The sequence below is a fragment of the Pantoea sp. EKM101V genome, from assembly GCF_011800325.1.
Lineage (GTDB): Bacteria > Pseudomonadota > Gammaproteobacteria > Enterobacterales > Enterobacteriaceae > Pantoea > Pantoea anthophila.
Map to the genome: position 1 here is coordinate 56,542 of NZ_JAALFP010000013.1, position 55,894 is coordinate 112,435.

59 protein-coding genes, 1 other RNA gene and 1 pseudogene (2 of these 61 running past the window's edge) are annotated in these 55,894 nt (G+C 55.0%); 25 read left to right on the top strand and 36 right to left on the bottom strand.

Features of this window, described 5'->3' with window-relative positions:
* The 4 genes in view from dolP to HFD92_RS18145 are tightly spaced (at most 14 nt apart) and all read right to left on the bottom strand, a layout consistent with a single transcriptional unit that may run on beyond the window.
* A protein-coding gene (dolP, locus tag HFD92_RS18130; RefSeq protein WP_009087383.1) for a division/outer membrane stress-associated lipid-binding lipoprotein crosses the window boundary here: on the bottom strand, positions 1-568 show its 5' portion. It extends 5 nt beyond the left edge of the window; 568 of the gene's 573 nt are visible here — the first part of the coding sequence; the start codon lies at positions 566-568; its stop codon lies beyond the left edge, outside the window.
* Positions 569-582: 14 nt separating this feature from the next.
* Positions 583-1,170 carry a DnaA initiator-associating protein DiaA gene (gene diaA / locus HFD92_RS18135; protein WP_003855538.1) on the bottom strand — a complete coding sequence of 196 codons (588 nt, stop codon included), beginning with the start codon at positions 1,168-1,170 and terminating at the stop codon, positions 583-585.
* Positions 1,171-1,184: 14 nt separating this feature from the next.
* Positions 1,185-1,580 (bottom strand): YraN family protein, encoded by a 396-nt coding sequence (locus HFD92_RS18140; protein WP_009087381.1) that lies wholly within the window; start codon positions 1,578-1,580, stop codon positions 1,185-1,187.
* Complete coding sequence (locus HFD92_RS18145; protein WP_009087379.1) at positions 1,538-3,571, bottom strand: penicillin-binding protein activator; 2,034 nt, start codon at positions 3,569-3,571, stop codon at positions 1,538-1,540. The genes HFD92_RS18140 and HFD92_RS18145 overlap by 43 nt, the downstream gene beginning before the upstream one ends.
* A gap of 62 nt (positions 3,572-3,633) precedes the next feature.
* Between HFD92_RS18145 and rsmI the strand changes: the two genes are divergently transcribed.
* Both rsmI and rnpB read left to right on the top strand, forming a co-directional pair.
* Complete coding sequence (rsmI, locus tag HFD92_RS18150) at positions 3,634-4,500, top strand: 16S rRNA (cytidine(1402)-2'-O)-methyltransferase (protein WP_009087377.1); 867 nt, start codon at positions 3,634-3,636, stop codon at positions 4,498-4,500.
* A gap of 33 nt (positions 4,501-4,533) precedes the next feature.
* Positions 4,534-4,912, top strand: an RNA gene (rnpB, locus tag HFD92_RS18155) — RNase P RNA component class A.
* Between the two features lie 102 nt (positions 4,913-5,014).
* On the opposite strand, the gene HFD92_RS18160 is transcribed toward rnpB, so the two are convergent.
* Positions 5,015-5,503, bottom strand: a complete 489-nt coding sequence (locus tag HFD92_RS18160; RefSeq protein ID WP_167429411.1) for a hypothetical protein — start codon at positions 5,501-5,503, stop codon at positions 5,015-5,017.
* On the opposite strand from HFD92_RS18160, the gene HFD92_RS18165 reads away from it, so the two are divergent.
* The gene (locus HFD92_RS18165; RefSeq protein WP_255461730.1) at positions 5,415-5,630 is read left to right on the top strand and encodes a flagellar biosynthetic protein FliQ; all 216 of its coding nucleotides are present in this window, start codon (positions 5,415-5,417) and stop codon (positions 5,628-5,630) included. The two genes, HFD92_RS18160 and HFD92_RS18165, sit on opposite strands and share 89 nt — an antisense overlap.
* Positions 5,631-5,660: 30 nt before the next feature.
* Positions 5,661-6,410 (top strand): flagellar biosynthetic protein FliR, encoded by a 750-nt coding sequence (fliR, locus tag HFD92_RS18170; RefSeq protein WP_255461731.1) that lies wholly within the window; start codon positions 5,661-5,663, stop codon positions 6,408-6,410.
* Between the two features lie 61 nt (positions 6,411-6,471).
* On the opposite strand, the gene HFD92_RS18175 is transcribed toward fliR, so the two are convergent.
* The 10 genes from HFD92_RS18175 to HFD92_RS18220 all read right to left on the bottom strand — a co-directional run bounded on the left by HFD92_RS18175 (position 6,472) and on the right by HFD92_RS18220 (position 13,236).
* Positions 6,472-7,446: a glutathione S-transferase family protein gene (locus HFD92_RS18175; RefSeq protein WP_140029554.1), complete on the bottom strand. Its 975-nt coding sequence runs from the start codon at positions 7,444-7,446 to the stop codon at positions 6,472-6,474.
* Positions 7,447-7,522: 76 nt separating this feature from the next.
* Positions 7,523-7,933, bottom strand: coding sequence for a DoxX family protein (locus HFD92_RS18180; protein ID WP_009087370.1), 411 nt, complete (start codon positions 7,931-7,933; stop codon positions 7,523-7,525).
* Between the two features lie 202 nt (positions 7,934-8,135).
* Positions 8,136-8,420, bottom strand: a complete 285-nt coding sequence (locus HFD92_RS18185; protein ID WP_009087368.1) for a YqjK-like family protein — start codon at positions 8,418-8,420, stop codon at positions 8,136-8,138.
* The gene (locus HFD92_RS18190; protein WP_009087366.1) at positions 8,420-8,815 is read right to left on the bottom strand and encodes a phage holin family protein; all 396 of its coding nucleotides are present in this window, start codon (positions 8,813-8,815) and stop codon (positions 8,420-8,422) included. The genes HFD92_RS18185 and HFD92_RS18190 overlap by 1 nt, the downstream gene beginning before the upstream one ends.
* A 2-nt stretch (positions 8,816-8,817) precedes the next feature.
* Positions 8,818-9,123: a YqjD family protein gene (locus tag HFD92_RS18195; protein ID WP_009087364.1), complete on the bottom strand. Its 306-nt coding sequence runs from the start codon at positions 9,121-9,123 to the stop codon at positions 8,818-8,820.
* Positions 9,124-9,158: 35 nt separating this feature from the next.
* Positions 9,159-9,533: a DUF1090 domain-containing protein gene (locus tag HFD92_RS18200; RefSeq protein WP_009087362.1), complete on the bottom strand. Its 375-nt coding sequence runs from the start codon at positions 9,531-9,533 to the stop codon at positions 9,159-9,161.
* Between the two features lie 191 nt (positions 9,534-9,724).
* Positions 9,725-10,072 carry an EnvZ/OmpR regulon moderator MzrA gene (gene mzrA, locus HFD92_RS18205; RefSeq protein ID WP_009087359.1) on the bottom strand — a complete coding sequence of 116 codons (348 nt, stop codon included), beginning with the start codon at positions 10,070-10,072 and terminating at the stop codon, positions 9,725-9,727.
* Positions 10,072-10,746: a DedA family protein gene (locus HFD92_RS18210; RefSeq protein ID WP_009087358.1), complete on the bottom strand. Its 675-nt coding sequence runs from the start codon at positions 10,744-10,746 to the stop codon at positions 10,072-10,074. Before HFD92_RS18210 ends, mzrA begins: the two co-directional genes overlap by 1 nt.
* A gap of 321 nt (positions 10,747-11,067) precedes the next feature.
* Positions 11,068-11,844: a transcriptional regulator ExuR gene (gene exuR, locus HFD92_RS18215; protein WP_009087356.1), complete on the bottom strand. Its 777-nt coding sequence runs from the start codon at positions 11,842-11,844 to the stop codon at positions 11,068-11,070.
* Between the two features lie 87 nt (positions 11,845-11,931).
* Positions 11,932-13,236 (bottom strand): MFS transporter, encoded by a 1,305-nt coding sequence (locus tag HFD92_RS18220; protein ID WP_111208115.1) that lies wholly within the window; start codon positions 13,234-13,236, stop codon positions 11,932-11,934.
* A 399-nt stretch (positions 13,237-13,635) separates the two neighbouring features.
* Between HFD92_RS18220 and uxaC the strand changes: the two genes are divergently transcribed.
* Genes uxaC through HFD92_RS18235 form a run of 3 tightly spaced genes read left to right on the top strand, consistent with a single transcriptional unit; the run spans position 13,636 to position 17,997 of the window.
* Positions 13,636-15,051 carry a glucuronate isomerase gene (gene uxaC / locus HFD92_RS18225; RefSeq protein WP_167429425.1) on the top strand — a complete coding sequence of 472 codons (1,416 nt, stop codon included), beginning with the start codon at positions 13,636-13,638 and terminating at the stop codon, positions 15,049-15,051.
* A gap of 2 nt (positions 15,052-15,053) precedes the next feature.
* On the top strand, positions 15,054-16,523 hold the full coding sequence (locus tag HFD92_RS18230) for a tagaturonate reductase (RefSeq protein WP_167429465.1): 1,470 nt from the start codon (positions 15,054-15,056) through the stop codon (positions 16,521-16,523).
* A complete protein-coding gene (locus HFD92_RS18235; protein ID WP_167429426.1) occupies positions 16,507-17,997 on the top strand; it encodes a UxaA family hydrolase in 1,491 nt (496 codons plus the stop codon). Before HFD92_RS18230 ends, HFD92_RS18235 begins: the two co-directional genes overlap by 17 nt.
* Positions 17,998-18,184: 187 nt before the next feature.
* Here the strand turns inward: HFD92_RS18235 and sstT are convergent, their stop codons facing one another.
* The 3 genes from sstT to HFD92_RS18250 all read right to left on the bottom strand — a co-directional run bounded on the left by sstT (position 18,185) and on the right by HFD92_RS18250 (position 21,863).
* On the bottom strand, positions 18,185-19,417 hold the full coding sequence (gene sstT, locus HFD92_RS18240; protein WP_111208118.1) for a serine/threonine transporter SstT: 1,233 nt from the start codon (positions 19,415-19,417) through the stop codon (positions 18,185-18,187).
* Positions 19,418-19,652: 235 nt separating this feature from the next.
* The gene (locus tag HFD92_RS18245; RefSeq protein ID WP_009087344.1) at positions 19,653-20,621 is read right to left on the bottom strand and encodes a TerC family protein; all 969 of its coding nucleotides are present in this window, start codon (positions 20,619-20,621) and stop codon (positions 19,653-19,655) included.
* A 255-nt stretch (positions 20,622-20,876) separates the two neighbouring features.
* On the bottom strand, positions 20,877-21,863 hold the full coding sequence (locus tag HFD92_RS18250) for a Gfo/Idh/MocA family protein (protein WP_167429427.1): 987 nt from the start codon (positions 21,861-21,863) through the stop codon (positions 20,877-20,879).
* Between the two features lie 146 nt (positions 21,864-22,009).
* Between HFD92_RS18250 and HFD92_RS18255 the strand changes: the two genes are divergently transcribed.
* On the top strand, positions 22,010-23,698 hold the full coding sequence (locus HFD92_RS18255; RefSeq protein ID WP_167429466.1) for a chloride channel protein: 1,689 nt from the start codon (positions 22,010-22,012) through the stop codon (positions 23,696-23,698).
* Here HFD92_RS18255 and HFD92_RS18260 read toward each other — a convergent pair.
* Positions 23,695-24,198, bottom strand: coding sequence for a M48 family metallopeptidase (locus HFD92_RS18260; protein ID WP_009087337.1), 504 nt, complete (start codon positions 24,196-24,198; stop codon positions 23,695-23,697). The genes HFD92_RS18255 and HFD92_RS18260 overlap by 4 nt on opposite strands.
* Positions 24,199-24,283: 85 nt before the next feature.
* On the opposite strand from HFD92_RS18260, the gene rlmG reads away from it, so the two are divergent.
* Positions 24,284-25,402: a 23S rRNA (guanine(1835)-N(2))-methyltransferase RlmG gene (rlmG, locus tag HFD92_RS18265; RefSeq protein ID WP_058956445.1), complete on the top strand. Its 1,119-nt coding sequence runs from the start codon at positions 24,284-24,286 to the stop codon at positions 25,400-25,402.
* On the opposite strand, the gene HFD92_RS18270 is transcribed toward rlmG, so the two are convergent.
* Positions 25,403-27,421 (bottom strand): NADPH-dependent 2,4-dienoyl-CoA reductase, encoded by a 2,019-nt coding sequence (locus HFD92_RS18270; RefSeq protein WP_167429428.1) that lies wholly within the window; start codon positions 27,419-27,421, stop codon positions 25,403-25,405.
* A 150-nt stretch (positions 27,422-27,571) separates the two neighbouring features.
* Positions 27,572-28,279, bottom strand: a complete 708-nt coding sequence (locus HFD92_RS18275) for a polyphenol oxidase family protein (RefSeq protein WP_167429429.1) — start codon at positions 28,277-28,279, stop codon at positions 27,572-27,574.
* Between the two features lie 106 nt (positions 28,280-28,385).
* Between HFD92_RS18275 and HFD92_RS18280 the strand changes: the two genes are divergently transcribed.
* From HFD92_RS18280 to HFD92_RS18295, 4 genes are all read left to right on the top strand, one after another.
* The gene (locus tag HFD92_RS18280; protein WP_150030263.1) at positions 28,386-29,195 is read left to right on the top strand and encodes a 5'-nucleotidase, lipoprotein e(P4) family; all 810 of its coding nucleotides are present in this window, start codon (positions 28,386-28,388) and stop codon (positions 29,193-29,195) included.
* Between the two features lie 580 nt (positions 29,196-29,775).
* Positions 29,776-30,408, top strand: coding sequence for a carbonic anhydrase (locus tag HFD92_RS18285; protein WP_033736060.1), 633 nt, complete (start codon positions 29,776-29,778; stop codon positions 30,406-30,408).
* Positions 30,408-31,883, top strand: a complete 1,476-nt coding sequence (locus HFD92_RS18290; protein ID WP_009087324.1) for a SulP family inorganic anion transporter — start codon at positions 30,408-30,410, stop codon at positions 31,881-31,883. The genes HFD92_RS18285 and HFD92_RS18290 overlap by 1 nt, the downstream gene beginning before the upstream one ends.
* 269 nt (positions 31,884-32,152) lie before the next feature.
* Entirely contained in the window at positions 32,153-33,574 is a 1,422-nt protein-coding gene (locus tag HFD92_RS18295) for a GGDEF domain-containing protein (protein WP_167429430.1), read from the top strand.
* 19 nt (positions 33,575-33,593) lie between these two features.
* On the opposite strand, the gene ddlA is transcribed toward HFD92_RS18295, so the two are convergent.
* The 7 genes and pseudogenes from ddlA to HFD92_RS21885 all read right to left on the bottom strand — a co-directional run.
* Positions 33,594-34,691 carry a D-alanine--D-alanine ligase gene (gene ddlA, locus HFD92_RS18300; protein ID WP_167429431.1) on the bottom strand — a complete coding sequence of 366 codons (1,098 nt, stop codon included), beginning with the start codon at positions 34,689-34,691 and terminating at the stop codon, positions 33,594-33,596.
* 92 nt (positions 34,692-34,783) lie between these two features.
* A complete protein-coding gene (locus HFD92_RS18305) occupies positions 34,784-35,335 on the bottom strand; it encodes a hypothetical protein (protein ID WP_167429432.1) in 552 nt (183 codons plus the stop codon).
* Positions 35,332-37,695 (bottom strand): fimbria/pilus outer membrane usher protein, encoded by a 2,364-nt coding sequence (locus HFD92_RS18310; RefSeq protein WP_167429433.1) that lies wholly within the window; start codon positions 37,693-37,695, stop codon positions 35,332-35,334. Before HFD92_RS18310 ends, HFD92_RS18305 begins: the two co-directional genes overlap by 4 nt.
* A gap of 18 nt (positions 37,696-37,713) precedes the next feature.
* Positions 37,714-38,394: a fimbria/pilus chaperone family protein gene (locus HFD92_RS18315; protein ID WP_167429434.1), complete on the bottom strand. Its 681-nt coding sequence runs from the start codon at positions 38,392-38,394 to the stop codon at positions 37,714-37,716.
* A 63-nt stretch (positions 38,395-38,457) separates the two neighbouring features.
* Entirely contained in the window at positions 38,458-39,147 is a 690-nt protein-coding gene (locus HFD92_RS18320; RefSeq protein WP_167429435.1) for a DUF1120 domain-containing protein, read from the bottom strand.
* A gap of 745 nt (positions 39,148-39,892) precedes the next feature.
* A complete protein-coding gene (locus HFD92_RS18325) occupies positions 39,893-40,207 on the bottom strand; it encodes a hypothetical protein (protein ID WP_111208129.1) in 315 nt (104 codons plus the stop codon).
* An 858-nt stretch (positions 40,208-41,065) separates the two neighbouring features.
* A pseudogene (locus tag HFD92_RS21885) lies at positions 41,066-41,625 on the bottom strand (sigma 54-interacting transcriptional regulator); the annotation flags it as partial.
* A gap of 102 nt (positions 41,626-41,727) precedes the next feature.
* On the opposite strand from HFD92_RS21885, the gene HFD92_RS18340 reads away from it, so the two are divergent.
* Positions 41,728-42,147, top strand: coding sequence for a hypothetical protein (locus tag HFD92_RS18340; protein WP_167429437.1), 420 nt, complete (start codon positions 41,728-41,730; stop codon positions 42,145-42,147).
* Positions 42,148-42,599: 452 nt separating this feature from the next.
* Here HFD92_RS18340 and HFD92_RS18345 read toward each other — a convergent pair whose 3' ends face one another.
* From HFD92_RS18345 to HFD92_RS18365, 5 genes are all read right to left on the bottom strand, one after another.
* On the bottom strand, positions 42,600-43,613 hold the full coding sequence (locus HFD92_RS18345; protein ID WP_167429438.1) for a hypothetical protein: 1,014 nt from the start codon (positions 43,611-43,613) through the stop codon (positions 42,600-42,602).
* Positions 43,610-43,840: a hypothetical protein gene (locus HFD92_RS18350; RefSeq protein ID WP_167429439.1), complete on the bottom strand. Its 231-nt coding sequence runs from the start codon at positions 43,838-43,840 to the stop codon at positions 43,610-43,612. The genes HFD92_RS18345 and HFD92_RS18350 overlap by 4 nt, the downstream gene beginning before the upstream one ends.
* A 135-nt stretch (positions 43,841-43,975) precedes the next feature.
* Positions 43,976-44,992 carry a tyrosine-type recombinase/integrase gene (locus tag HFD92_RS18355; protein ID WP_167429440.1) on the bottom strand — a complete coding sequence of 339 codons (1,017 nt, stop codon included), beginning with the start codon at positions 44,990-44,992 and terminating at the stop codon, positions 43,976-43,978.
* A gap of 8 nt (positions 44,993-45,000) precedes the next feature.
* Positions 45,001-45,903, bottom strand: a complete 903-nt coding sequence (locus HFD92_RS18360; protein WP_167429441.1) for a hypothetical protein — start codon at positions 45,901-45,903, stop codon at positions 45,001-45,003.
* Between the two features lie 11 nt (positions 45,904-45,914).
* Positions 45,915-46,520: a phage repressor protein CI gene (locus tag HFD92_RS18365; RefSeq protein ID WP_167429442.1), complete on the bottom strand. Its 606-nt coding sequence runs from the start codon at positions 46,518-46,520 to the stop codon at positions 45,915-45,917.
* Positions 46,521-46,609: 89 nt separating this feature from the next.
* On the opposite strand from HFD92_RS18365, the gene HFD92_RS18370 reads away from it, so the two are divergent.
* Together HFD92_RS18370 and HFD92_RS18375 are read left to right on the top strand one after the other, a co-directional pair.
* Positions 46,610-46,846, top strand: coding sequence for a hypothetical protein (locus HFD92_RS18370; RefSeq protein WP_034911927.1), 237 nt, complete (start codon positions 46,610-46,612; stop codon positions 46,844-46,846).
* Between the two features lie 34 nt (positions 46,847-46,880).
* Positions 46,881-47,390: a phage regulatory CII family protein gene (locus HFD92_RS18375; protein WP_167429443.1), complete on the top strand. Its 510-nt coding sequence runs from the start codon at positions 46,881-46,883 to the stop codon at positions 47,388-47,390.
* 201 nt (positions 47,391-47,591) lie between these two features.
* Here the strand turns inward: HFD92_RS18375 and HFD92_RS18380 are convergent, their stop codons facing one another.
* Positions 47,592-47,843 (bottom strand): hypothetical protein, encoded by a 252-nt coding sequence (locus HFD92_RS18380; RefSeq protein ID WP_167429444.1) that lies wholly within the window; start codon positions 47,841-47,843, stop codon positions 47,592-47,594.
* Positions 47,844-47,881: 38 nt separating this feature from the next.
* On the opposite strand from HFD92_RS18380, the gene HFD92_RS18385 reads away from it, so the two are divergent.
* The 8 genes from HFD92_RS18385 to HFD92_RS18420 all read left to right on the top strand — a co-directional run bounded on the left by HFD92_RS18385 (position 47,882) and on the right by HFD92_RS18420 (position 52,898).
* The gene (locus HFD92_RS18385; protein WP_167429445.1) at positions 47,882-48,076 is read left to right on the top strand and encodes a phage filamentation protein Fil family protein; all 195 of its coding nucleotides are present in this window, start codon (positions 47,882-47,884) and stop codon (positions 48,074-48,076) included.
* Positions 48,040-48,378 carry a DUF5347 family protein gene (locus tag HFD92_RS18390; protein ID WP_167429446.1) on the top strand — a complete coding sequence of 113 codons (339 nt, stop codon included), beginning with the start codon at positions 48,040-48,042 and terminating at the stop codon, positions 48,376-48,378. The genes HFD92_RS18385 and HFD92_RS18390 overlap by 37 nt, the downstream gene beginning before the upstream one ends.
* A gap of 68 nt (positions 48,379-48,446) precedes the next feature.
* A complete protein-coding gene (locus tag HFD92_RS18395; protein WP_167429447.1) occupies positions 48,447-48,674 on the top strand; it encodes a DUF2732 family protein in 228 nt (75 codons plus the stop codon).
* Positions 48,674-48,901, top strand: coding sequence for a TraR/DksA family transcriptional regulator (locus tag HFD92_RS18400; RefSeq protein ID WP_167429448.1), 228 nt, complete (start codon positions 48,674-48,676; stop codon positions 48,899-48,901). The genes HFD92_RS18395 and HFD92_RS18400 overlap by 1 nt, the downstream gene beginning before the upstream one ends.
* Positions 48,902-49,067: 166 nt before the next feature.
* On the top strand, positions 49,068-51,014 hold the full coding sequence (locus HFD92_RS18405) for a replication endonuclease (protein WP_167429468.1): 1,947 nt from the start codon (positions 49,068-49,070) through the stop codon (positions 51,012-51,014).
* Positions 51,015-51,121: 107 nt separating this feature from the next.
* Entirely contained in the window at positions 51,122-51,310 is a 189-nt protein-coding gene (locus HFD92_RS18410) for a hypothetical protein (RefSeq protein ID WP_167429449.1), read from the top strand.
* Between the two features lie 242 nt (positions 51,311-51,552).
* A complete protein-coding gene (locus HFD92_RS18415; protein ID WP_255461732.1) occupies positions 51,553-52,557 on the top strand; it encodes a hypothetical protein in 1,005 nt (334 codons plus the stop codon).
* Entirely contained in the window at positions 52,557-52,898 is a 342-nt protein-coding gene (locus tag HFD92_RS18420; RefSeq protein ID WP_167429450.1) for an STAS-like domain-containing protein, read from the top strand. The genes HFD92_RS18415 and HFD92_RS18420 overlap by 1 nt, the downstream gene beginning before the upstream one ends.
* A gap of 24 nt (positions 52,899-52,922) precedes the next feature.
* Here HFD92_RS18420 and HFD92_RS18425 read toward each other — a convergent pair whose 3' ends face one another.
* Positions 52,923-53,957, bottom strand: coding sequence for a phage portal protein (locus HFD92_RS18425; protein ID WP_167429451.1), 1,035 nt, complete (start codon positions 53,955-53,957; stop codon positions 52,923-52,925).
* Complete coding sequence (locus tag HFD92_RS18430) at positions 53,957-55,723, bottom strand: terminase ATPase subunit family protein (protein ID WP_167429470.1); 1,767 nt, start codon at positions 55,721-55,723, stop codon at positions 53,957-53,959. Before HFD92_RS18430 ends, HFD92_RS18425 begins: the two co-directional genes overlap by 1 nt.
* 142 nt (positions 55,724-55,865) lie before the next feature.
* On the opposite strand from HFD92_RS18430, the gene HFD92_RS18435 reads away from it, so the two are divergent.
* Positions 55,866-55,894, top strand: partial view of a GPO family capsid scaffolding protein gene (locus tag HFD92_RS18435; protein ID WP_167429452.1) — the beginning only. 829 nt of this gene lie beyond the right edge of the window; 29 of the gene's 858 nt are visible here — the first part of the coding sequence; it begins with the start codon at positions 55,866-55,868; its stop codon lies beyond the right edge, outside the window.

Consider the following 55,894-nt stretch of genomic DNA (forward strand, 5'->3'; position numbering starts at 1 on the left):
TCAGCAGGGTAAAGGCGGTGGTGACGTGCTTCACGCCACTGACGCGGCTGGCGATATCGGCCGCCGCCTGCCCTTCCTGTTGCGTCACCAGACCCAGCAGGAACACTTCGCCATTCTCGGTGGTCACCTTCACGTTGGAGGATTTCACCTGATCGCTGCCCAGCAGCTGCGAGCGGATCTTGGTGGTGATCCAGGTGTCTGACGAGGTGGTGCCGAGCGTCACTTTCTGACCAATGCGGATCTCGTTATAGACCTCGGTGGCGCCATCCACGCCCATGGTGATCTGTTTGGCACGATTGGCGATCTCCTGCGACGGCGCCTGACCGGTCAGCAGCACTTTGCCCTGATAGGCGGTGGCGATGACGCGGGCATCGGTTTTGATCTGCTGATCTTTCGCCAGCGCATTGGTGACGCGCAGCTCCAGCGTGCCGTCATCCACCTGCGTGCCGACCGTACGCGGGTCGGTGGCGGTTTTGGTGGCAACCGCTGCGCCACCGGCAACCACGGCGACACAGCCCTGCAGCAGCATGGCGGTTAACAGAATAGCGATAGCGTTCAATGCTTTCATTCGTGCTCCTTCGGTCATTCCTGATGGGGAAAGAGGGTGTTATCGATCAGATCGCATAAGCAGTTAACGGTGAGCATATGCATCTCCTGAATCCGGGCACTGCGGTGTGAGGGAATGCGGATTTCCACATCCTGCGGGCCCAGCAGTCCGGCAAGCTCACCGCCATCATACCCGGTAAGCGCAACGATCGTCATATCGCGTGTTACCGCGGCTTCAACGGCCTTCACAATGTCGCGGGTGTTGCCACGGGTTGAGATGGCCAGCAGCACATCGCCTGCGTGGCCCAGCGCGCGCACCTGCTTGGCATAAATTTCATCGTGCAGGCGATCGTTACCAATCGCGGTCAGCATCACGTTGTCTGCACTTAACGCCAGCGCCGGCAGGCTGGGGCGCTCGGTTTCGAAACGGTTGATCATGCTGGCGGCGAAGTGCTGAGCATTGGCGGATGAGGCGCCGTTGCCGCAGCTCAGGATTTTATTGCCGTTCAGCAGAGATTGCACCAGCGTCATGGCCGCACGGGAGATGGCATCGGGCAGCGCCTCAGCGGCAGCAATCTGGGTCTGAATACTTTCAGTAAAACACGCTTTAATTCTTTCCTGCACACAACCACCTGGTTCTAAACGTCTGCATTAAAGGCATCCGGCAGCCACTCGAGCGCCGTGCCGGTAATGGCGATGATGTCGAAACGGCAATTCACCGTTGCAAAACTGCCGCCGCGTTGCGCCAGCCAGAGAGCGGCAGCGCGCAGCAGCTTCTGCTGTTTGCTGCGGGTGATGCTGGCGAGTGCGCCACCGTAGCGCGCATCGCGGCGGTAGCGAACTTCGACAAACACCCAACAGTGCCCGTCACGCATTATCAGGTCAAGTTCACCCCCGCGAAAGTGAACATTGCTGGCGACCCATTTCAGGCCCGCCTGCTCCAGATAGCGCCGGGCATCTTCTTCATACCGGGCGCCAGTCTGACGGCGGGTCAGTTGGCCGGTGCGATTTCGCCCCGACGATACTGGTTCCATGTCAACTTCCTGTTGATCACACAATCCGTGTTGGCGCTGAGCTTACCGGTGTTGCCATCCAGCGTATAACCCGGTGACTGACGCATCTGGTTAAAGTGATTGGCCAGCGTCCAGGCATCCATCCCCATGGCATAGAGGCGCACCAGCGAGTAGTCATTGTTGAATGACTTCGAGGTCTGCTGCATCAGGCCCGGGTTGCTGCCGGAGAGCAGAGGAATATCGCTGAACTGCAGGCCATCCATCTCCAGACGGAAATCGGGACCGGCACCCGCCTGCGCGCTGCGCGAGCTGGCATAGAGCGAAATGTTGCTGCGGCTGCCGGTGCGCATGGCGATCATCGGCTTAATCAGCTGCAGCTCATCCTGGGTGGAAACGATATAGACCGCATCGACGCCTCCGCCGCTGCTGGTGCTGACGGCCTCTGGCGTGCTCTGCTGCGGCGCCGGAATGGTCAGACCGGCAATGGACACACCCTGCTGCTGCTGGGCAGGGGCCGCATTCACCGGCGTGCCTGACAGGCTGATGCCCGCGCCACTGTTGATGCCCTGCTTCAGCTCAGCGGTCGAGCCAAAGCGCTGCTGCATCACGGTACCGCCACCCAGCGTCTGCCACTCCTGCGCGAAAGCATTGGTGACGCGATCGCCCAGACCGCTGCGCGGAACCAGCAACAGCGGCTCGCGTTTGCCCTGATCCCAGATATGGTGCGCGGCATCGCGCGCTTCGTCTTCAGGAGAAAGCGCAAAGTAGCAAATATTCGGATGGTTCTGGATCGTTTCCGGCTCGTTAAGCGCCAGAACATTGAGTGGCGTCTGACTGTTAGCCACTTTCTCCACGTTGCTCTTCAGCAGTGGCCCCACCACGAGGGTGGCACCATCCTGCTGGGCCTGCTGCATCACCTGCTCAATCGGCTGGCTGCTGGTGTCATAGACCTTAATCTGAGCGCTGCTGGCCGGTTCGGCGGTGGCGGCAGGCTGAGACTGAGGCTGCGCCTGCGGGGTCGCCTCTGCCGCCTGCTGTTGCGGTGCGCTGATCGGGTCGGAAGCCGAGCCGGCGACGGCTGCCGGTTGCGTGCTGGCCGTGCCATCCGTCGCGGCGGGCTGTGCGGCGGCCGGTTGGGCGGCAGGGGCGGAGACGCCATTCTTCGCGTCAGTAAAGCCTTTCTGAATCGCATTCGCGAAGACCTGCGCCTGACCATTCATGGGCAGCAGCAGCGCGATAATGCTGGTTGAGGCTTTGGTGTAGTTCTGCATCTGGCTCAGCTGCGTCGGCAGCGTTTTGGCCGCCGGATTCTGCGGATAGCGGGTCTGCCAGTCTTTGATGCCCGACTTGAGCATCCCGGCATCCTGGGTGTTAGCCCGCCAGACGGCAAGCAGGTCGAGCCAGCCCTGCAGCACGTTTTCATCGGCGTTAATGACCAGGTTGCTGGCCTCCTGCGGCGACATCTGCGTCAGCGCCTGCCAGGTAGCATCGATGTTGGCCTGATGGTCGCTGCCGGTCAGCAGCGGCTCCTGCGCAATGTAGGTGCGCAACAGGGAGAGAGAAGGGCGACCCTGTGCACTGGCGATCTGCAGGCTATAAAAACGCGCCAGCTGATCCTTCGATAATGCACCGGTTTTCACGTCAGCCAGCAGGGGCTCAGCCTCTTTGATCTTCTGCTGGGCAATCAGCAGCTGCGCTTTCAGCAGCAGCGATTCCTGCTGCTGCGTCTCAGAGAGCTGCTGCGGCAGCTGACTCAGTTGCTGGGTCGCTTCAGGATACTTTCCTTCCTTCAACAGGGCGCGGATTGCGAGTAATTGCCAGTCGGTCTTGCTATCATCGCTGCTTTGCTGCGCCTGCTGCAGATAGTAAGCGGAGCTGGCTGTGGCAGGCCCCTGAATATTGACGGTTGAGGTTTGCGGCCCCTGACCGCTACACGCGGCTAAAATCAGCCCAGCAAGAATGACAGGCAGAAAGCGTCCTGCTTTATGACGAACGACTTTTGAAGGAAGCATACTGTATCCAGTGATGTTTTTTTCAAGATGCTCAATATTAAATCGGCAATTCGGATGAAACAATGAAACAACTCGATCGGGCAGAGATTTCTGCCAGCACGCTCTACATCGTTCCAACCCCGATTGGTAATTTGGGTGATATCACCCAGCGGGCGCTGACGGTGCTTTCGAGCGTCGATCTGGTCGCTGCGGAAGATACACGTCATACCGGGCTGTTGCTACAACATTTCGCCATCAATGCGCGACTCTTCGCACTTCACGATCACAACGAACAGCACAAGGCTGAACTGCTGATTGCGAAGCTGGAGGAGGGTCAAAGCATAGCCTTAGTTTCGGATGCTGGCACGCCGCTGATCAACGATCCGGGCTACCATCTGGTGCGCCGCTGCCGCGAAGCGGGCATCCGGGTGGTGCCGCTGCCAGGCGCCTGTGCCGCCATTGCGGCGTTGAGTGCCGCCGGGCTGCCGTCCGATCGTTTCTGTTACGAAGGGTTTCTGCCGGCCAAAACCAAGGGGCGTTGTGACGCTCTGCGCGCGCTGGTGCAGGAGCCGCGCACGCTGATTTTCTATGAGTCCACCCACCGCCTGATCGACAGCCTGCAGGATATGGTGAGTGAGCTGGGCGGGGATCGCTATGTGGTGCTGGCGCGTGAGCTGACCAAAACCTGGGAGTCGATCCACGGCGCGCCGGTGGCCGACCTGCTGGCGTGGGTAAAAGAAGATGAGAATCGCCGCAAAGGCGAGATGGTGCTGATCGTTGAAGGCCACAAGGCCGATGACGAAGACGCGCTTCCGGCGGATGCCCTGCGAACGCTGGCGCTGCTGCAGAAAGAGCTGCCGTTAAAGCGGGCGGCTGCGCTGGCGGCTGAGATCCACGGCGTAAAGAAAAATGCGCTTTATAAGTATGCGCTGGAGCAGCAAGAGGCGTGACAAACGCGGGCGAATGCCCTATTATCCCGCGCCGAAGCTGACCAGACAGTCGCCGCTTTGTCGTCGTCCTCACTTGTGGGGAGACGGGCAGAGGGGAGGAAAGTCCGGGCTCCATAGGGCAGGGTGCCAGGTAACGCCTGGGAGGCGCAAGCCTACGACCAGTGCAACAGAGAGCAAACCGCCGATGGCCCAGAAACGGGATCAGGTAAGGGTGAAAGGGTGCGGTAAGAGCGCACCGCGCGACTGGCAACAGTTCGTGGCACGGTAAACTCCACCCGGAGCAAGGCCAAATAGGGGTTCACAAGGTACGGCCCGTACTGAACCCGGGTAGGCTGCTTGAGCCAGTGAGCGATTGCTGGCCTAGATGAATGACTGTCCACGACAGAACCCGGCTTAACGGTCAGCTTCGACTTCTTACTAAAAACCCCGCTCCGGCGGGGTTTTTGCTTTCTGGCGACGAATGACTGTCCACGACGCTTTTCATGAAAGGAACGCGGCTTAACGGCCAGCGCAGCTAGCGCTCGCCCTCCGTACCCGCTTCACCGGACTGACTGAGCGGGACCTGTTCATTCAGCGGGCGATAGACCAGCGCGATCATCATCCTGCGCTTCGGCTCGGGCAGCCTGAAATAGATAAAGCCCTCCTCCGGCATATTCACGACAAGGTTGTTCAGCTGCACGCCGCCGTCGATAAAGTACGCCTTCTCTTTTTCCAGCGGCTGAAAAGCGTGATGTTCGTGACTCTGATGCAGAGCCTGCTGAGGGATCAGGCCAGTACTGTGCAGCTCAAAGTCGCGTAACGTTTTGCCGATAGCAATGACCACTTCAGCCGTGACGACAGGAATGTAGAGCGAATAAAACCCGTCGAAGGTGCTGGTCGCGAAGAGCGCTTCACTCTGGACGGCGTGATCCGGGTTGATCGCCGCGCCGCTGCTGCTGGGTGCGATGTTTACCGGGCTGATTATCAGTATCCTGCAGGCGTCGACGCAGATTAACGAATCCACCCTCTCTTTTATTCCCAAGGTGCTGACCGTGGTTGTGGTGAGTATCCTCGCTGGCCCCTGGATGCTGGAGACGCTGATGAATTATATGCAGTCGGTCTTCACCCATGTCGCTTTCGTCATCCGCTAGACGATGCGGAATCTGCTGCCAGACCTGAACATGCTGATCAGCCATGCCTTCTGGCCGCTGATCCGTACCCTGGCCCTGTTCAGCACGGCACCGGTTTTCAGCGAAAAAGCGGCGCCGAAAAAAGTCAGGGTAGGGCTGGCGGTGCTGATCGCCTTTCTGCTGGCACCGACTCTGCCCGAAAACCGCGTGGTGCTGATGTCCGTGACCGGATTGTGGGTAACGATCAGAGAGCTGCTGATTGGTTCGGCAATCGGCCTGACGGTACAGTTTATTTTTGCTGCGCTGCGGTTTGCCGGTGAGGTGGTGGGTATGCAGATGGGGCTGTCGTTTGCGGCTTTTTTTGATCCCTCCGGCAATCAGAGTATGCCGGTGCTGGCACGCATTCTGAACGTTCTGGCGGTGCTGCTGTTCCTCGCCGGTAACGGTCACCTCTATCTGATTAAGATGCTGGCCGACAGCTATACGCTGCTGCCGATCAGCGGGGCGACGCTGACCCGCAGCAGTTTTTATCGGTTACCCGAGGCTGCGGGCCTGATCTTCAGCAGTGGATTGCAGATTGGGATGCCGGTGGTGACGTTGCTGCTGGCGCTGAACCTGACGCTGGGCTTACTTAACCGCCTGACACCGCAACTCTCTATCTTTGTTATTGGCTTCCCCATCTCCATCACCCTGGGATTGGGGGCGCTGCTGCTGATGATGTATAACCTGCCGACCCTGTTTCAGGAGCAGATGAATGAGATCTTCAGCGCGGTGAACAACATTCTGGTGGGGTTTCGCTGAGGGCGCGGGACGTCGCCGGGGTGAGACTCAGCCCCGCGCCACGGCGTGGGGCTGATGCCGCTTAATCGCGACCGTGCGGCTCATCCCAGTCAAACGCCGGGCCGAGAGAGATAACGCCGTGCGGGTTGATGGTTTTATGGCTGCAGTAGTAGTGATGACGAATATGCGGCAGACTGACCGTCTCCGCGATGCCCGGCATCTGATAGATGTCGCGCAGGAAACCGCTGAGATTCCGGAAATCACCAATCCGGTGACGATCGCATTTGAAATGCGTGACATAAACCGGATCAAAACGCACCAGCGTGGTCCACAACCGCAGATCCGCTTCGGTCAGCTGATCGCCGGTCAGATAGCGGTGCTGGCCCAGAATCTGCTCCAGGCGCGACAGCGAGTGGAACAGGGCGGTGACGGCCTCGTCATAGGCGCTCTGTGAGGTCGCAAACCCCGCTTTGTAGACGCCGTTGTTCACCGTGTCGTAGATCCAGCCGTTCAGCTCATCAATCTTCTCACGCAGGGCAACCGGGTAGTAATCCCCGGCGCGCGCACCCACCGCATCAAACGCACTGTTGAACATGCGAATGATATCGGCAGACTCGTTGCTGACGATGGTGTTCTGCTGCTTGTCCCACAGCACCGGCACCGTGACGCGACCGCTGTAGTGCGGATCGGCGTGCAGATAGAGCTGATAGAGGAAGTCATTCTGATAGAGTTTGTCGCCGGTTGCCTCCGGAAACGTATCGTCAAACGTCCAGCCATTCTCCAGCATCAGTGGATGCACCACCGAGACGTCGATCAGGTTATCCAGCCCCTTCAGCTGACGCATCAGCAGCGTGCGGTGCGCCCAGGGGCAGGCCAGCGAGACATAGAGATGATAGCGGTCGCGTTCGGCGGTAAACCCCGCTTTGCCTGTCGGGCCTGCGCTGCCATCGGCGGTCACCCAGTTGCGGAAGGCGGACTCTGAGCGCTTAAAGCGTCCGCCGGTCGATTTGGTGTCGTACCAGGTGTCATGCCAGACACCATCAATTAACTGTCCCATAATGGCTCCAAAGCAAACAGGGCGGGGAAATGTCCCCGCCCTGCTAAGTATATGTGGCATTACACGTTATGTGAGACTAGTGCGCAATCGCCTGCGGTTTTCTTTTGCTGATCAGGCGATCAATGCTGTATGCGCCCGGACCCACCAGACCCAGCACCAGGAAACCCCCGGCGATAGAGAGGTTCTTCATGAACATCAGCTGGTTCACGCCTTCGGCAAAGTTACTGTGAAACAGGAACGCGGTCAGGATGGTGAAGCCGGCAGTGAACAGCGCGGTGAAACGGGTCAGGAAACCAAACAGGATAGCCAGACCGCCGCCAAACTCCAGCAGGATAACCAGCGGCAGCATAAAGCCGGGCACGCCCATCGCTTCCATATATTGCTGGGTGCCTGCATAACCGGTGATTTTGCCCCAGCCCGCGGTAATGAACAGGATTGGCATCAGGATGCGAGCCAGTAACAGACCAGTATCTTCGAATTTTTTCATCATTTACTCCAGCGTTATCAGTAGTGCAGGGCAGGCTGCCCGCAGGGTTTGTGCCCGCTGAAAGCAGTGATGCTTTTCATTGGGTTGATAGCTGGAGATGATAATCGCGGCGTGAAAAGGTTGTAAGCAGGAAAAACTGTCAGTGTTTTTCAGAAAAACTGATGAAGAAAGCCGGTCTTTTCAGGACCGGCTTTTCAGAGAGTTAACGCGGGGGCAGGGCGGACTTAATCATGCGCCAGGTACTCCAGGCACCAAATCCTCGCTTGGCCCAGCGCAGCAGCCGGTTGGGACTGCGAATCGAGTAGACGGCCAGCGCGCTGCTGCCAATCGCCAGATAGCGACGTAAGCTCAGGAACGTGAACCAGCCACGATCGTACTGGGCGGTACTTTCCAGCCAGTCGCGCCGCGCCGCGCTTAAATCCAGCCGCTGCTGCTGCACGTGCTTAAGCAGTTCATGGATGCGTTCTTCACGCTCGCGGCGGCTCATCAGCGCTGCTCCTCAAGCAAATTACGGTCAGTCTCCAGCTCTTTACGCGTGTGGCGTAACAGCGTGGACTGACGGGATTTGTGAAGGGTCCAGAGTCCGAAGATAACCGCCAGCAGGAACAGGGTCCCGGTGGTGATCCCGATGGCCATCAGGCGATACTGCGCATCCACTGCCCAGATAATCAGCACCATCAGGCTCATCAGACCAAACGCCGTGAACAGCATAGTCAGGCCCACCATCAACAGCAGCTGTATCAGGTTGGCTTTCTCATGCTCCAGTTCCACCACTGCCAGACGAACGCGCGTCTCGACCATGCCAACCAGCGTGGTAACAATACGCTGGCCGATGTTAATGACCCCTTTAGCCGGGCCGTGGTTCTGCTGTGAATCAGCCATAATCAGCGACGCGAAATGAGCATGCCCAGTGCGACGCCAATCGCTGCACCGATACCCACACCATGCCAGGGATTTTCACGCACGTAGCCTTCCGCCTTCTGCGCCGCTTCACGGGTTGTCGCCGCGAGGCGTTCGCCTGATTCACCCAGGCGCTCACGTGAGCTGTCCAGCGCCACACGCGCTTTATTACGAAGCTTATCAAGCTCCCCTTTCGATTTTTCAGTGCTGCTGCTCAGCACCTCTTCCAGGGTATCAGCCAGATTTTTCAGTTCAGCACGCAGATGTTCCGATGATGTGTCTTTAGACATAAAATACTCCTTTAACATCAGTAGATTAATTCCGATTAATAGGGCTCCGCCTGTAACTTTTTCAGCTCCCGGCGCGCTTCATCCAGTTTTTGTTGTCGCTTCGCAATCTTCTCCCTGTCGTGGCCCTCATCACGCTCTTCCCTGAGTTCGTGCTCGCGCTCAGCCACTTTCTGCTTCTGCGCGTTAATTCTTTCCAGATGGGCGGCTTCCAGCTTTTTGTCGCTGCAGTCCGCCTGGACTTCGGTCAGCGCCCGCTCAAGGCCGTTGACCCGGCGCAGATTGTTATGCTTCTGCGCCATCTCAATTTCGTGCTTAATGTCCTGCTCTTTCTGCTCGCACAGCGATTCGGCGGCCAGCAGTGAGCCAGACAGCGAAAAGAGGGCGACGCCCAGTAATAGGTGATATTTCATCCGTTTGGGTACCTTCCTTTGCGACCTGATTGTTCAGCAGCGGGATCATAGGCAAATCGCGGATGCTGAGAACCGACTCTCCGTTAAGCATAGACACGCAACGTAAAAAGTTCAAAGAAGACCGGGAGATAGAGAGGCTGTCAGGCCGCCACGCGATGCCGCGACGGCCTGAAAAGCAGGGACGGGGCGTATCAGGCCAGGGAAAGGTGCTGAGCGTGATCGTGCTGCGCCACGATAAAGCCCTGTGGCAGCAGGCGGCGTAACACCTTTTGTGCCGCCAGACTCTGTTCTTCGCTGTCAAAGTGAATAATCAGTGCATCGCCCGCCGGGGTAATGCTTTTAATACGGATACCCTGCGCGCTGAGCTGCTGATAGAGATAAAAGCCATCGGGCAGAGTCGCACCCGCATGGGAAACCCGGATCTGCACCACCGTCTCGTGCTGCATCAGGGCGGGAACCACGCAAAGCGCGATCAGCGCCAGCGCGCCCGCCATCAACCACGGCATCCACCGTTTTGGAATCGCCTGCAACGCTTTCATTACTCGGCTTTCCCGTTCTGATTCGCCTGACGTTTACGCCACAACACCACCAGCGAGCCCACCAGCCCGAAGACCAGCAGCGCCAGTGGCAGCATCATCAGGAAGAACATCATCTCATCTTCATAGCGCCGGAAAATCGGTGTTTTACCCAGTGCAAAGCCGATAACGGTCAGAATCACCACCCAGAGCAGCGCGCTGACCCAGTTGAAAAACTGAAAGCGGGCGTTGCTCAGACCGGACAGGCCGGCGATGGTAGGCAGCAGGGTGCGCACAAAGGCAATAAAGCGGCCAATCAGCAGGGCAGAGAGGCCGTGGCGGTGAAACAGGCTGTGCGCGCGCAGGTGGTACTGGGCGGGCAGATGGGAGAGCCATTTCTGTACCGTGGGGGTATTGCCGAGCCAGCGACCCTGGATATAGCTCACCCAGCAGCCCAGACTGGCCCCGGTGGTTAAAACCAGAATCGTTAAGGGGAAACTCATGGTGCCTTTGGCAATCAGAACGCCGACCAGAATCAGCAGACTGTCACCCGGCAGAAACGCGGCAGGAAGCAGGCCATTTTCCAGAAACAGAATCATGAACAGCACGCCGTAAATGGCCCATACCAGCGTGGGGTCGGAAAGGGTCTCGTAATCCTGTTGCCACAGGGCATGCAGCAACGCTTGCAGAATATCCATCAATCATTCCTGAACATCATTGTTAAACATGTCCCACAGGGACTTAAACGCAGACCGACATGTCGTTATAAATTTTAGGAGCGCAGCCTGGGCGGGATTTTCCGGATCCTTCCAGAATTGATTGTTAAATCAGCGATTTTATAACCCCCTGTCTCAAAGGGTAATAAAAGGGCGATAACTGTAACAAAAATCACCTGTCTGAGACAGGAAAACTCGCTGACGAACAGGAGTTTTACCTTGTGAAACGGCGTGTAAAAAGGAGCTTTACATGACCTGACACTATTGCAGATTAACTGACCCTCACCGGCGCGTTCAGGCTGTTTAGCGGGCGTGGCTGGAGCCGTCAGGAAGGATGACCGGATTCTCACCGAACATGTATCGGTCGACATTAAATTCAAAATCATCCGCCGTCGCGTTAAACAGCATCTGTTTAGTATTTTCCAGATGTTGCCACATCGCCAGTTTGCTGGCGGCGGGATCTTTACGCATCAGGGCCTTGAGGATCTGATCGTGGTCGTCGCACCAGCTGAGAATGCTGCGCTGGTCGATGTGTTCGTGAAGTTTCAGCCAGTAGGGATTGTGCTGACGATGCAGCCACATTTTTTCAACGATGGCGGCTAACGCGCTGTTCTGCGTGGACTGGGCGATGCGGACATGAAACTGCATATCCCACTCTGAATCGCGGAAGTGATCTTCCTTACGGGCATTCTCCTGAATCGCCATCAGGTCGATGATGTCCTGTCGCGTCACCTGCGTGGCGGCAAACTCCGCCACGTTACTCTCAATCAGCTGACGTGCCTGCAGCAGTTCAAACGGACCGAACGTCGCGAACTCCAGCTGGCTGCTGGTCGGCGCGATGCGATTCTGCTGCTGGCTGGCAATGACGTGGATGCCCGACCCTTTACGGACCTCCACATAGCCTTCCACTTCCAGCATGATGATCGCTTCGCGCACTACGGTGCGGCTCACTTCCATCTCTTCGGCAATCAGACGTTCAGCGGGCAGCTTGTCACCGACCGGGTAGATCCCGGTTTCAATACGGCTTTTCAGCTCGCTGGCCAGCTTCTGGTAGAGTCGACGGGATTCAGTGAGGTCCATGGCACAGTCCTGATAGCAAAACAGATAAGTTGTTATACCACTTCAGGCGGCGGGAGGAAATGGGCTGGCGTATGCCAGCCCGGTGGGTTAGCTGCGAACGGCATTCGCAGGCGGCAGGGCGGCCTCAGCGCTCAGTTCGGCAACCGGTTTGTTTTTCAGGACGGTCCAGATCACCACCGCACCCAGCAGGTCGAACACCGCCAGCGCGGCAAACAGCGGGCTGAAGCCCAGCGTATCAGCCAGTGCGCCGACCACCAGCGCAAACATCGTACTGGCGGTCCAGGCTGCCATGCCGGTCAGGCCATTGGCCGTGGCAACCTCATTGCGGCCAAAAACGTCAGAGGAGAGGGTAATCAGCGCACCGGAAAGCGCCTGATGAGCAAACCCGCCCACACAGAGCAGCGCGATGGCGACATAGGGGCTGGTGAACAGGCCGATGGTGCCAGGCGCAATCATCAGGACCGCGCCCATCGTCACCACCAGCTTGCGGGAGACGATCAGGTTGACGCCAAACCAGCGCTGGAACAGCGGCGGCAGGTAGCCACCCAGAATGCAGCCGAAGTCCGCAAACAGCATCGGCATCCAGGCGAACATCGCAATCTCTTTGAGGTTAAAACCGTAAACCTTGAACATAAACAGCGGGATCCAGGCGTTAAAGGTGCCCCACGCCGGTTCGGCCAGAAAACGTGGCAGGGCAATCCCCCAGAACTGGCGGTTGCGGATAATCTCCAGCGCCGACATTTTGCGGGTGTTGCCGGTCTGATGCTGCGCCTCCTGACCGGAGATAATGTAATGGCGCTCCTCCTCACTCAGTTTCTTCTGCTGTTTCGGGTGTTTATAAAACAGCAGCCAGCACAGCGCCCAGACCATGCTCAGCACGCCGGTGATGATAAAGGCCATCTGCCAGCTGTGCGCCATGATGGCCCAGACCACCAGCGGCGGGGCCAGCATCGCGCCGATGGAGGAGCCGACGTTGAAGTAGCCGACCGCCACCGAACGCTCTTTGGCCGGAAACCATTCGCTGCTCGCCTTCAGGCCCGCCGGGATCATCGCGGCCTCAGCCGCCCCGACGGCGCCGCGCGCCAGAGCAAAGCCGCCCCAGCTGCCCGCCATCGCCGTGGCCGCGCAGAAGATCGCCCACAGCACGGCAAACACCGCATAGCCAATTTTGGTGCCGAGCAGATCGAGCACATAGCCTGCCACCGGCTGCATCAGTGTGTAGCAGGCCGAGTAGGCCGCCACGATATAGGAGTACTGTTGCGTGGTGATATGCAGCTCGGTCTGTAGTGTCGGTGCCGCCACCGCAATCGTGTTGCGGGTCAGATAGCCCAGTACCGTGCCGAGCGTCACCAGCCCAATCATGTACCAGCGTAACCCTTTGATCTTACGCATCCTCTACCTCTTCCAGTTCTGTATGCGGTCATGCCGCTGTTGTTATCTGGAGCGGGACAGCACGTGATACTGCTCGGCTCACGCCCGCAGGTTCTGTGTCAGCAACCCCGTTTTTACCCTGCCATGTGTGGGTCGCCTGCGACCTCACGATGGGGCCAGAGCCTAACTTGTTATACAACTTTAAAAGTTGAGAGCCATCACAAAAACCCTTTCTGCGCTGTGGGATACTGGAAACCTGACAGATGACAGCCATTTAGCGCGCTGTGGGCGACAGAAATGTCCATGACGGCGGTGAGTGGCCGCGGTTTATGTGAGCAGGATCGCAAATAATTCCGTCACGGACCAGAATTGGTATGATAACTTTGAGCCATACGTGGTTCAGCTGATGAGGATGTCTCTATGTCGCGTTTTATGACCGAGGATTTTTTACTGGATAGTGAATTCGCCCGTCGTCTCTACGACGACTATGCGAAGGATCAGCCGATTTTCGACTATCACTGCCACTTACCGCCGCAGCAGATTGCCGAAAATTATCGCTTCGCCAACCTTTATGACATCTGGCTGAAGGGCGATCACTACAAGTGGCGGGCGATGCGCGCCAACGGTGTGGCTGAGGCGTTCTGTACCGGTAACGCCAGCGACCGCGAGAAGTTTGATGCGTGGGCACGAACCGTACCGCACACCATCGGCAATCCGCTCTATCACTGGACGCATCTGGAGCTACGTCGTCCTTTCGGCATCACCGATACTCTGCTGTCTGAAAAAACCGCTGACAGCATCTGGCATCGCTGCAACGAGCTGCTGGCGCAGGACGCCTTTACCGCGCGTGGCATCATGCAGCAGATGAAGGTAAAAATGGTCGGCACCACGGACGATCCGCTGGATGACCTGCGCCATCATCGCGCCCTGGCAGAAGATGCCAGCTTCAGCGTGAAGGTGCTGCCGAGCTGGCGGCCGGATAAAGCCTTTAACATTGAAGCCGAAACCTTCCTGCCGTGGATCGGTGCGCTGGAGCAGCTGACCGACATCAGCGTGCAGCGTTTTGATGACCTGCGCCGGGCGCTGCATCAGCGGCTGGATCACTTTGCGGCGCACGGCTGTAAGGTGTCCGATCACGCGCTGGACGTGGTCTGTTATGCCGACGCCGATGACGTCACGCTGGATAACATTCTGGCGCGCCGCCGCAGCGGCACCACGCCTACGCCACACGAGACGGCACAGTTCAAAACCGCAGTGCTGGTCTGGCTGGGTAGCGAATATGCCCGTCGCGGCTGGGTGCAGCAGTATCACATTGGCGCGCTGCGCAACACGAACCCGCGTCAGTATCAGCTGCTGGGGCCGGACGTCGGCTTTGACTCGATCAACGATCAGCCGCTGGCCGAACCGCTGGCACGCCTGCTGGGCGCACAGAACCTCAATAACGCGCTGCCGAAAACCATTCTTTACTGCCTGAACCCGCGCGACAACGAAGTGCTGGCTACGATGGCGGGCAACTTCCAGGGTGAAGGAGAGGCGGGCAAAATGCAGTTCGGCTCCGCCTGGTGGTTCAACGACCAGCTGGATGGCATGCAGCGCCAGCTGACCCAGCTGTCGCAGATCGGACTGCTGAGTCGCTTTGTCGGGATGCTGACCGACAGCCGCAGCTTCCTCTCCTACACCCGCCACGAATATTTCCGCCGCCTGCTGTGTCAGATGATCGGTCGCTGGGTAGAGCAGGGTGAGGCGCCGGGCGATGAAGCCCTGTTAGGGCAGATGGTGCAGAACATCTGTTTTAACAACGCCCGCGATTACTTCGGCATTGAGCTGGGAGCCTGATGATGCAGAGGCTGAACCGCCGCGACTTTCCGGGCGCGCGCTATCGCGACCGGGTAATCCAGTTTGGCGAAGGCAATTTCCTGCGCGCCTTTATCGACTGGCAGATCGACTGGCTGAACGAGCATCAGGGCACCGATGCCGGGATCGTGGTGGTGCGGCCTCGCAACCGGGACGTCAGCGATACGCTGAATCAGCAGGAGGGACTCTACACCACGCTGATTCGCGGGCTGAACGCGCAGGGTGAGCCGGTCAGTGAAACCCGCCTCATCCGCAGTCTGAACCGTGAGATCCACCCTTATCAGCAGTTCGGCGACTTTATGGCGCTGGCGCAAAATCCTGACCTGCGCATGGTTTTCTCAAACACCACCGAGGCGGGTATCGCCTTTGCGGAGGCGGACCAGCTCACCGACCAGCCCGCCAGCAGCTTCCCGGGTAAACTGACGCAGCTGCTGTGGGCGCGCTACTCCCACTTCAGTGGGGCCAGCGACCGCGGCTGGCTGGTGGTGCCGTGCGAGCTGATTGACCACAACGGCGACACGCTGCGTGAGCAGGTGCTGCGCTACGCCGATCACTGGCATCTGCCGACCGAATTTAAAAGCTGGGTGCATCAGCACTGCGCTTTCTATAACACCCTTGTCGATCGCATCGTCACCGGGTTCCCGGCGGAGAGTGAGCAGATGCAAAGCGATCTGGGCTATGAAGATCGCTATCTGGTGGCGGGCGAAGTCTACTACCAGTTTGTGATTCAGGGGCCGTCGGCGCTGTTCAGTGAACTGAAGCTGGAGGCGCTGTCGCCGCAGGTGCGGCATGTGGACAACATCGCGCCCTATAAAGCGCAGAAGGTGGCGATCCTGAATGGTGCCCATACCGCGATGGTGCCGGTGGCGTTTCTGGCCGGTCTGGAGAGCGTGGGCGAGGCGATGGCCGATCCGGCTATTGCCGGGTTTGTGGCGTCGTTACTGCGCGAGGATGTCATCCCAACGCTGGATCTGCCTGCTGCGGAGCTTCATGCCTTTGCCGATGCGGTTCTGCGCCGTTTCCGTAATCCCTTTATTCGCCATGCGCTGCTGTCGATTGCCCTGAACAGCATGACCAAATTCCGCACCCGCCTGCTGACGCCACTGCTTACCGCACATCAGCAAACCGGGCAGTGGCCGGTGCACATTACCTTTGCGCTGGCGGCGCTGATCGCCTTTTATCGCGGCAGGCTGGCCGGAAAAGCGTGGCCGCTGCAGGATGATCCTAACTGGTTACAGCGCTATGCCGATGCCTGGCAGGGGCAGGAGCGCGGGGCGATGTCGCTGCAGCAGCTGGTGGAGAACGTGCTCAGCGATGCGCAGCACTGGGGCGAAGATTTAACCCGTCAGCCCGGGCTGGCTGAGACGGTTACCCGGCACCTGCAAAACATTACCGTCCACGGCGTTCGTGAGGCGCTGAGTCAACTGAGGTCACGCGATGCAAGACGCAATTAAAATCGATCCCCGCGACAATGTCGCCGTGGCGTTACGGGACTTGGCCGCGGGCGCGACGGTTGAGCTGCCACCACAGCGTGTGGTGCTGCAACAGGCCGTCGGGCGCGGGCATAAATTTGCCCTGCAGCCTGTCGGGCAGAATGAGCCAGTGATCAAATATGGCCTGCCGATTGGCCATGCCACGCAGCCGGTGGCGGCCGGAGAGCTGATCCACTCGCAGAATGCCCGCACCAATCTCAGCGATCTGGACCACTATGCATATCAGCCCGACGTCGTGACGCTGCCGCCGCAGCGTGGCGATCGGGAGGTGCAGATCTACCGGCGCGCCAGTGGCGAGGTCGGCATCCGCAACGAACTGTGGATCCTGCCCACCGTCGGCTGCGTCAACGGCATTGCGCGTCAGATCCTGCAGCGTTTCCTGCAGGAGACGCAGCAGGCGGAAGATATCGATGGCGCGTTCCTGTTCAGCCACACCTTTGGCTGCTCGCAGCTGGGGCAGGATCACGACAACACCCGCACTATGCTGCAAAACATGGTGCGGCATCCCAACGCGGGCGCTGTGCTGGTGATTGGTCTGGGGTGTGAGAACAATCAGGTCGATGTCTTCCGTGACACCCTCGGTGCTTTTGAAAGTGACCGGGTGGAATTTATGGTGTGTCAGCAGCATGACGATGAGGTGGAAGCCGGACTGGAACGTCTGCATTCGCTCTATCAGAAGATGCGTCATGACCGGCGTGAACCGGGCAGGCTCAGCGAGCTGAAGTTCGGGCTGGAGTGTGGCGGCTCGGACGGCTTCTCCGGCATCACGGCCAACCCGCTGCTGGGACGTTTCTCCGACCAGATGATCGCCAACGGCGGCACCACCGTGCTGACCGAGGTGCCGGAGATGTTTGGCGCGGAGCGGATTCTGATGAGCCGCTGTCGCGACGAGGAGACCTTCCATAAAACGGTCGCGATGATCAACGACTTCAAGCAGTACTTTATCGATCACCAGCAGCCGATCTATGAGAATCCCTCGCCGGGCAACAAGGCGGGTGGCATTACTACGCTGGAGGAGAAGTCGCTGGGGTGCACCCAGAAAGCGGGGCAGAGCCAGGTGGTCGATGTCCTGAAATATGGCGAGCGGTTAACCACGCCGGGACTGAATCTGCTGAGTGCACCGGGCAACGATGCGGTCGCCACCAGCGCCCTGGCGGGTGCCGGATGCCACATGGTGCTGTTCAGTACCGGACGCGGCACGCCCTATGGGGGGTTTGTGCCTACGGTGAAGCTGGCGACGAATACGCCGCTGGCGGAGAAAAAACCGCACTGGATCGACTTTAATGCCGGACGGCTGATTGAGGGGATGAGCATGGAGGCGATGCTGGAAGATTTTGTCGATACCATCGTGGCGATTGCCAGCGGTCAGCCCACCAACAACGAAAAGAACGACTTCCGCGAGCTGGCGATTTTCAAAAGCGGGGTGACGCTCTGAAATCAACAAGCGATCCTGATCGTTCAGAACGCTCAAAAGCTCAGAGAGCGGATGGCTGAGTCCGAAGAGCAAAGCGTCCCGCGCCAGGGAAGGCGCGGGCCGAGCGAGCAGGGATGCGTAAAGCGACTTTGCGATCGGACTCTGCCATTCGCGAAGGGCAGAGGATTAACCGACGGTGATAACGATCTCAAGCCCGGCTGGTTTCGCGCTCCGCTTCTGCCTGACAGACAGCGGCGGTAAACAGAATATCCGTTGACGAGTTCAGCGCGGTTTCTGCCGAATCCTGCAGGACGCCGATAATAAAGCCGACAGCCACCACCTGCATCGCCAGGTCATTCGGAATACCAAACATGTTGCAGGCCACCGGGATCAGCAGCAGTGAACCGCCCGCCACACCCGATGCGCCACAGGCACAGAGGGAGGCCACCAGACTCAGCAGAATGGCAGTCGGCACATCAATGCTGATCCCCAGCGTATGCACCGCCGCCAGCGTCAGCACGGTAATGGTGATTGACGCGCCCGCCATACTGATGGTCGCGCCCAGCGGAATCGACACCGAATAGGTATCCTCATCCAGCTTTAGACGTTTCGCCAGCGCCATATTCACCGGAATGTTGGCGGCAGAACTGCGGGTAAAGAAGGCGGTGACGCCACTTTCGCGCAGGCAGGTGAAGACCAGCGGATAAGGGTTACGGCGGATCTTCCAGAACACCAGCAGCGGGTTAACCACCAGCGCCATCAGCACCATACAGCCCAGCAGCAGCGCCAGCAGATGCGCATACTGCCACAGCGCACCAAAGCCGGTGGAGGCCAGTATTGACGCCACCAGACCGAAAATACCGACAGGCGCACAGCGGATGACGCAGCGCACTAGCCAGGTCACGGCTTCGGACGCGTCATTAAGAAAGGCGCGGGTGGTGTCACTGCTGTGACGGAACGCCAGACCCAGACCAATCGCCCACACCAGAATACCGATGTAGTTCGCCTGCATCAGCGCGGTGATCGGATTCGATACCATGCTCATCAGTAGCCCGTGCAGGACTTCCGTGATGCCGGAAGGGGGAACGATTTCGGTACTCCCGACCGCCAGCGTCAGCGTCTGCGGGATCAGATGGCTGAACAGCACCGCGACCACTGCCGCGAAAAAGGTGCTCAGCAGATAGAGCATGATAATCGGCCGGATGTTGGTTTTCTGGCCCTGCTGGTGGTTCGCAATCGAGGCGATGACCAGCACCAGAACCAGTAAGGGAGCAACCGCTTTCAGCGCACTGACAAACAGTTCGCCCAGCAGGCCGACCGCTAACGCGGCATCGTGTGAGATCCAGGCGAGCGCGACACCGGCGACCAGCCCAATCATGATTTGCTTCACCAGGCTACCGGCGAGTAGCGTACCCAGACGTGCGGAGAGAGTTTTCTGCATAATAGTTTCTATATTTTGTCGCGAATGTAGTTTCAGGCGCGATGTTTTGCATCGGCTAAAACGGTTTGCCCGGCGGAGTATAAGGAAAAGATCGGACGAGAAAAGAGAAAGTTCTGCCGCTGTGGAGCGCGTCAGATTTTTATTATGCTGAATAGTGGAAGTGTGACAGAGGGATGAAATGGCGCGGCAGGCTGCCACAAAATAAAACAGGGGCATCCGCTGCCCCCGCAGGTAATTATGGTGCGAGCTTTTTCTGGTCTCTTTTGCGGTTAACCCAGGCATTAATCAGCAGGGTTGATGCCAGAATGAGACCGACCACACTCAGCGAGATGCCGACCGGGATGTGGTAGAGGTCGACAATCAGCATCTTAAAGCCGATGAACACCAGCACAATCGCCAGGCCATACTTCAGCATCGAGAAGCGCTCTGCCACGTTCGCCAGCAGGAAGTACATGGCACGCAGACCCAGAATGGCAAACAGGTTTGAGGTCAGGACGATGAACGGGTCCGTGGTGACGGCGAAGATCGCCGGAATACTGTCGACCGCAAAGATCACGTCGCTCAGCTCCACCATGATCAGCACCAGCAGCAGCGGTGTCGCAAACAGCACGCCGTTTTTGCGGGTAAAGAACTTCTCACCGTCGAGATCGTCCGTCATGCGCAGATGCTTACGCAGCCAGCGCACCACCGGCTTGTCGCCTACTGCGCCATCATCCTCTTTCGCCAGCGCCATTTTCACCCCGGTAAACAGCAGGAAGGCACCGAACACATAGAGGATCCAGCTGAACTGGGTCACCAGCCAGCTACCGGCGAAGATCATGATGGTACGCAGCACGATAGCGCCTAATACCCCGTAGATCAGCACGCGACGCTGCAGGTTGGCCGGAATAGAGAAGTAGCTGAAGAGCATCAGCCAGACAAAGACGTTATCCACCGCCAGTGCTTTTTCCAGCACGTAACCGGTCAGGAAGGCGAGTGTCTGGGTGTTTGCCACTTCGCGTCCTGCGCTGCCTTCCAGATACCACCAGAAAGCGGCGCTGAACAGCAGTGAGACGGAAACCCAGATCAGCGACCAGATTGCCGCCTGTTTGAAAGACATGGTCTGCGCGCCGCGGCGTCCCTGCAACAGCAGGTCGATAGCCAGCATGATAAGCACCACAACCGCAAAGCTGCCCCAGAGTAAAGGTGTCCCCACAGTTTGCATATTCGTATCCTGTCTGAAAAATAAAAAAACGGCTGAAGTCAGAAGACATCAGCCGCTTATTTTTGTGTAAGCAAACCTCGCCTTCCGGCAAGGTCTCACTTACAACACAGAAATCGATTCCGGGTTGCCTGACGACCGGATGCTTGCGCAACGTAGTGACGATCAATCAGATTACAAGTTACTCCCCTTTGCAGAAAGCTACGTTACGGTTTCACCGCCCAGGAAGCAACAGCTCGCAGACATATTTAGAAATATTTACACAACCGCCCGATCGGCCGGGAAGATAACACCGGTCTGTCGACGGATTTCAGTCAGCAGTGCCGCCGTGGTGCGTGAGATCGCAAGCCCGGGATGCGCCACCTGACGCTGCGCCACCAGCCGGGCAAATTCGGCCGCCTCATAACGCATCGTGTTGCTATGCTGCGGCTGACTTAACACCTGCTTTTCTCCGCCGCGGGGCATAAAGGTCAGCTGCTGACACTCCGATAACTTCTCAATAAGCAGCGATCCGGCTTCTCCCTGAATCTCGCTGGGCAGGCTGGAGTCACTGACTTTCGAGTGCAGAATCGTCACGTCAAAATCGCCGTAGTCGAGCACCACCACCCCATGTCCGTCCACACCACTCTCAAGCAGCGTGGCGCTGGCCTGCACCCGCTGCGGCGCGCCCCACAGTGCCACCGCCGAGGCCAGGCAGTAATAACCGATATCCATGATTGAGCCGTTCGACCAGCGCGGATCAAAGGTGTTGGGGTTTTCACCATTGAGATAGCGCGGGTAGCGCGATGAATACTGACAGTAACTCAGCAGGGCTTTCCGCATCCGCCCCACGGCGGGCAGTGCTGCTTTTAAATGCAGGAAATTGGGCAGGCTGGCCGTTTTGAACGCCTCAAACAGCACCACCTGATGTTCCCGGGCGCAGGCGATCATCTGCTCCGCCTCGGCCAGATTGGAAGCCAGCGGCTTTTCACAGATGACATGCTTGCCGTGCGACATAAACAGCAGTGCCTGCTGGCAGTGCAGAGCGTTAGGGCTGGCAAGATAGAGCGCATCGATCGCCGGGCTGGCGGCCAGGGCCTCCAGCGAGGTAAAGGTTGCCTGGCAGGGATAGTCGGCAATAAAGGCGTCCGCCTGCTGCTGACTGCGCGAATAGACCGCACAGAGTTGCATCCCGCCGGTTTCATGCGCGGCATCAATAAACTGGCGTGTTATCCAGTTTGTTCCCACAATGGCAAAACGAATCACGTTTTCTCTCCGGCAGCGGTAAAGCGGCAGAGTAACATCTCTCCGGCGCGGTGCAATGGGGAGGGGCGGGCAGGGATTGATCCTGCGATCCCGATTCCAATACTATGCGGGAGCGATGAATGTCAGGCACCAACCAGGGAGCGCAGGTGAAAGCAAGTAAGCACGCATTAAACTGGACCACACTGCTGATCGCCATTCCGGTCGGGTGTGCCGCATCGCTGGTGACGCTGGCTTTTCGCGGCGTGATTGAACTGATCAACCATCTGCTGTTTGCCCGCAGCGGGGAGATTAGCGGGTTACTGCCGCTCTGGCCGTGGATTTTCTGGCCGCTGCTGGTGGGGGCTGGCGGTGTGCTGGCGGGCTTTTTTCTGCGTTATGCGGTCGCCATTGAGCAGCAGCAGACGGTGAAAACCGACTACCTTGAGGTGATCAACGCCCGGCTTGATGCGGTGCCGACCCGAACCTCACTGTTCCGCGCCTTGTCCTCCATTGCCAGTATCGGCAGCGGCGCGTCGATAGGGAAAGAGGGGCCGATGGTGCAGCTTTCGGCGCTGTGCGGCAGCGCGATTGGTCGCCTGCTGCCCGCCTCGCTTAACCTGAAAAACAGTGACGTGGTGGCGATGGCGGCGGCGGCGGGGCTCTCATCGGTCTACCATGCGCCGCTGGCTTCGGCGATCTTCGTCGCCGAAATCGCCTTCGGCATCTCCGCCCTGCAGCGGCTGATCCCGCTGATTATCGCCTCCGCCACGGCGGTGATGACCATGTGGACGCTGGGCTTTCGCAGCGCGCTCTACCCGCTGGCGGAGGCGAACTTTGCCATGGATCTCAGCAGCCTGCTGATGACGGTGCTGATTGGTTTGTGCGCCGGTCTGGCGGGCTGGCTGCTGATTAAATGCATTGCCCGCAGTAAAGCGCTGTTCAGCCGGGTCGCCTCCCTGCCGCTGCGCCTCGGTGCAGGCGGACTGGCCGTGGGCTTACTGGCACTGCTCTCAACCGATATTCTCGGCAACGGCTACGAAGTGATTGTGAAGGTAATGGCGGGCCACTATCTGCTGCCGGGCCTGCTGCTGCTGCTGCTGCTGAAAACCGTTGCCACCAGCCTCTCGGTGGGCTCGAATGCGGTCGGCGGGCTGTTTACGCCGTCACTGCTGATTGGCGCGCTGCTCGGCGTGATCCTGGCAACGCTGGGGGCGATGCTGCATCTGCCGCTCGGCAATGTGCTGCTCTATGCCGCTATTGGCATGGCGGCGGTGCTGGCGGCGGTCAGCCAGGCCCCGCTGATGGCGATGCTGATGGTGCTGGAGATGACCCTCAACAGCAGCCTGCTGTTTCCGCTGATGATTGCCACGGTGCTGGCCTCCATGGTGGTCTATCGGCTGCAATCGGCCAGCACCTACCCGGTAGTAAGCCATCACTTCACCCGTTCGGAAGCGAAATATGATTTCGATAACATGCGCATTGCCGAGCTGATTATTCCCGGCGCGGCGTTGCAGCCGGAAGCGTCGGTGGGGCAGGCGCTGGCGGTCAGTTCACTGAAGCGCGAACGCTACGTCTATGTGATCAACGCCGGGGGGGCTTTCCTCGGCGTGGTCTCGATTCATGAGATTTCACGCCGGGTGCTGGCACAGGAGATCACCCTCGACTCGCCGGTGCAGTGCGTGATGGATCAGGATTTCCCGGTGATCTATCAGAACCAGAGCATGCGTGAAGGGTGGGAAGCCTTTGCCGCCGTCACGCTGGAGCGGTTGCCGGTGCTGAACAACCCCGCTGAGCGCCATTTTGAGGGCGCGCTGACCAAAACCAGTCTGATCCAGAAAGCGCAGGAGTTTCTTTAAGCCGCGTTGCCGCGCATCGCCTGGTCGGTCATCCATAGCCGCGCATCAAATTCGAGCTGGTGGTAATCCGGCTCCATATGGCAGCAGAGCTGGTAAAACGCCTTATCGTGATCTTTCTCTTTCAGGTGAGCCAGCTCATGCACCACGATCATACGCAGAAAAGGCTCCGGCGCGAGGCGGAAAAAGGTGGAGATACGGATTTCCGCTTTTGCCCGCAGTTTGCCGCCCTGCACGCGCGAGATGGCGGTGTGCAGCCCCAGCGCATGCTTCATCACTTTAATTTTGTTGTCCCACACCACCTTACTGATCGGCGGCGCGTTGCGCATAAAGCGGTTTTTCAGCGCCTGGGTGTAGTCATACAGCGCCTTATCGCTCACGACATCGTGGGTATCGGGATAGCGCTCCTGCAGAAACGCACCTAAGCGCTGATGGGTAATCAGGGTCTGCACCTGCTCAAGGAGGGGAGCAGGATAACCCTGAAGGTAGATGAGTGAGGACATTAGGGATTCCAGGCGAAAAAGAGTATACTGCGCGCCCTTTTTATCGGGGCGAAAATTAATCAAAGTGTACCACGCCGGAGAATTCATGAGCCAACTTGAACTGAACGATCGCACACTGATCCTGCATCGCTTCCCGCAGATGCGTGACGAAAGTCCATTACAAGCCTGGGATGCGGCTGATGAGTATCTGTTGCAGCAGGCGCTGCCAGAGGGGCCGGTGCTGGTATTCAACGACAGTTTTGGAGCCTTAACCTGTGGTCTCAATCCGCGTCCCGTCTGGCACGTCAGCGACTCCTGGCTGAGCCAGCAGGCCGCCCGGCAGAACCTCTCTTTCAACGGGATGGATGACAGCGACGTCCACTTTATTGACAGCCTGGCGGCGCTGCCTGCTTCCCCGGCGGCGGTGCTGATTAAAGTGCCGAAGACGCTGGCGCTGCTGGAGCATCAGCTGCGCGCGATTCGTGAAGTGGTGACCCCGGAGACGGTGATTCTGGCGGCGGCCCGCGCCAAAGAGATCCATAACTCCACCCTGCAGCTGTTTGAACAGATCATCGGCGAGACGAAAACCTCGCTGGCGTGGAAAAAAGCGCGGCTGATCTTCAGTCAGTTCAGCCAGCCTGCGCTGCGCGAAGCCCGTCCCACGCAGGTCTGGCCGCTGGATGGCACTCCTTATCAGATCCACAACTACGCCAACGTTTTCTCACGCAGCTCGCTGGATATCGGCGCACGCCTGTTTGTGCAGCATCTGCCGGAAAATATCGAAGGCGAGATTGTCGATCTGGGCTGCGGCAACGGCGTGGTGGGGCTGATGGCGCTGGCACAGAACCCGCAGGCTGAGGTGCATTTTCTGGATGAGTCCTACATGGCGGTCGCCTCCAGCCAGCTTAACGTGGAAGTAAACCGTCCGGAAGATCTGTCGCGCTGTCAGTTCCTGGTCAACAACGTGCTGAGCGGCTATCCCTCGGACCGGCTGCACGCGGTGCTGTGCAACCCGCCGTTTCACCAGCAGCACGCCGTCACCGATCACCTGGCGTGGCAGATGTTCCGTGATGCCAAACGCTGTCTGCAATATGGCGGCGAATTGCGCATCGTCGGCAACCGCCACCTCGACTATCACCAGAAGCTGAAAAAGCTGTTCGGCAACTGCACGCTGGTCGCCTCTAACCAGAAGTTTGTAGTGCTGCGCGCGGTAAAAATGCGCTAGTCAGACACGCAGCGCCAGCGCGGTCGCCTGTGCGATGGCGCGGCGCGCATCCAGTTCCTGCGCCACATCGGCACCGCCGATCACCGTCACCTTCTGTCCCCGAGCACGCAGCGCCGCTTCCAGTTCGCGCTGCGGCTCCTGTCCGGCGCAGATAATCACATTATCGACCGCCAGCAGCAGGGTTTCACCGTTGCGCCGCAGGTGCAGCCCGCGATCGTCAATCGCCAGATACTCTACGCCGCCCCACATCTCCACGCCGCGCGCCTGCAGACTGGCCCGGTGGATCCAGCCGGTGGTTTTTGCCAGCCCGGCGCCGGGTTTGCCTGTGCGGCGCTGCAGCAGCCAGATCTGCCGCAATGCGGCGGGCGTCTCGGGGGCCACCACACCGCCGCGCTGCGTCAGGCTCTGATCGATACCCCACTCAGCGTAAAAGGCCGCGCGATCCGCGTCATGCGAAGGCTGCGAGAGAAACTCCGCCACATCAAAACCGATGCCACCGGCTCCGATAATCGCCACCCGTTTCCCCACCGGACGCCCATCGCGCAGCACCTCAAGGTAGCTCAGGACGCTGGGGTGCTCGATGCCCGGAATATCCGGCGTGCGTGGCTGAATGCCGGTGGCCAGCACCACCTCATCGGCATCACCCAGCCCCTCGGCCGTGACCCGGCAGCCGGTCCTGACCGTCACCCCGGCGGCCGCCAGCTGGTGGCGGAAATAGCGCAGGGTTTCACTGAACTCCGCTTTGCCGGGGATCAGCCGGGCAATATTGAACTGGCCGCCGATATCGGCGGCGGCTTCATACAGCGTCACCTGATGTCCGCGCCCGGCCGCCTGCAGGGCAAAGGCCATTCCGGCCGGGCCACCCCCGACCACCGCCAGCCTGCGCGGAGCGCGACTGGGGATCACCGGCATCAGCGACTCGTGGCAGGCGCGCGGATTGACCAGGCAGGAGGTGATCTTTCCGGCGAACACCTGGTCAAGGCAGGCCTGATTACAGGCGATGCAGGTGTTAATGCTGTCCGGTTCGCCGCGCTGCGCTTTGCTGACAAAGGCGGCATCGGCGAGAAAAGGGCGCGCCATCGACACCATATCGGCGCAGCCTGACTGCAGCAGCTCTTCGGCGACGGCGGGGTGGTTGATGCGGTTAGTGGCGATGACCGGCACCGACACGTGAGCACGCAGGCGCTGCGTGACCCAGGCAAAGGCCGCGCGCGGCACGCAGGTGGCGATGGTCGGGATGCGCGCTTCATGCCAGCCGATACCGGTATTGAACAGCGTGACCCCACACTGCTCCAGCTCGCCCGCCAGCAGCAGCGTCTCCTCCAGCGTACTGCCCTCTTTGATCAGATCGAGCATCGACAGCCGGAAGATAATGATAAAACGGTCGCCGGTGGCGGCGCGCACCGCGCGGGTGACCGCCAGGGCAAACTGCATTCGCTGGCGGAAGTCGCCGCCCCAGCGGTCGCTGCGCTGATTGGTGTGCTTCACCAGGAACTGATTAATCAGGTAGCCTTCAGAGCCCATGATCTCGACGCCGTCGTAGCCGGCCTCTCGGGCCAGGCGGGCGCAGCGCGCAAAGTCATCAATAGTCTGTTCAATCGCCGCCTCGCTCATCGCCTGGGGCGTAAACGGATTGATCGGCGCCTGAAGGGCAGAGGGCGCGACCAGATCGGGCTGATAGCTGTAACGGCCAGTGTGCAGGATCTGCAGGGCGATTTTGCCCTGATGCTGATGAACGGCATCGGTAATCTGCCGGTGCCAGTGACACTGCGCCTCCTCTGTCAGCATCGCGCCGTGGGCGGTGGTAACACCCTGCGCATTGGGGGCAATGCCACCGGTGACAATCAGCGCGACGCCTTCGCGCGCGCGCTCGCCATAGAAAGCCGCCAGCCGGGCTGCGCCATCCGGGTGCTCTTCCAGGCCGGTGTGCATGGAGCCCATCAGGAAACGGTTTTTCAGTCGGGTAAAACCCAGGTCCAGCGGCCTGAACAGCGCGGGATAGTCGGAATGAACGGCCATGATCATCACTCACGATAAAGTGGTCGGATGAGTTAACTCTAGCCATTTCTGTGTTAAAAAAAAGTGAAAGAGTGTCAGGGTGTGAGTGAAATCAACATCAGCCGCGACAGGCCGTGCGTCCGCCGTGGCCGATTTTCAGGGCGGGCGCGATTATCGCCGCCGGATCCAGGAGTAGCGGGAGTGATAGCCGCTGCCCGTATGGGTGTTGAAGCGGTAGCTTGAACCGCTCTCGGCCATGCAGTAGGTGCAGACGCCGACATTATCGATCTGCGCAGCCGGAACGCCCGCATCGACCAGCATCTGCGTCGCCAGCGCCGGCAGATCGAACCAGACACCCTGCTGACGCGCCGTCGCCTGCGGGCGCTGAGCCTCACCATTGACCGGCTGCTGCCTGTGCCAGCGCAGCCCGCGGGCCAGCGCCGGATTCCGGGCGATCTCCGCCAGCTGAGGTTCGGCCAGCTCATAACAGCAGGGGCCGAGTGCCGGGCCGATCGCCACCAGCAGATTCTCTGGCTCGCTGCCCTGTTCGCACAGTTTTTCCACGGCGCGGATCAGCACGCCCGCCAGCGTGCCTTTCAGTCCGGCATGCACCGCCGCCACGATGCGCTGCTGAGGATCGGCGATCAGCACCGGCAGGCAGTCAGCGGTATACACCGCCACCGGGCGCGTCCCGCTGCTGATAATGCCATCCGACTCGCAGCTTTTGGATGGCGTGTTTTCGACGTCGAAGACGACCGTGGCACTGTGGCGCTGATGCCCCCAGGCGCCGTCGGCGGGCGGTGGCTCACCGGCGGGCTGAAAGGCATAATCCACCCAGTCCAGCGAGTCGAGCAACGGCGAGCGCGGGATAACGGCCATAGGAATCTCCTGTGATAACAGCGTGCATTGGGCTGCCAACAGCTTACGTTAACTGCTACATTTTTGAAGCGTCTCCTCAGCCCTTTCTCACCTTAAGGATGAAATGATGAAAACCTCCGCAAAACTTGCCGCCTCCGGACTGGTTGCCCTGCTGCTGACCGGCTGCGCCTCCTCGTCACATCAGACCGCTCAGCAGCAGCTCGGGCAGCAGTCGGTGCTGGCGGTCAACTGGTTCCAGCAGTCCGGCGAATATCAGGCGCTGACCTGGCAGGCGTTTAACACCGCACGCATGGCGTTCGATCAGGCGCCGTCGCTGACCGGCAAACCGAAAGCCGTGATTGTCGATCTGGACGAAACCATGCTGGATAACAGCGCCTACAGCGCCTGGCAGGCGAAAAACGGTCAGCCGTTCAGCAGCAAGAGCTGGTCAGCCTGGACCCAGGCGCGACAGGCGAAAGCGGTGCCCGGCGCGGTCGAGTTTGCACGCCACGTCACCCAGAACGGCGGCACGCTGTTCTATGTGTCGAACCGCGATCAGAAAGATTACGCCGCCACGGTGGCGAATATGCAGCAGCTCGGTTTTCCTGACGTCAGTGAAAAAACGGTGCGTCTGAATACCGACAGCTCCAACAAGCAGGCGCGTTTCGATGCCATCAAAAATGCGGGCTACAACGTGGTGCTCTACGTGGGCGATAACCTCAACGATTTCGGTGGGGCGACCTGGCATCAGGGCAATCAGCAGCGTCGCGACTTTGTGAATCTCAATCATCAGCAGTTTGGCACGCAGTTCATCGTGCTGCCGAACCCGCTTTACGGCGACTGGGAGAGCGGTATGGCGGAGAATTACAATAAGCTGACGCCGGAACAGCAGCTCTCCGTGCGGGAATCGCGCCTGCAAAGCTGGAACGGTAAATAATTCGTCAAGAAAAAGAGCCTGACCCGTTCAGGCTCTGTTAAATTCTGGTCCTGATTTACTTTCCGCTGTCACTATTTTGCTGCGAATTAAATTAATCATCTCTTGCTTTATTCTTATCTCAAAGCAGGCGTATTTAACTGGCTCTCTGCTATTAAGATGGTCGATTGTGCTAATGGTTAATTTTTTAATTAAGAGTAATCCTGGTAAAAGTGGAGCGAACGGGCAGGGCAAGAAAAAGCCATGCGGTTAGTGTTTGTATTTATTTGTCAGCAATAAATTAATCCTTTTATTTTAAAGTTTTTAACCGCCTGATATATCTTGTCTTAATCTGCGCTGCTTATGTTTCCTCATTTTTCTTCTGCTGAATTAAATTTACTTTCCTCTGACTTTTGCTGACGTTTAATTGACAAATCACGCCATGTTAAAGCGTTGTGAAATATTGCTCGTGCATTGGCAATGGTTAACGTCTATAACCTTTTTCTGTGACCTTGTTCTTATTTACCTGGCGGCTCTCACGCTATTTGTGAGCCGATACACTTTGTGATCAGCCAGGATGCGACATCCCGGTAGTAGAGAGAAGATGAATGTGACGACACTTAAACCCTTATTAGCGAAAAATCGCAGTTGGGCATTACAGCGCCGCCAGCGTAATCCAGACTATTTCAAAAAATCCCTTCATCAGCAAAAACCGCACTCGCTCTGGATTGGCTGTTCAGACAGCCGTGTTCCGGCCGAAGTGCTGACCGGCTCCCACCCAGGCGAACTCTTTGTGCACCGCAATATCGCCAACATGGTGCTGGAGGAGGATGACAATCTGCTGAGCGTGCTGCAATACGCGCTCTTCTTTCTCAACGTGAAACGCATCGTGCTCAGCGGCCATTACGGCTGTGGCGGGGTAGAAGCCGCACAGAACCTGCCAGGCAGCGTGCTGGAAGGGCAGGACACCGCACTGGGAAGGCGTATTCAGCGGCTGCGTGATGACATTCAGCAGGGGCTGGCCGAGGAAGGGCCAGCAGACGCCACCCCCGATGAACAACGCGATCGGCTGGTTGAAGCCAACGTTAAAGCGCAATTCGCCAGGCTGGTGAAGTCTGAGCCGGTCAGGCAAATCTGGCAATCGGGCCAGGAACTGGAGGTGTTTGGTTGTGTTTATGACCTGCGCTCCGGCCATCTCAAAGAGCTGATTCATCAATCTTCAGAGGAGCCTTCATGATGAATTCTGATACCCTGCGCCGCGACATCCCGGCGGGTCTGGTGGTTTTCCTGGTGGCTTTACCGCTCTGTCTGGGTATCGCTCAGGCCAGCGGGCTGCCGCCGTTTGCCGGTCTGCTGACCGGGGTGATTGGCGGTCTGGTCGTCACCTCGTTAAGTCCCTCCCGCTTTGCCGTCAGCGGTCCGGCGGCGGGGCTGGTCACTATCGTTGTCGCCTCGATGGCGACGCTGGGCAGCTTCTCCGCCTTCCTCACCGCGCTGATTATCGCCGGGGCATTGCAGTGCCTGTTGGGTCTGTTGCGCGCCGGACGGTTTATCTCGCTGGTGCCGGGCAGTGTGATTAAAGGCATGCTGGCGGCGATTGGCCTGCTGCTGATCATGCAGCAGATCCCGGTGGCGCTGGGCGCGGCGGGCGATGCGGAGCTGGTTTCGCTGGTGAATGGGCAGATGACCTTCTCACTGCCGTCGATTGTCGTGGCGGCGGTCGGTTTAGCCATTCTATGCCTCTGGACAACCGCCCCGATCAAACGCATTAAGGCGCTGGCCTGGATCCCCGGGCCGCTGATTGCGGTGCTGGTCGGCTGCGTCGCTACGGTGGCAGGCGGAAGGCTGTTCCCGGAGATGGCGCAGGGGCTGGCACGCATCTCGCTGCCCGCCTTCGACAGCGTCTCTGCGCTGGTGGCTGAGCTGGAAACGCCTGACTGGATGGCCTGGCAGAATCCGCAGGTCTGGGTCGTCGCCGTGACGCTGGCTCTGGTTGCCAGCCTGGAAACCCTGCTGAGTCAGGAAGCGCTGAAAAAGCTGCGTCCGCAGACGCCCGCGCCGTCGCCCAACAAAGAGATGTTCGCTCAGGGCATCGGTAATCTGACCGCCGGTTTTCTGGGCGCGATGCCGATAACAGCGGTGATCGTGCGCAGTTCGGTCAACGTCAGCGCGGGGGCGCAGACAAAGCTCTCCATCTTCATTCACGGTGTGTTGCTGCTGATCTGCGGCATGTGGTTCAGTGAGATGCTGAACGCCATTCCCCTGGCCAGCCTGGCCGCGGTGCTGCTCTACACCGGCTATAAACTGGCGACCCCTAAACTCTTTGTCGAACAGTTCCGGATGGGGGCCCAGCAGTATGTGCCGTTCCTGGCGACCATCGTCGGCATTATTACGCTGGGGATGCTGGTCGGTATCGGCATCGGTATCGCCACGCAGATCCTCTACAGCATCTATAAAAGCCATCGCAACGCGCTGCAGCTTACCCGTTATGACGACCACTACGTCCTGCGCTTTCAGCAGAACCTGACTTTCATGCACAACCCAAAGCTGCAGGGATTGCTGGATGAGATCCCGGAGAACAGCGTGGTGATTATCGATAATGACAATGCGGAATATATCGATCCCGATGTGAAAGCGGTGCTGAAAGATTTTGGCGACAACGCGGACAAGCGCGGCATCCGCCTGAGTCAGTGGCCGGTGGCCGTAAAATAGCCCGAAGCGCAACGGCAGCATCAGCAGAAGAGCAAAAATCGGATATCTCGGATAGCCGGTTTTTTTACTGACGGGGCATAATAAAGCCCCGTTTTCTGCTGTCATCTGCTGTGCTTACCCGGCACTGGGTCATTTTATTGAGTTAGCCCATGAAGTGGGGTTTTATCGCAGGATGACATTGAGGGCATTCAGGATTTAATCATTCTGACACCACGCGCCTGTTCAGGCTGGCGTGGAGAGCCAGCCTCACCGCGATAAGGTCCGGACGCATGCGCACACCGCTGTTTGAAGAGCACAACGCAAAGAAGAACGCATTTTTGCTGTTTTTAATCACGCTGCTGTTTTGTTTTATCGGCGGACATCTGCGCTTTCCCAAAGAGCTCTCTCTCTTCTGGCCGGTCAATGCGATCGTGACGGGCGTCATCGTCCGCAATCCCTTTCTACACCGGGGCCGCTACTACCTGGCTATCCTGGCCGCCATGGTGTTCAACGACACCGTTTTTTCGGGCTGGGCGTTCTCAGCGTTAACCCTTAACGTGGCGAATGTGCTGTTTGTGCTGGTGGCGGTGACGCTGCTGGTCAGGCATCTTCAGCACGATTCCGGCAGTGAGCGGATTACCAGCGTGCTGCGAATCTTCCCGGCCTGCCTGCTGGCGGCGTTCACCTGTGCCAGCTGGGGCGCGCTGGCGCAGCAGGCTGATTTTGATACCGGGCTGGCGGTGGCATGGGCTGACTGGTTCAGCGAGCAGTTCTCCACCGGGCTGATGCTGCTGCCGTTTTTGCTGACCCGCGACTGGTCGTCGCTGTCGCCCCGCCAGTTTCTGCACATCCGCAAGCTGCTCCCGGTTATCGCCGTGGCGGGTTCGCTGACAATCGGGGCGATGATGGGTGGCGCGGGCAGCCTGACGTTCCCGGTTCCTGCGCTGATCTGGTGTGCGGTGGTGTTGCCCATGCCGCTGACCAGCCTGGTGATTTTACTGACCGGCATTACCGAAATTATCCTGGTGTCGCACGGCGTGATGAACATTCAGGGCAGCGACGCGATGCTGCCGCTTAACCATCTCACCTCGGCCCGGCTGGGGGTGGCGACCATCTCCATCAGCCCGCTGATCGTGGCCGCGAGTATGGATGCGATCCGCCAGCTTAACCAGCGCCTGGCGCTGCGGGCGAATTACGACTTCCTGACCCGGCTGCTGTCGCGCTCCGGTCTCTATGAAAGCCTGCGCAGTGAACCCATCTTCCCTGAACGCAAAGCGGGCGTTATCCTGCTGGATGTCGACTACTTCAAAGCCATTAACGACAATTTTGGTCACGACGCGGGTGACAGCGTGCTGGAAGAGATCGCGCGCCGGATGCAGCGGGTGGTGGGCAAAGCGGGACGCATCTGCCGTTTTGGCGGCGAGGAGTTTGTGGTGGTGCTGTTCGATCAGAACCCGGAGAGACTCTATTTTCTGGCTGAGAATATCCGGCAGACGATGGCGAAAGAGAAGTTCTGGCTGCAGGGGAATACCGTGACGGTGACCGTCAGTCTGGGACTGGCGCATGACAGCGCCGCTGAGGCGACGGAGTGGCCCCCCGTCATCAACCGGCTGATCTCTGCGGCAGATAAAAACCTCTATCTGTCGAAACGCAACGGCCGCAACCAGACCTCACCGGTTAACTACCGTACCTTCACCAGCGACGTGGCCTGACGCCACGCCGCCGATGTACTCAGCTGACGCTGCTTTTCAGGGTGCTGGCCTGCTGGTGGCGCTCGATGGCCAGGTCGATCAGGCGGCTGATCAGATCCTGATAGCTGAGTCCGGCTGCCTGCCATAATTTCGGGTACATGCTGATATTGGTGAAGCCGGGCAGGGTATTCACTTCGTTGACAATAATCTCGCCGCCGTCGGTTAAAAACACATCGACGCGCGCCATACCAAAACACTCCAGTGCCGTGAAGGCTTTAATAGCAACCTCACGAATGGCATCGCTGGTTTCCGTGGAGAGGGCGGCGGGCACCACCGTCTGCGCGCCGCTCTCCGAGATATATTTGGTGTCGTAGGAGTAGAAGGCATCATGCACCACCACTTCGCCGCAGGGGCTGGCTTCGGGCGCATCGTTGCCCAGCACCGCGCACTCAATTTCGCGTCCTTTGATGCCCTGTTCAATCAGCACTTTACGGTCAAAAGAGAAGGCGAGCGCCAGCGCGGCGTCAAATTCCTCCAGGCTGTCCACTTTGCTGACGCCGACCGATGAACCCTGATTGGCGGGTTTGATAAACAGCGGCAGGCCAAAGCGGGCAATGACAGCCTCTGCATCCAGCTGGGCGCGCTGCGCGTGGGTGACGCTCAGCCACGGGGCGACCTTCAGACCGGCATCGCGTAACAGGCGTTTGGTAAAATCTTTATCCATGCTGACCGCAGAACCGAGCACGTCTGAGCCGACAAAGGGTAACGAAGCCATCCGCAGCAGGCCCTGCAGAGAGCCATCCTCACCGAGCGTGCCGTGAACGATAGGGAAGATGACATCGATCTGCGACAGCGGATGTGCGTTGTGACGGGTGATAACCTGCTGCTGAGTATGACCGGGTACCAGCGCCACATCGTCAGCCGCGCGATTCAGGGCGATCAGGGATGGATTTTCAGCGTTCAGTAAGAAGTTGGACGCATCGTTAAGACGCCAGTGCCCCTGTTTGTCGATGCCCAGCAGCACCACGTCAAACCGGGTTTTGTCTATCGCCTCAAGGATATTTTTGGCCGACTGCAACGACACTTCATGCTCAGCCGATTTCCCGCCAAACACGATCCCTACCCGCAACTTAGTCATCAATTTTGCCCACTGAAAAATCAAAACCTTAAGATAGCATGGGGTTTGCGCGGGAAAACAGGGTAAGGCGCGAGATAATTTTTCAGCGGCCGTTAACCCTCATCACTGACGATAAAGCTGCCGTTAAGCTGCCACTGTTTCCGCTCACTCACCCGGGTGGCATCGGCAGCCAGCCAGGTGACTATCGTCACTTTTGCACGTAGCGTGTTGCCAGAGGCAATCTGGCCCTCTTTGCGGAACTGCAGAGGCTGACCGGCGCTGAACGCCATCGCTGCCGCCTCTGTTCCGGCTCGTTCGATCGTGACCGGACGATCGTCGAGCGTCACATCATGCAGGGTCAGCGTCGCCCGGCCCTGTTCGCCAAACAGGTAGCTGTCGGCGTCTTTCGCGGGCCCGCTGAACATCAGTTTTAGCGGTGTCGGGCGGTCACAGATGACCGTGATCTCTGACTCTCGCGGGTCACCCATCCGCAGTTCGACGGCCGTCAGCGCATTGCCCGGGCGACCGAGCAGCTCGCCCCGTGTCATTTCACCGTAATCAATCCGTGGATCGCTGAGCTGAATTTCGCACGCCGCACGGGCAGGGAGTGCGGCAAAAAGGCCACTGAAAGCCAGCAGCAGAGGCAGAACAGAGAGCTGTTTCATGGGACGCATCTCGCGGAAAGTGAGGCATAAAGGGTGCCGGGCTGGTTATACCAGGGCGTAAGCATATCGATGGCACACTGGCTGCCATTGCGGTCGAGGCTGAATAGCGGCTCGTCCGGCAGGTCGTCGAAAAAGAGCGTGCCATCCTCATTCACAAAGGCGATCAGGTGACCTTTGCCATTTTTGACAGGGGCACCCGGTGCAGGACTTTGCTCTGGCGGGAAGCTCACCAGCGCCCGGCGAACCGTATAGGCGGGCAGAATCACCGGCACTACAGCGCCGCGGTAAGGCGTGATGTCTGCAATACCGCTGATGACCTGGACATTGTCAGGCAGGCTCTGGTTTTCGATCTGTACGGTATTCTTCTGCCACGGTGTCCAGGAGGTGATGGCATGACCCGTGTGGTCGCTCCACACCACGCCGCCAGGGGTGTGGATACTGACGTCAGGCTGGGGGCTGTTGAGGGAAATAATGCCAAAGGTATCGCCTGTTTTGCGGGGCGAAAAGGTCACTCCCTCACTATGCAGGACGGCGCTGCCGCGCGCGCCCGCGTTGTAACTGGTGCTGTTTTCATTATGCGAAACGCCGCCGCTCAGCTGACTGTATTTGGTGGTCCAGGTTGCGGAACCCGCAACTGACGCATCTTCACGCTGACTTTTCTCCCCGGAGACGCTCCAGGCAAATTTATCATTCAGGGTGCTGTCAAAACCCATGCCGGCGCGTGTTTTTCCCCGGGTGTCATTAACCCAGCTGCGCACGCTGCTGCGGCTGCCGAGCGGAACCGCGAAATTGAGGTAAACGTAATGGTCATCAGTGTGGCGCTGATCCTGCGTGAGCCGGTTTTTCTGGATGCCTAGATTGACGTTCACTTTTCCGAAGGTGCGGCCCCAGCTGAACATGTAGCCCAGACTTTCTGCATTCTGCCAGCTCTGTGACAGGCTGCCGGAAAAGGCGAGTACGCCGAGCTGCGGCTGGCTATAGCTTATCCCCGCGGCGTACTGTGAACGGATCTGTCCATTCTCCTGACGGGCGTCTCCGGCGCGCCATGAACTGCCGGGATCCCTGAAATCACGGCTGCGAAAGCTGGCGGAAGAAGTCAGTGATAATCGGGGCGTCACGCCTGCGCTGATGCTGATCTGGTGATTGAGGCCCTGCATGTTGCCTCGCTCCCCGGCCGAATCCTGCATCTGCGAGGCGGTCTGGGTCAGGGAAGCGATAAGGCGTTCTGTCAGCCGCAGCGTGGTGCGCCAGGAGGCGGCCTGATAGTGCTCGCTCATCAGCCCGCCTGCCGTCACAGCCATGAAACCATTCTGATAAAGTCCGGCGGAACCGACGAACACCGGGAACGACTCATCGGTCAGGCGCAGACGTCCGGCGGCCAGAGAGAGTCCGGCATTTGCCAGAGAAACCGTGGTCAGAGCCTGAATATAGGGGATCGTCTGCTGCTGACGATGACCCGACTGGTCATGGCTGACGATCTCAAAATCATCGGACTGATTGATCGCCGGGATGTCAGCCAGTGTGTTCATGCCTGCTGTGACCTGATAGGTCTTCAGCAGGATGCCTGCCTGCCAGACCTCGGCAGTACCGGCTTGTGAGAAGAGCAGATTCAGCGACACGCCGCTGTTTCCGCTATTTTCTGCACTGCGTTCTGGCATGAGTTGTGCGCCCAGCAGGTTTATGCCGGAAAACAGGGTGTCGCCCGCGGTGATCTCACCTATCTGCACGACCGACGCCCAGCCGGGAAGGGAGCGCTGGGCATAACTGTAGAGTCGGGTCAGCTGGTGGTGTTCATTCTGGCTGGTATAGCTCTGCCCGCTGCGGAGTACCCAGTTGTTGATATTGCCCCCAATCTCGGAGGTCAGCGTCTGCGAGTGGTGGTTTTGTCCGGCGCGCGTCTGGTACTGATAGCGTCGGCCATCGTAATTCATCACCAGCGCATTTCCCCCGCTGGAGAAGCGCGGATGCGCAGACAGGTCGCCTGCCGGGACCTTCAGCAGCAGGCTGCTGCGGTCAACCTGCTGCTCCAGCAGAATCGGGCTTTCCGGTGGCAGCTGCAGGCAGCGCGCATCCTCTACCTGACGAAAACGATCGGGGATGATCCCCAGCTTTTCTGGCAGATCGGCTGGCCAGCAGGGATTACCGGCCTGATCAAATGTCAGGATATGCACCCCTTTGCTTTGACCGTTAACGACAATATTGACGGGCTGTTTCCCCGGCAGAAAGTGCGTGCCTGCATCAAGCAGTTCAGCAGCACTGGCGTCGTAGCCAAGCGCTCTGAGCATCTCTTTGTCATAGCGGTTTGCCGCCTGTACACAGGCTGAACTGACCACAAGGCTGAGTATCAGAAATTGTTTCATGGATAAAGGTGAACGGACTCAGAGCGGCACATTAAAAGGGGCGGTTAAAATTCCATATCGGGTGACGGGGTGCAGAAGCAGGGCTTTCACCTTATTCGCGGAGGCAGCAGGCAGAGCCACATCAAACTTTTCACCCGGAAGAATGTAGGAATTCTTCAGTTCAACCGACTCTTTGCCGGGCAGTAAATTAATCTCTCTGGTGAGCCTGACGATATAAGGTGTCGGATTTTCAATGTGCAGAGAGGCACCTGAAAGATGGAAGGTCAGCCCTGTCCAGGGCGCGGTGTTTACCGGCAGGCTGGCGGGGGAGATAATGACCGGAATATTCTGGCCAATGAGAATGCGGGCGCGATTCTTTTTACCATCATCCTGCGGGATAGAGACAAAATTAATTCGCTGCATCTTCTGGGTATCCAGCCTGACACCCTCTTTTAACACCACCCGGATCTGCTGGTTTTTCCCTCCATCGACACGAACCAGTTGAGGGGTAATAATCAGCCGGTTTTCAGGGTCTTCAGGAATTGTCTGCAGGCTACTGTGCAGCAGCGCCGTATCCCTGTCTGTGTTCAGGACATTAACCGTCACTTCACGATTCTGGTCATCAAGAAATAAAGCCGGTACTTCAGGCTTCATGCCGGCTGCAAATACGCCGGATACAGACAAAGAAAAGAGAATGGCAACAGAGAGAATTATTTTCATTTTATTTTTACCCTGTATTTAAAACGCGAAGGCCGGACGGCCTTCGCTGACAATCATGAAAAATTACAGATAAACCACAGAGAAGGTGACGTTACCGTCAATAGGCACTTCTTCCCCACTCGGGTAGGCATCCGCTTTCTTCAGAATCATCCTTGACGCAATGGAATAGGAGGCTTTAGTCATGGCTGCCGGGGTGGTGCTATTGGCATCAGCCGCCAGGGTAAAATAGCCGTTTTTGGTGAGCGTTGCGGGTGCTGTAGCCGTCACATGAGTGAGAGACCATGCCGATTTATCGCTGCTGGTCAGCACATTGGTATTCGCTGCACCGTCGGCGGTTGCGTCAGTAATTGCCAGTGCCATCGCCCCCACATGTCCCTGAGCGCTGTCTGTCCCTAAGCCGAATATGTGTGCATCTGATAAGCCTGAAACGGAGGTTTTCATCTCATCAGACATGTTCGCCAGCGTCATGGCACTTGCCGCACGGTTATCTGTGGTCTGCACGGCGATTGCGACAGGCGCTTCACAATCCACATTCAGAGTAACGGTGTTGCCCTGTTTAACATTGCTGTCCTTAAGCAGCGTCGCTGCGGCGATGGTGCCAAGATCAATGCTTGCAGAGCTTAATGCCACACCACAGGCGGCTGGAGTGATTGTACCCGTGATGGAAAGGGTCGCAGATTCTGTAGCGTGACCCGCAAAACTGACGGTAGTCATCGCGGCGACAATTGCAGTGCTTAATAATAATTTTCTCATATTATCTCTCTTATCAGATTTGTTATAATGAGCAGATCTGAACAGACCGTACGCTCTCTTTGCTGTGCGGGTTAATCAGCGTGCAGAGTGATAAAAGATAAGAGACGTATTATATCCTTATCCCTTAAGCTAATTACGCTGGTTAATCGCCTTCTCCTGATTTTTAATTTTAATTCAGGAAGGTCAGGCTAACATAAATTTTTATTAATGGCCTAGTTAACGAATAAGTAAAATTGTCTTCATTTGAAGGTGAGTGTTTATAGCATGTTTGATGGGTTATAGTTTTTTCTGCTTAACCTTATATTTATAATTGAAAATTAACGGCAGGGAGAAAATGGTAATGACAACCTCCTCTGAAATAGATTTATTTAAAAAAAAAGATGTCTAAGCGCGGACAGTTTTGGGGAGCGTAAGCAATCCTGTCTGCTAATGCGCAAGAGGTGGGGTATGCTCTGGGTGAGTGGTGAATGCGCCTGTCAGCGATCGGGGCGTCGGGGATAACGTTAATCGGCATCATGCCATCCCCGCCCTTAAATCAGCATCATTATCAGCGGCGTTTAACGCGCTTGTTTTCGATAGATTCGATCACAACGAATGTCAGCATAAGGGCAGGGATTTTTGGAGTCCGTTATTTCAGCGGTCAATTTCTGCCATTCGCTACGGCAAAACTTAAAGGCTGAGTTTATCCGGGAGGGGTAAGGATTAACGTCAGCATTTATTTGATCGGTGATAACGGGCTATGCTGTTATACCAGCAACTGGGAACCGCTGGTACCGTAGTTGACGCGGAAGTCAGCAGCGTATGCGGCGACAGCATCTTTTCCCCACAAGGCACCCATAATGACGCATGCGACCGGGCCAATGACGCCGCCCAGGACCGCACCGCAGAGCTGAGCAATAGGTCCGAATACAGCACTGCGGCTTGCACTTCCACCGACCGTGACACCCGTTGCCAGACCTTCGATAAGGCCCCAGATAGCCCCTTCAAGCGCCCCTTCAATGGTAGAGACAAATTCACCACCGCTTACGGTTTCAATTTCACACAGAGTTAAATCACGCATATTTCAATTCCTTTTAATGTATTTTCGGTTAGTTAAAGCATTTTTACTGCTGTTATACCCGCGTTATGAAGCTGATGCCTTTTAAAAGCGCGCCACTGCATTACGCTGAGTTCTTTACCTCCAGGCCGACACCTTAAGCGACTAATGCTACATGGACGAAAAGAGGGTCTGTTAAATAATACCATTTACCATCCTGCGGAAATCCTTCCGCCTATGCCTGAACCGGGAAACGTTGCCTGACTGAAAATCGTGGTGAATTAAATAATCTTTAAAACTGTACCCCGGCTCACTGAGTTTTATCGGGCTGGCCTGGCGATGAATAACGGAAAAATCTTCTCTCTGTAATAAGCTGTTTTGCGGGGTGTAACAATATATTTTTTTATACATAAATAAAGTTTTTTCTTATGACTGGAATCACTTATTTGTCCTCATTTTGCATCATTTGTTTTTTATTTTTACATTTATGAGTGAGTCAATTTATCGTCAGCTGGCTAAAATGGTTCCCTCTTTATTAGAGTAACTGTCTGATATCAGGGTTTTTATTTAGTGTTTGATTTACCTTTTTCTGTATCAATAATTCATAACCGCTACCATCCGCGGGTAAATCGTAGTATTGAGCATAATAAGTACGCCCTGGGTCTCTTTTTTAAACAGGGCGCAGGCAGATTATTGAACCAGCCGTCTTGCCGATCCCCAGTGAATATCACCGGAAAAACTATAAACAGAAGAGCTTCACGTTATCAGTCAGATTTAATCTGATGTTCTGTGAATTCATTGGTGTAATAGAAAAAGCAGCGCGTCATGCATGATGAATTATTACAGATGTGCTGAAATTATCTGGCAGGCCAGCCCACAGGGCGCGCGGAACGTTCTGTCTGCCACCATCTGCCGAAGATCGCGATTGGCGGCGGCGATCAATCTTACATCCACCGGGATCAGCCTGTTTCCCCCGACACGCTCGAACTCCTGCTCCTGTAAAATATGCAACAGCTTCTCTTTCAGGCTCTTAATCTGCTGACTGGCGAGCGCATTATCTACCGCAATCGCAATACGCTCAGCAATCTGCTGCAACAACCGCAGATTGGCTGCAGTAAAACTGTTGAACTGGCACTGAACCAGTTTCAGCACCCCCAGCGTTTTAGGGTAAAACCCAGTGGCAGGATAGTGAGGGTTTTGCTCTGATCGCGCCAGGTCACGTGAAAAAGCGAATGCTCATGATCTTCTGGCTCCTCGTTCGGGCTAAAATGTGTCAGCAGCATCTCTCCACTTGTCATTACCTGCTGAGCTGCAGAGCCGGCCAGCAGCATGCGCGACTGTTCACGCTGAGCCACCTGAGGCTGAAGATAATGGGTCACATAAACACTGGCCTGCTTACTCTCTTTATCCGCATCACAGAGCACAATGCCTATCGCGTTGATCATCTTCTATTGTTGGGGCTATTTTACAATTTCGACAGTAGACTCAGATTTAGTTAAGAAAATTATAATCTGGTTGAGTAGTGGTATTTATCTACGCCATCAATGAGTGGCTCCTGGCCATCACGGACTGAAAGTGACAATGAAGGTTCAATTTCAGCAAATGAATGGTTAGAAAACGATGATCAAATAACAATGGATTTGAATATTTATAATGGTAAATTCGATGGAGTAATTTCAACTCCAGCTATCAGGAATTTCATTCGAGCAACACCACACATTACTGATTACTTCTTATTAGAAGGATACAAACAACCCTTTAGAAATTCGGGCGTTGGATATGTCTATGAAATTATTATGGGTAAAAAATATTTATTTGCAGTTGTTGACGTAAAGTTAGAAGGGGAAAACCTGGTATTAACTGACAAAACAGAAGGAGGAAGTGAATTTCTTCCTGAAGATATCACCCTTCTGAAAAGGCCGGATGAGGCTACACTCCTCGGATATAGTAAGCACAAAAATTGAACAGTTCAGCAAGGCTCGATAACGAGCAAGGAAGTGATGAGGTTACAGGATGCGGATTCGAAGAGCTGTGTTTAAGTTTCACTGAGTTTGGCGTTCTTGCATGCAATTGTGAAGTTAAAGAAACAATTTGGGGGGACAAAAGGGGGGCATTAATTTGCAGAAACAAAAAAACCACCAGGATATAGGTGGCTTAATTACATGATTTTAAAACTAAAATTTGGTGGCCCCTGCTGGGTTTGAACCAGCGACCAAGCGATTATGAGTCCCAATTTGAAGTTTTGAAAATCAGTAACTTACTGATTTTTATGTTTTCTTCAGGCCGAATAGTGATGAAAAGTGGCACATAGAGTTGTGCTCTGCTGCCACTTTGCTGCCAAAATATTGAGACGGAAAGTAACTTTTCATTAATTTCCTACCTTAATATGACAGCATGAGCATACTGATAGATATTATTATCTTATTAACTTCAAAATACCTATTGCAATTCCGCTTTCCAAAAGAGTTATGTTACCTTTAGATTTGAAAAATGTTGATTCACCAATATGTTCGTTTTCTATTTTTAGCTTCTTAAATTGTTGTTTTTGATACTTAGTTACTATATTGAAAGTTACTTCTTTATCTTTCGATAAAATTCCATATTTGAGACTCAACAAGGAATCAACATCTTGTGAAACGATGTCATTAATAATGGAGTTTTTCATTCCAATAAATAAAATATAATTCTTCTTGAGAAAGAACCAGTCGCCAGATATTTTATTTCTACCTAGTTCGATAGTTCTTTTGTGCAAAAAGAAACTTTTATCAAAACTTCCATCTTCATTATTTTTAATATAGTAGGGGAGTTTGTCCGCTGTAGTAATTTTCACTCTGTTCTTAGAAAAGTCAATGATTCTATCACGTAATAAATCAAGTAATTTTGACTCAGGAGATAAGAAATTCATTACTTTATAATAAAAACCAAGCCTTTTTGATAACTTCTCTTCTTGTAAGTTAATATTAGATGAACCAGAGGGAGGATCAAGTAGATAGCATTTCAATTTCTGCTCCCTACCTTGAGGGCAATGAGCGATCGTACCGTAATTAAAATCCCCGACATAGGGATGATTGCTATCGGAATACATTACTTTCTTTTTTTCACCTATATTGCTTGCGTGTTTGTATATGTTATCATTTTTGGAGCTAACATCATCCGAACTAGATCCTTTGGCTTCAATTTGAACTACCCCCTTAGCTGTTATGGCATATTTAAAATCAAAGGCCTTAATATTTAATTCGGGAATTACAGACCAGTCTGCTTCATTAGCTCCAATTATTCTAGAGATGACTGATATACCAATTGACTCACCAACTCTTTTCATTAGAATTGCGGATTCTGGCCTAGAATTTTCTTGCACGCGTAATGAATTGTTAGTTATTTCCAAATCGTCAATGAAATATTGCACGGCACAATCTATAGCATTGATCAAATCATCTCTTTTAGTATATTTTTTTGGTTTAGTGCTTTTTTGAAAAACAATGAATTAATTAAAAATTCCGCCCCCGTAATTACTATTCCCTTGGATACTATTTTGTTCATGTTATCAATGAAAACCTTATCATATCTACTGGTATCATTGAGGAGTAATTTGTGCTTATCATCATAATATTCAACTGAAATATTAATTTTTGACGATGTTATTTTTTCAATATCCAAAATAAATCCCTTTTTTTGAGGTTATTGTATTGTGTGATTTTTATTAAAGAATTTAGTTGTATGTCGTCTGGGTTTTTTCATGTATTGTTAAACGACAGTAGAATGAATAAGGTGTTTTTTAAGCAGATCATATTGCTAACTAATTAAATTTAATGGGTTAAGTGACATTGCTTCAGATAAATGGTCTGGTGCGAAATGTGCATACCTCATTGTTACCTTAATATCTGTATGCCCTAATATCCTCTGAAGCACAAGAATGTTGCCACCGTTCATCATGAAATGAGACGCGAAGGTGTGGCGCAAAACATGCGTAAGCTGCCCAGCAGGTGTTTCGATGCCAGCGCGTTGCATGGCCTTTCTAAAGGCTGAATAGCATGGTTTAAAGAGCAACTGCGTTTTTCTGCTCGATGGCAGATCAGCCTGTAATTTTTCAGTTATCGGCACCGCGCGGTTTTTCTTGCCTTTAGTTTTCACGTAGATGATCTGACCGGCGCGGATTTGGTTGCCTTTCAAGCCTTCGGCTTCACTCCATCGAGCGCCAGTTGCCAGGCAGATTTTCACAATGGTAGTTAAATCTTTAGAACGGCTGTTCTCACATTGGGCGAGTAAGGTTCTGATTTCCTCAATGGTGAGATACGCCATCTCAGATTCACTAATTTTAAACTCGCGAACGTTCTCTAACGGGTTCGGTGCGGTCCATTCATCTAATCGGCGTAGCTCGTTAAACATAGCCCTAAAATACGCCAGCTCTAAATTGACCGTGCGAGGCGTAACTGTCTTCACACGAGTGGAGCGAGTGATCTTTCCGCTTAACCGCTGCTCGCGATAAGACGCAAAGATTTTCGCATTAAACTCGGTTGCGAGTGGGTTTCCCATCGCCTCGCAGGCGAACGCCATTGTGGTTAGCCGCTTCTCGCCATCCGCCAACGTAATGCCATGCGTGTTGAACCACAGTTCAACCAGCTCAATCACCCGCCGCTTATCTGCTTTATCTCCCAGCCAGGGCTTATTTTGAGCCTGCTCTTTTACGAACTTCTCAAAAGATTGCGCTTCGCCTTTAGTGGCGAACTGGCGGCGTATCCTTTTGCCGTCACGGCCGTTCGGGAAAACCTGCGCTTGCCACTTTCCGTTGGGTAATTTGCTTATCGCCATAGTGTTAATTAAAAATCCATATCTTCGGTTATTAAATCTAAATCAGGAGATTCTTTTTCAATAAAAGTAAGTTTGTTTTTATTTTTAAAAACGTGACACAGTTTCCCTAATGGATCTTTATCTATCCCAACATAGTCACCTAAAAAAATTCCACCTTTAAAATACGAGTTTCTATAGTATGCATCTCGCTTGTAAGTGTTTATTTGATACAGGAAGGTTTCTCCCGTTTTTGTGGGGCCATCTATTAAATTTATTATTTTTTGTGACAGCGTCTTTTTATCCGATAGGCTGTTAAAACGACTATTTAAGTCGTTGATGGCATCTAAGATTAGAGTGTCAGTTGAACTTAAAATTGTTTTCTCACCAACTTGTGCTGGTTGTATTTTTAGTAGTTGAACAATTGAATTTACATCACTTTCATCAGCCGCATAAGTGGATTTTAATGCCTTTTCGATTGATGATATGTTGTTAAATGCATTGTCGATTCTGAGACTTGTGTCATATTCGCAATATCTAAAAGCTTGTACATCAAAAGGGCTTAAAGTTTTGTCATCTTTGATTAAAACAGTTTTTTTATTAAATGCCTGCCTTAGTCCAAGTTCATACATAACGTTAGGGTTTCTTCCGCTTAAATCACAGATGGCAATGTCACATTCAACAATTCTTCTCAGAATATCAAGTACGATTAGATTTGAACTACTAATCTCATCCGCTCTAACAGGGGAAAATCCTGCTTTAGCACAGGCAGGTTTAATGATATGGCTATAGACTCGATCAAAGTGGCGTGTTTCATAACCATTCATATCAGCGATGGGCATTATTACGAAACATGTTTTTAAAGATTCTACGCTCGTGTTTTCTGCAACATCTGAGGTGGATAACTCTTCATTTTTTTTAACGGCACTATCCATTCTAAATTCCTTTATAGATACTCAGTCTTAGCAACAACCTTTCCAAGAACTTTAATATCGTCTGCTTTGCATTCAAACGATGCCTTGCCATTCTCGACGCGAATGCGTCCACCGGGAAAACGGTATAATTCTTTAACGCTAATGAGCTTATCGATCTCGATAAGCCACAGCCCGTCGGTGATTTCAGCGTCGGTCATATCAACCAGATAATTCTGTCTCTCAAAATGAACTAATTGAGGGGCTTTAACATCACTTGGTAAGAGCTGAGAGTCATAATCAACCCAATCTGATGATGTAAAATTCCCATTTGTGATTTTTTTGAGTTCGATTTTGGTTGGTGCTTCATCTTGCTTTGCGATGTTCGAATCGCCGCGGCCATATGTCAGCCACTCCAATGAAGTGCCTGTTTCCATCGAGCAGATCAGAACCCAATCAGCAGGAAAGTTCCCACGCATTATACGGTTAGCCATCGTGCTTTGTGACACGCCTAGATGGCGGCACAGCGCCTGCCGAGATGAAAAGCCATAAGCTTGAACGATGCGCTCAATGGGGTCTTTACCACCCTCTGGTAAAGTGGGTGCTTTACGACTCGTAAAATCTTTCGTTGACCTTTCCAATTTGTGATCCTAATATTCACTCGTCGTATCAAGACGTGTTTAATAGCGATGAATAGAGTTGGCTAGAACTCAACAGAGGATAGTGCATCATGACCCGTAAACTTTCAATGCGCCCATCAATCAATCTCGTGATCTCGGAACCCTATATCACCGTAGAAGAGTTCTGCCGCCGCACAGGTTACAAGGAAGGCACTGTTCGCCAGATGTATCGCGAAAACCGTTTGCCCATCAGGAAGAAAGAAGGGCTTAACGGCCTTATCGAAATCAACATGGTTGCTCTCACTATCGAAGCCGCCGCTGGCTGTGAAATCACAATGCAGGCTTGATGCATCCATATTGGGATAGCAGAAGGGATTTATCATGTTTGATTTTCGAGTCTCCACACATAGCCATTTCGATGATGCGTGTCGGACGTTTGCACTGAAGCACAACATTATTCATTTGGCTAACAAGGCCGGGCTGAATCCACAGACCATCCGTAACAAACTCAACCCGGAGCAGGTTCACCAGTTAACCGTTCGTGAAATGCTGATACTGACCGATCTGACCGAAGACGCAACGCTGATTGACGGCGCGCTGGCGCAGCTGCATTGCCTGCCATGCGTACCTGTTAACGAAATGGCGCAGGAGAATCTACCTGCTTATGTACTGAAAGCCACTGCCGAAGTAGGGCAGTTAGCTGCGGGCGTAGTGAGCCAGGAGCAATTAACAGCATCCTGCCGCCGTGGTCTGGTTCAGAACGTACACGCAGGGATCCGCTGCTTGACTCTGGCAGCACTGGCGGTTCAGGCACGAGTGCATTCTAACCCTGCGCTTTCGGGCACTGCTGATGTGTTAAGTGGTATCGGTGCATCTATAGGGATGGTGTGAGGTAGTTATGATCAAAGTATTGACCTACCAATTTAATTTACAGGGTAAGCGCGCAGAGGTTAAAGATTCGGATGTTGCGTTGTGCTTTCCATCCATTTCAGGTGATGGCAGTTATTTCTTTACTCTAAAAGATGGTACGAGGTTTCGCGGTGATGAAGTCAAAGAAGTGATACGTAATAAAGTATCACCTCTTACATATATTTAATTGTTGTACCTGTTCACCCATTTTTCAATGGCGTTCATGAAAATGTGCTGGTTGTCAGAGCCGGGCGGAAGTTTGTTTAACTCACTGCGAACGGCAGAATAGAAAAGAGAGTGATCATGTTTTTTATTAGTGAAGTAAGCGTTAAGAAGACCTGAAATAACCATGTTTTGAATTTTAACTTCGGAGCGGAGTTGCTGAAGGTCTTTCTCCAGTAGTTCGAAGCGTTCTATTTCTTTCTCATTCAGCATTTGCACCTCATGTCGTAACAGATAATGGAGTGAGGATTATGCAGGTTTTTGTAAGGTTTTTGAAACAACAGTCACCACCACCTCAGTTACAAGATTTAGGGCATGGCTGGATTGAAACTAAAACAGGTCAGCGCTGGCATCCGGCAATATCACAGGCCGAACTGCTGGCAGGATTAACCGGAAAAAGGAAAGAATCATGGGTTACAAAGCTGAGAGCATTACTGTGCAGATGAACGCGGGACAGCGCGCCAGTGCGCTTAATCATATCTCTGCGCTTCGTACCATGATGTACGGAGATTGCAGTCATGAACTCAAACGCTTTATCGCAGTTATGCGTAACAAGCATGATGAAAAGGTTGAGCAGAATGGCCGCGCACTAAGCGCGATTTTCTTCCTGGCAAATATCAGCAAAGAACGTCACGGCGTTGATTTCAGTGAACTGACGAGTGACGAAAAAACGGCGCTGATTAGCGCAATGAATCACTTAAAAGCAGTCGTGAGTTTATTTCCAAAGAATCTGACATTACCTAATTAATTAACCCAACGAATTAAATGGCGTAAACCCGCCGGGGATTTTTTTGCCCGAATTCAGGAGAAAGAGAAATGCGAAATATCCAGACCCGTAATTTTAAAGCCGATGAGGACGCGCTGGCCGCCCTGCTGAGCAAGGCAAAAAATGAGCAGCGTAGTGATGATGCGCTGTCCGTTTCTATCCGCCTGGCCGCACTGGCTATTCATATCCGCCAGCAGGAAATGTCTGCAGCAGAAATTATCGAACTGCTGGACAAAGAGGCTGAGCGCTTTGAGAACCAGGCACAGGAGATGCACTGATGGCCGACTCAATGGATCTGGTACAGCAGCGCGTGCAGGAAGAGCTGGCGCGCAATCTGGCTAACGCTACTCATCGTCCTGCGGGGGCGAGTGAATTTTTCTGCCTCACGTGCGGCGAAGAAATCCCGGAGCAGCGCCGCCGCGCACTGCCGGGCGTTTCCCTCTGCGTGACCTGCAAACAGATCAGTGAGCTGAAAAGCGTGCACTACAAAGGGGCGGCGTTATGAGCACCATCCTGAAGTGGGCCGGCAGTAAGTCCGGCCTTGCTGCCGAAGAAGGCAAGTGCGCAATCAAGATCATTCTCGTCCCGCATATTGAGCATGTGGCTTCACTGTGACCGATATTGCCGTAAACGCCGTTGAGTTTAATGGTGACTATCACGCTGCCCTGAAAATGCAGCGTGAGAATTATGGCGTCATAACGCCGCGTAACATGACCCTGGCTGAGCTGAAGCTGTGGAACGCTAACCCCGACGATCACAGCTGGCGCAGCCAATACCTGCATGACATGCCAGACTACCTGGCCGGGTACTTCGCTGACCGTTATCAAAAAATCCTTTCAGGAAAACATGGCCGTCGGCGGGCCAATACATTTCTGCGCCAGACCATTGGCCAGAGCGTATTGCCACGCCTGCAGCTTGTACGCACCCGCTACCGGCTGAACCATGCTGCGCAGTTTGAGCTGCCCTTTATCAAAAGGCTTGATCGCCTTCCGACGCTAGACCGCCAGGACATTCGCGATCTGGCTTACAAGATGGCCTCCTTCCTGTCACAAAGTCTGGCTGAGTTCGTTGATAAGGTCTCCATACCACAGGAGGCGGACGAACTGACCGTGACGCTTACCGGATACCGTTACATCGCTGAACTGGCTGCGCTGACAGGAACGCAGCCACCTTACTGGGCAGAGTTCTGTTCAGCTAAAGGTGAATTGCCTCTGCGCAAAGCCCAGTCTGGTCTGCTTCGCATGATGGCTCCTGAATGGTGGCGTGGCCGCCTGAAGCAGATGCGAGATTTACAGCGTGAACACATGGCTATCGCGGTTGGGCAGGTACAGAAAGCCGCATCACCTTACGTTTCCCGCAGCACGCTGGCCGAATGGATAGAGCAGAAAAAACGTAACCGTGAATTCTTCAAACGCTTTGATCTCATCAATCAGGACGGGGACCGTATTGCGCTGGATGAAATGGTCAACCGCAGCGTGTCCAATCCGGCAATACGCCGCCGCGAATTAATGACCAGAATGCGTGGGTTTGAGGATGTCGCCAATGAAACAGGTTGCGTAGGTGAATTTTATACAATCACCGCACCATCACGTTATCACGCGGTTTACAGCCAGGGCGGCTTTGTTTCTCAGTGGAACGGCTCTAGCCCGCGAGACACCCAACGTTATCTCTGCCGCGTATGGGCGCGGATCCGCGCGGCACTGTCCCGTGAAGATATTCATGTCTTCGGTTTTCGCGTTGTTGAACCTCACCACGACGGCACGCCGCACTGGCACATGCTGCTGTTTATGCGTCCTGAAAACGTCCAGCGGGTTCAGCAAATCATGCGTGATCAGGCTTACAAAGAGGATTGCGGGGAGCTGACCACGCCGCAGGCACGGAAAGCACGATTTCATGCTGAGCCAATCGACCCTGAGAAGGGCAGTGCGACAGGCTATATCGCCAAATATATTTCAAAAAATATCGACGGTTACGCGATGGAAGGTGAGAAAGATGATGAAACCGGCGCAAATATGCGCGATATGGCTAAGGCTGTTTCAGCATGGGCTTCACGCTGGCGTATTCGTCAGTTTCAGCAGATCGGTGGTGCGCCTGTGACTGTCTGGCGTGAGCTGCGCCGTATGGGTGATGCACGTCTGCCAGATAAGCAGATGGATGCGGTGCTGGCGTCAGCTTCCGTTGCCAGCTGTTGGGCGTCCTATACGATGGCGCAGGGCGGGCCGTTAGTTGCGCGTGAGGATTTAGTGATCCGCCTTTGCTACGAACTTACCGAAATGGGCAATGAGTACGGCGAAGATGTTCAGCGGGTGCAGGGTATCTATTCGCCAATGGTGCCAGATTCAGAAGTCATGACGCGCCTGGTCAAATGGGAAAAGGTCACTAAATTGGCCGAAGCGTCCGCGGAGGCTGATTTTTCTGGCGGCATTGCCGCCCCTTGGAGTTCTGTCAATAACTGTACGGGGCCAGAGCGCCGACAGTTAGAGCTGGAACTAAAAGCCAGGGGGTTTAACGGAGATGAATATGAAATTGGGCTGTTGCTTAAGGGCTGTAGCCTCAATGCAGGTGCGAAAATGCGGCTTTTCCACCGGAACGGCAGATTACAGGAAGAACCATTCTGATCTGGCAAGGTTCAGATCAATCCCATTGATACATAAAAATAGTTTCAATTCCGATTGGATTTTCTATACTGTATGCATAAACAGTAGTTGTAAGCAGAGGAGGGAACATGCAGGACTATCTTTTGGAGTCGGTGAAGCTTCAGCGTATTGATTTTTTTTTAAAACTTGTTGCTGTCAGCGATTGTAGTGATCAAGAAAAACGTATGGCAATTGAGTGGGTGTCCGAACTCACAGATGAGTTAATGGCGCGTCTGCGAAAGCATGAATACAGCCTTTCAATGAGTCAGGCTGAGTGATGAAAAGCCTAACAGAACTTCGAGCCGTGAGTGCATGACCATGCTGCATGAAATCGCATGATCCCAAAAGGATCTCTGATGCTCAGGCCCGCCAGTGTTGGCGGGCTTTTGTTTATGTCATGCAGGTGCATGAAAACCACTGCATAAAGCGGGCAGGCGTGGCGGGGCTACGAGCGCGCGCTGTCACTATCAACTATGCAAAGATATGGTAATTTTTGCTTCATGGAATGCAAGGCTATATCATGAGGAAAATTACTGATTGGGCATGGTCAATGGGATTAGGATTAAAAGACGGCATTCAGCGGATCGCAGCATTTCACAATAAGGCATTGAATAAATTAGAGCTGCCCAATGACCATTGCCACCCAGGTTATATTGCTGTTTTAGCTGCTTATATCAATCATAACCGCATACCTGAAGAAAATTGTTCCCTGCCTGGTGAGGGATACATGCAGGCAATTGGTATGCCGATGGCTCTTTGGGGCGAAGATCGATATGGCCAGGAAAGGGTCAATGTAGGTAGAAACTATAGCCTCGTTACTGCTTTAAAAAGCGTTGAAGCTGTTGATACAGCAACATCAAGTATTAATAGCTGTATCCGACAGCTGACTTTCCCTGACCGTGATGTTTATCCATCAGGGATTACTGAATTGAACCATGTTGTAGGTGAGTTACATGACAACGTCTGGTCACATGGACGTTCAACAGGTTTCTCTTTTGCCCTGAAATGGGCTGTACCGCATACTTGTAGAACCGACCATTATCTTGAGTTCGCTCTGGCTGATTGCGGTATGGGCTTTCTACGTGAGTTGAGGCGTGCAGGAATTGACGGTATTGAGTCGCATCAAGACGCCATCGCGTGGTGTATAAAAGAAGGTAACTCATCAAAGCATGCTGACTTACAAGACGACTGGGGCCAGCAATTGCCTCCTGATTTTATGGGATCCAGTGTGTTTGGAAGCGGAGTCTCTGTAAAAGAAAAAGAAAACAATCATCAAGGTCTGGGTTTGGCCCATTTGATGAAATTGGTAAATACTTACAAGGGTCAATTGCTATTAGCTACAGGCGATGTATGCTTAGAGGCCGATGGTGAAGATTTAAGCTACTCGCCATTGCGAGTACCTTGGCAGGGCGTAGCAATTTCGTGCAGATTTAAGATATCTGACCTATCGGTCGATAACGATAATGATAACGATGAAGATGACCTGCAGCTACTGGAAATCATGAGAGAGTTAGGAGGGGGCTGATGAATACTGTGATCTATAAGTTGCCAGAAGGTGACTTAGCTTCTCGTAACCAAGCTATACCGCAGCGACATAAAATTGAGAGCTTGCTTATCCAAGGCAATACGATAAAGCTAGATTTGGATGGAGTGCTATCCTTATCTGAGTCTTATTCAGACGAAATTTTTGGCGTTCTCGTTGTAAAACATGGCCCTAGAAAAGTTCTTAATGGCCTAAAAGTGCTGAATGCTTCTCCTGCTATCCTAAAAAGTATTGCTAAGGTCATTCAGCGTCGTAGCAATGAGCTAAAGTCACCTCAGTCCTTGATTGAAAGTAAGGCTTCCAATTCTTGGGCCACATGCTAAAAAAAGCCGCGAAAGCGGCTTTTTTTATCCAAGCTGATACTCTGTAAACCGGATTACATCTTCTCCAAGCCAGGCGTTCAGCTCTTCAAAGCGTTTCTGAAGTGGCATGAGTTCGTTGCGCACAAACACCTTACTTGCCTTTTCCACGTCACCGAATCCGCCCGTGTTGCTGGGTATAATGCCCATGAGCTGCGGCGGCACACGATGCACGGCCAGCATATCGTCGCGGCTCACGTTTTTGATGTTCAGGAATTCATCCTTCGCCGCCACCTCAGACAGCGGGATGATCTGGATGCCGTCCTTTTTCCCGTTCGGGCTGTACATAAACAGGTTGCGGAAGTTGCCAGGGCCCTTTGCGCTTTTCATGGCACCGCGGATATTGTCCACGTCCTGCTGGCTCTGCGCCGGGTCGGTCATGTACATGATGAAACCCGCATGGCTGCCGTTGAGGTAATACTTGCGGCGGAACAGCGTAGCCGACTCGTTCAGCAGCGCCGACGGGATAGCCGACAGGTAGCCCGGCAGACCGTAAATCTCCTGATTAATGTCCGGCTCCATCAGGTGAAACACACTGCCCTTCGCAAACTCATACGGTTCCGTGTTAATGCCATAGTGCGCATACCAGTACGTGTCTAAATCGAGGCCACGCCTGGTAAACTTTGCCAGCGACGGCTCCAGCTTCAGCACGTTACCGAGGCGGCTGGTCCGCTTCTCCAGGTAGGCATTGCCGAAAATCAGGTAATCCAGCGCAAAGCGACTGAACGCCTGCTGACTCAGTAGCGGATGCGGGATAAAGGTACTCGCCAGAATATTGCACTTTACGCTGATGGGTGAGCTGTGATGCACAGCGGCGCGGAACGTGCGCGCCAGCCCGTCAACGCTCACGGGCGGTTCATACCAGCGATCATTGATAACGCACTCCACGTAGTCCAGCAGTTCGCGGCGGTCCAGCACCGGGATCGGGTCGCCAAAGGTAAACGCCTCCGACGCTGCCCCGCTGGTCATGTTATCCGGCTGCGGCACGGGCTGCGTGCGGGTGCGGTTCCTGCGTTTGCTCATCAGTAAATCTCCACAATGTTCTGCGTGTGTGCCGCCTGTCCCTGCAGCGGCTCGTTTGCCAGCGCGTGCATGGTCGCCCAGGCTAAATCGCCGTGGCTGACTTCTTCGCTGCGGCTGGTTTCATAAGTCGGACGGTTGCCGCTGGCCGTGGTGGCCTTGCGGATAGACATGAATGACTGCGCGATGTCGAGGTGGCTGGCGTCAAACTCCAGCCGCCCGCTGGCGATGGTGTCGTAAGCCTTCAGCACCAGGGCGTTTTTCACGTTCGGGTTATAGACAAACTCCTTCACCTGCGGGAAAAATGCTTTGACGTTCTCATACACGCCCAGCCCGACGCCGGTGGAGTCGATGCCGATATAGGTGATGTTATACTGCTGCGTCAGCGTCCTGATGGCGTCAGCCTGCGCCCGGAAGTCCATCCCGCGCCACTGGTGGCGCTCAAGGATGCGGAACTTACCGCCCGGCACGGCAGGCGGTGCCATGACCACACATCCGGCACTGTCGCCGTTCTGCGTGCCCTTCGCAGGGTCATAGCCGATCCAGACTTCTTTCCAGCCGAACGGCCGCAGCGCCAGCGCTTCAAAGTCAGTCCAGACTTCCCAGCTGTCCACCATGCACTTCTGCAGCATGGCCAGCTGGAACACCGACGCCAGATCGTCCATGAATACGCACATCAGCAGGTTCTGATAGTCCTCCGGGCTGTAGCGCGTGCGCAGCTGCTCCAGGTCAAACAGGTCACAGCCGCCACGCACCGCATCTTCTACCGTGACGATCTGGCGAAACTGGCCGTCTTCGCAGAGGCGCCCGTCGGCCAGTGACTGATGGCTGAGGTCGATATCAACCCGGTCCGCTTTGGCCCGGCCCTTGTTGAACTGCGAACCGGACCAGAACGGATAGGCGCTGTGCGTCAGGCTGGACGGGGTGGAAAAGTAGGTTTCGCGCCACTTCTTGTGCAGCGCCATGCCGGATGCCACTTTCTGCAGTTCCTGAAACTTCGGGATCCAGAAATATTCATCCAGGTACAGATTGCCGTGATAGCTCTGTGCGGTGCGGGCGTTGGTGCCTAAGAAGTACAGGCACGCGCCGTTGCTGAGCGTCATCGGGTCGCCTTTCAGGTCTACGTCCACCTCGCGGGCAAACTCAATAATGTACTGCTTGAAGACGTGCGCCTGCGCCTTACTGGCTGACAGGAAAATCTGATTGCGCCCGGTGGTCAGCGCATCGATCAGCGCCTCGCGGGCAAAAAAGAAGGTCGCACCAATCTGGCGCGACTTCAGCAGATTGCGTACCGAATATTTATTACCGGCTTCCCACCACTGGCGCTGATAGCCGAACATCGAGCCGTGGAAAACCTCCTGCAGCTTCTCAATCTGTTCGTCGCTGAAAAGGTTCTTTTCCGGTGGCTTACGCGGGCCTTTGTTCCGGTTCTCCACGTTCGGGTTCAGGTCCGCTTCATTGCCGCCGTTGCTGAATTTACCGATCCGGGCGTGGCGCTCGGACTGGCGCGCCAGCAGGTCGATTTCCTTAAAGTCCTTCCCTTCCTTCTGCTCCTTCATGATGAGCTGGCAGTAGCGTGCGGCGGTGGTCAGCTGCATCTGATCCAGCGGGCCATAGTCGCCCCACTTATCGCGCTTTTTCCAGCTGTGAACGGTTGCGGGTTTCTCTCCCAGCATTTCAGCAATGCGGGCGATGCGGTATCCCTGAAAGTACAGCAGTAAAGCCTGCCTGCGGGGATCGAGGTCGTCGGGGGCGGGTGTCATGTTCATGCAGCCAAAATACGGCCCCGCCGCTTCCTTTTCCGCCATCCCTCATTGTGTGGTTTCCCGCACAACGTCCGCGCGTTGTTTCGATACCCCTGCCGCCGCAACCATAGAGCCTCACAGAGTTTTACTGACCGGAGCCTGGACAATGGCAAAGAAAGCAAAGCGTTTTCGTAT

Excerpts from the sequence above, each read along its gene's own strand:
- HFD92_RS18305 (WP_167429432.1), bottom strand. The coding sequence starts at position 35,335 with ATGAAACAGCTCTCTGTTCTGCCTCTGCTGCTGGCTTTCAGTGGCCTT.
- HFD92_RS18320 (WP_167429435.1), bottom strand. The coding sequence starts at position 39,147 with ATGAGAAAATTATTATTAAGCACTGCAATTGTCGCCGCGATGACTACC.
- sstT (WP_111208118.1), bottom strand. The coding sequence starts at position 19,417 with ATGCAGAAAACTCTCTCCGCACGTCTGGGTACGCTACTCGCCGGTAGC.
- fliR (WP_255461731.1), top strand. The coding sequence starts at position 5,661 with ATGCTGATCAGCCATGCCTTCTGGCCGCTGATCCGTACCCTGGCCCTG.
- HFD92_RS18375 (WP_167429443.1), top strand. The coding sequence starts at position 46,881 with ATGTTTGATTTTCGAGTCTCCACACATAGCCATTTCGATGATGCGTGT.
- HFD92_RS18395 (WP_167429447.1), top strand. The coding sequence starts at position 48,447 with ATGCGAAATATCCAGACCCGTAATTTTAAAGCCGATGAGGACGCGCTG.
- HFD92_RS18185 (WP_009087368.1), bottom strand. The coding sequence starts at position 8,420 with ATGAGCCGCCGCGAGCGTGAAGAACGCATCCATGAACTGCTTAAGCAC.
- HFD92_RS18200 (WP_009087362.1), bottom strand. The coding sequence starts at position 9,533 with ATGAAATATCACCTATTACTGGGCGTCGCCCTCTTTTCGCTGTCTGGC.
- HFD92_RS18315 (WP_167429434.1), bottom strand. The coding sequence starts at position 38,394 with ATGAAAATAATTCTCTCTGTTGCCATTCTCTTTTCTTTGTCTGTATCC.
- HFD92_RS18390 (WP_167429446.1), top strand. The coding sequence starts at position 48,040 with ATGGGTTACAAAGCTGAGAGCATTACTGTGCAGATGAACGCGGGACAG.
- HFD92_RS18400 (WP_167429448.1), top strand. The coding sequence starts at position 48,674 with ATGGCCGACTCAATGGATCTGGTACAGCAGCGCGTGCAGGAAGAGCTG.
- uxaC (WP_167429425.1), top strand. The coding sequence starts at position 13,636 with ATGTCGCGTTTTATGACCGAGGATTTTTTACTGGATAGTGAATTCGCC.
- HFD92_RS18175 (WP_140029554.1), bottom strand. The coding sequence starts at position 7,446 with ATGGGACAGTTAATTGATGGTGTCTGGCATGACACCTGGTACGACACC.
- HFD92_RS18405 (WP_167429468.1), top strand. The coding sequence starts at position 49,068 with ATGCAGCGTGAGAATTATGGCGTCATAACGCCGCGTAACATGACCCTG.
- HFD92_RS18245 (WP_009087344.1), bottom strand. The coding sequence starts at position 20,621 with ATGCAAACTGTGGGGACACCTTTACTCTGGGGCAGCTTTGCGGTTGTG.
- HFD92_RS18230 (WP_167429465.1), top strand. The coding sequence starts at position 15,054 with ATGCAGAGGCTGAACCGCCGCGACTTTCCGGGCGCGCGCTATCGCGAC.
- HFD92_RS18380 (WP_167429444.1), bottom strand. The coding sequence starts at position 47,843 with ATGCTGAATGAGAAAGAAATAGAACGCTTCGAACTACTGGAGAAAGAC.
- HFD92_RS18195 (WP_009087364.1), bottom strand. The coding sequence starts at position 9,123 with ATGTCTAAAGACACATCATCGGAACATCTGCGTGCTGAACTGAAAAAT.
- HFD92_RS18415 (WP_255461732.1), top strand. The coding sequence starts at position 51,553 with ATGAGGAAAATTACTGATTGGGCATGGTCAATGGGATTAGGATTAAAA.
- HFD92_RS18190 (WP_009087366.1), bottom strand. The coding sequence starts at position 8,815 with ATGGCTGATTCACAGCAGAACCACGGCCCGGCTAAAGGGGTCATTAAC.
- HFD92_RS18430 (WP_167429470.1), bottom strand. The coding sequence starts at position 55,723 with ATGAACATGACACCCGCCCCCGACGACCTCGATCCCCGCAGGCAGGCT.
- HFD92_RS18285 (WP_033736060.1), top strand. The coding sequence starts at position 29,776 with ATGAATGTGACGACACTTAAACCCTTATTAGCGAAAAATCGCAGTTGG.
- HFD92_RS18275 (WP_167429429.1), bottom strand. The coding sequence starts at position 28,279 with ATGGCCGTTATCCCGCGCTCGCCGTTGCTCGACTCGCTGGACTGGGTG.
- HFD92_RS18280 (WP_150030263.1), top strand. The coding sequence starts at position 28,386 with ATGAAAACCTCCGCAAAACTTGCCGCCTCCGGACTGGTTGCCCTGCTG.
- HFD92_RS18325 (WP_111208129.1), bottom strand. The coding sequence starts at position 40,207 with ATGCGTGATTTAACTCTGTGTGAAATTGAAACCGTAAGCGGTGGTGAA.
- HFD92_RS18260 (WP_009087337.1), bottom strand. The coding sequence starts at position 24,198 with ATGTCCTCACTCATCTACCTTCAGGGTTATCCTGCTCCCCTCCTTGAG.
- HFD92_RS18180 (WP_009087370.1), bottom strand. The coding sequence starts at position 7,933 with ATGAAAAAATTCGAAGATACTGGTCTGTTACTGGCTCGCATCCTGATG.
- HFD92_RS18295 (WP_167429430.1), top strand. The coding sequence starts at position 32,153 with ATGCGCACACCGCTGTTTGAAGAGCACAACGCAAAGAAGAACGCATTT.
- exuR (WP_009087356.1), bottom strand. The coding sequence starts at position 11,844 with ATGGACCTCACTGAATCCCGTCGACTCTACCAGAAGCTGGCCAGCGAG.
- HFD92_RS18270 (WP_167429428.1), bottom strand. The coding sequence starts at position 27,421 with ATGGCCGTTCATTCCGACTATCCCGCGCTGTTCAGGCCGCTGGACCTG.
- HFD92_RS18410 (WP_167429449.1), top strand. The coding sequence starts at position 51,122 with ATGCAGGACTATCTTTTGGAGTCGGTGAAGCTTCAGCGTATTGATTTT.
- HFD92_RS18385 (WP_167429445.1), top strand. The coding sequence starts at position 47,882 with ATGCAGGTTTTTGTAAGGTTTTTGAAACAACAGTCACCACCACCTCAG.
- HFD92_RS18360 (WP_167429441.1), bottom strand. The coding sequence starts at position 45,903 with ATGGATAGTGCCGTTAAAAAAAATGAAGAGTTATCCACCTCAGATGTT.
- mzrA (WP_009087359.1), bottom strand. The coding sequence starts at position 10,072 with ATGAAAGCGTTGCAGGCGATTCCAAAACGGTGGATGCCGTGGTTGATG.
- ddlA (WP_167429431.1), bottom strand. The coding sequence starts at position 34,691 with ATGACTAAGTTGCGGGTAGGGATCGTGTTTGGCGGGAAATCGGCTGAG.
- HFD92_RS18310 (WP_167429433.1), bottom strand. The coding sequence starts at position 37,695 with ATGAAACAATTTCTGATACTCAGCCTTGTGGTCAGTTCAGCCTGTGTA.
- HFD92_RS18370 (WP_034911927.1), top strand. The coding sequence starts at position 46,610 with ATGACCCGTAAACTTTCAATGCGCCCATCAATCAATCTCGTGATCTCG.
- HFD92_RS18425 (WP_167429451.1), bottom strand. The coding sequence starts at position 53,957 with ATGAGCAAACGCAGGAACCGCACCCGCACGCAGCCCGTGCCGCAGCCG.
- HFD92_RS18420 (WP_167429450.1), top strand. The coding sequence starts at position 52,557 with ATGAATACTGTGATCTATAAGTTGCCAGAAGGTGACTTAGCTTCTCGT.
- HFD92_RS18220 (WP_111208115.1), bottom strand. The coding sequence starts at position 13,236 with ATGCGTAAGATCAAAGGGTTACGCTGGTACATGATTGGGCTGGTGACG.
- HFD92_RS18355 (WP_167429440.1), bottom strand. The coding sequence starts at position 44,992 with ATGGCGATAAGCAAATTACCCAACGGAAAGTGGCAAGCGCAGGTTTTC.
- HFD92_RS18235 (WP_167429426.1), top strand. The coding sequence starts at position 16,507 with ATGCAAGACGCAATTAAAATCGATCCCCGCGACAATGTCGCCGTGGCG.
- HFD92_RS18340 (WP_167429437.1), top strand. The coding sequence starts at position 41,728 with ATGAGTGGCTCCTGGCCATCACGGACTGAAAGTGACAATGAAGGTTCA.
- HFD92_RS18210 (WP_009087358.1), bottom strand. The coding sequence starts at position 10,746 with ATGGATATTCTGCAAGCGTTGCTGCATGCCCTGTGGCAACAGGATTAC.
- HFD92_RS18145 (WP_009087379.1), bottom strand. The coding sequence starts at position 3,571 with ATGCTTCCTTCAAAAGTCGTTCGTCATAAAGCAGGACGCTTTCTGCCT.
- rsmI (WP_009087377.1), top strand. The coding sequence starts at position 3,634 with ATGAAACAACTCGATCGGGCAGAGATTTCTGCCAGCACGCTCTACATC.
- HFD92_RS18140 (WP_009087381.1), bottom strand. The coding sequence starts at position 1,580 with ATGGAACCAGTATCGTCGGGGCGAAATCGCACCGGCCAACTGACCCGC.
- rlmG (WP_058956445.1), top strand. The coding sequence starts at position 24,284 with ATGAGCCAACTTGAACTGAACGATCGCACACTGATCCTGCATCGCTTC.
- HFD92_RS18290 (WP_009087324.1), top strand. The coding sequence starts at position 30,408 with ATGAATTCTGATACCCTGCGCCGCGACATCCCGGCGGGTCTGGTGGTT.